Genomic DNA, 57,671 nt, shown 5'->3' with positions numbered 1-57,671 from the left:
TCCAGCGCCCGTCCCAGCCGTGTGCGGCGGAAACGGTTGTAGGCCTCCTGGAGCGCGTCGGAGGAGCCGGCATGCCACCAGACCATGATGTCCGCGTCGGCCCGCAGCCCCGAGACGTCGTAGGTGCCGCGCACGACGACGTCCTTCTCGGCGAGCTGCGCGAACAGCTCCTCCACCTCGTCCGCGTAGCGGGAGTGGTCCTCGGACAGTTCGTCGCGCAGCCGGAAGACCGACCAGAGGGTGTATCGCACGACCTCGTTGAGGTCCTTGGCCTTCTTGCCCGCGTGGGGCGCCTTCCCAGGTGCAGCAGTCATGGCCCTATTCTCGCGCGCTGTGCGGAACGCCCTGCGCGAGGGTCTCCCGCGCCGCGCGCTGTCCGCTCGCGACGCACGCGGGGATGCCCACTCCCTCGTACGCCGCTCCGCACACCGCCAGTCCGGGCACCCGTGCCACAGCCGTACGGACACGCTCCACGCGCTGCGTATGGCCGACCGGGTACTGGGGCAGCCCGCCGTTCCAGCGGGTCACGATCTGGTCGGCGGGCCGTGCCGAGACCCCGGCCGCGTCGCGCAAATCACGCAGCGACAGCTCGACGAGCCCGGCGTCGTCACGCTCCAGCACGGCTTCCTCCGTGTGCCGCCCGAGCGAGGTCCGCAGCACGAACAGTTCGCGGTCCTGCGCGGCCACCCAGCCCCACTTGTTGCTGGAGAAGGTGGAGGCCTTGATGGAACGGCCGTCCACGGGCGGCACCAGGAAGCCGCTGCCCGACGGCGTCCGCTCCAGGTCGGCGCGCCGGAACGCCAGGGTGACCAGAGCCATCGACGCGTACTCCACGGCATCCAGCTCCGCCGCCGCCACGGGCACCGCTCCCGCGAGCAGCCGGGCGGCCTGCGGCGCGGGCACCGCGAGGACGACCGCGTGGGCGCTCAGGCACTCGCCGCTCCGCGTGATCACCTGCCACCGCCCTGCGCCCGGCTCCGCGTCCGCTCCCGCTCCCGCCCCCGACGGCGACGGCGACGGCGACGGCCCACTGTCTGCCGCCGGACCGGCGCGCAGCTCCGCCACCGGAGTGCCGGTGCGGATGCGGGCACCGGCAGCCCTGCAGGCCGCCGCCACCGCCCCCGGCAGCCTTCCCACACCGCCCCTGATCCCCATGAACACGGGAGAGTCCGCGGGCTGTACGGGCGCCCGCGCCTGCAGGGCGCGCACTCCGGCCAGCAGCGAGGGCTCCCCGCGCGCGGCCTCGAAGAGCTGCGGCACCGCCGCGCGCATCGAGATCCGGTACGCGTCACCGGCGTACACGCCGCCCAGCAGAGGTTCGACGAGACGGTCCACGACCTCGCGGCCCAGCCGTGCCGCCACGTACTCGCCGATCGCGACGTCCTCGCCCATGGCTGTGGGCGGCAGCCCGGCATCCTGCGCGAGACGGGCGAGGCCCTCGGCGGAGAGCAGTCCGCGCAGCGCGTCCGGATCACCGGGTACGCCCATCACATGCCCTTTGGGCATCGGGCACAGCTCACCGCGCGACCAGATCGCGGCGCCCGCGGCCGCCGGTGCTTCCAGGGCCTCGCCGAGCCCCGCCGCCCGCGCGAGTTCCACCGCTTCGGGCCGCCGCGCCAGCATCGCCTCCGCGCCCAGATCGACCTCGGCACTCCCGGCGATCCGGCCGGTCAGCAGCTTCCCGCCGAGACGCCCGGAGCCCTCCAGCACGGTCACCGTCGCGCCGCCCTCCAGCAGCCCCTTCGCCGCGGCCAGCCCTGAGATCCCCCCGCCGATCACGATCACATGCATACGACCACTCTCGCAGAGCACCGGGTGGGGACGGACGACGCCCGGTCGGTGCCGCGGCCGGCACCAGTGCTGTGGCCGGGAAGGTTCACCGGCTCGCGACGCCCGGCAAACCTTCCCGGCCACAGCACTAGCGTGGGCAGTGCACCCGCGGGCGCGGACAGTTCGGTTCTTCTCCGGTTCGGTACTTCCCGGTCCGGTTCTTTTTCGGTTCTCACATGACGACGCGTGACCTCGCGCGTCCAGGACGGAGGGAGCAGACCTCATGGCTGCTGCACGCCGGATGGTGGTCGTGGGCGGGGACGCGGCGGGCATGTCCGCCGCATCCCAGGCCCGCAGGCTCAAGGGCCCGGACGAGCTGGAGATCGTCGCCTTCGAACGGGGCGACTTCACCTCCTACTCCGCATGCGGAATCCCGTACTGGATCGGCGGTTCCGTGCACGCGCGGGACGACCTGATCGCCCGTACGCCCCAGGAGCACCGCGACCGCGGCATCGAAGTGCGCATGCGGACCGAGGTCACCGAACTCGACCTGGACCGGCAGCGGGTGCGCGCCCGTGAGCGCTCCGGCGGCGGGCGGGAGAGCTGGACGGACTTCGACGAACTCGTCGTCGCGACCGGTGCCCGCCCGATGCGCCCGCCGCTGCCCGGCATCGACGCCGAGGGCGTGCACGGCGTGCAGTCCCTGGAGGACGGCCAGGCGGTGCTGGAGAGCCTGCGTGCCACGGCGGACGGCTCCCGCGGAGGCGGGCGGCGTGCCGTGGTCGTCGGCGCGGGCTACATCGGCGTGGAGATGGCGGAGGCACTGGTGCAGCGCGGCTTCGAGGTGACGGTCGTGGACCGGGCCGCCCAGCCCATGACGACCCTCGATCCGGACATGGGCGAGCTGGTGCGCGACGCCATGTGCGAGATGGGCATGGAGGTGGTTACGGGCGCGGAGGTCACGGCGGTGGAGACGGGCGAGGACGGACGTGTCCGCGCCGTCTCGACGAAGGACACCACCTACCCCGCGGACGTGGTCGTACTGGGCATGGGCGTCGTCCCCGAGAACTCACTCGCCCGGGATGCCGGGCTACCCCTCGGCGAGTCGGGCGGCCTGCTGACCGATCTGGCCATGCGCGTGCGCGGACGGGAGAACGTGTGGGCGGGCGGCGACTGCGTCGAGGTCCTCGACCTGGTCTCGGGCCGTACCCGGCATGTGGCGCTGGGCACGCACGCCAACAAGCACGGGCAGGTCATCGGGGCGAACATCGGCGGCGGGTACGCCACGTTCCCCGGCGTCGTCGGCACCGCCGTCAGCAAGGTCTGCGACCTGGAGATCGCGCGTACGGGTCTGCTGGAGCACCAGGCCCTCCGGGTGGGGCTGCAGTTCGTGACGGTCACGACCGAGGCGACCAGCCGCGCGGGCTACTTCCCCGGCAGCGAGCCGATGCGCGTGAAGATGCTCGCCGAGCGCGGTACGGGACGGCTGCTGGGCACACAGATCGTCGGGCGCGCGGGAGCGGGCAAGCGTGTGGACATCGCCGCCGTCGCCCTGACCGCGGGGATGACGGTCGAGCAGATGACCTATCTCGACCTGGGCTACGCGCCGCCCTTCTCTCCCGTGTGGGATCCGGTGCTGACCGCGGCACGCAAGGCGCGAGGCGCGGTCGCCGGCACACGCGGGCAGTAGCGCGCGGGGCGGGCGGGCCGGGCGCGCGGGCGGCGCGGGCCGGACGCGCGGAACGGAAACCGCCGCTGCCGCTCTCCCGTCAGCTCTCCGCGCGGCCCGTGCTCTGCTCGTGCACGTACGACACGAGGCGGGTCAGCGCATCCGGGTCGGTCTGAGGCAGCACACCGTGCCCCAGGTTGAAGATGTGACCCTCCAGCCCGCGCGCCGCGTCCAGTACCCGCTGCGCCTCGGTCTCCACGGCCGCGGGCGGAGCGAAGAGCACGGCCGGGTCGAGGTTGCCCTGCACGGCCTTGCCGGGACCGGTCCTGCGGGCGGCCTCGTCCAGCGGCACCCGCCAGTCCGCACCGACGACGTCCGCTCCCGCCTCACCCATGGCGCCCAGCAGCTCTCCCGTGCCGACACCGAAATGGATGCGCGGCACACCGTAGGGAGCCACCGCCCGGAAGACCTTCGTGGAGGCGGGCAGGACGGAGCGCCGGTAGTCGGCGAGGGAGAGCGCGCCCGCCCAGGAGTCGAAGAGCTGTACGGCCGAGGCGCCCGCCTCGATCTGCACCTTCAGGAAGACGGAGGTGATGTCCGCGAGCCGCTCCAGCAGCGCCGCCCACAGCTCGGGGTCGCCGTACATCAGCGCCTTGGTGTGCTCGTGATTGCGGGACGGTCCGCCCTCGACGAGGTAGCTGGCCAGCGTGAAGGGGGCGCCGGCGAAGCCGATGAGCGGTGTTCCGCCGAGCTCGCGCGTGAGCTGGCCGACGGCCTCGCTGACGTAGTGGACGTCAGCGGGGTCGAGCGGGCGCAGCCGCTCCAGGTCCGCCCACGTCCGTACGGGCGTCTCGACGACCGGCCCGACACCGGGCTTGATGTCGAGGTCGACGCCGATGGCCTTGAGCGGGACCACGATGTCGCTGAAGTAGATCGCGGCGTCGACACCGTGACGGCGAACGGGCTGCAGCGTGATCTCGGTGACCAGATCGGGGCGCATGCAGGAGTCGAGCATGGCGATGCCCTCGCGCAGCTTCCGGTACTCCGGAAGGGACCGTCCGGCCTGCCGCATGAACCACACCGGCGTGTGCGGTACGGGCTCACGCCTGCACGCCCTGATGAAGGCGGAGTCCCGGGGGTCGGTCGGCTGGCCCGTCACGCGGTCGTTGACACTCACACCCCGAGTCTCCCATGCGCCACGGGACGTCCGTTCCCCGGTGATGCCCCGGAGCACCGGACGGTGCGCGGCGGGACCGCCGCGTCACCCGGCCCGTTCCCGTGCGCCTCGCCCGGAGCCGTCGCTTGTCGGCCAAATCTCCGCGGCCGGACCCGCGCCACCCGCCCCGTGACCGCCCTCCCGGCGCGGAGACCTCCTCAACACCCATCAGTCTTCGGCCACTTGCGAGTGTCCCTACGGGTCTGCGGCGCCCCGTCGCCCTACTCTTCGGCCATGGCAGCGGCTCGACCAGAGATGACGGAGGGCTCCGGGAGCTCGGGCGGCGACGGCGCCCCGCTCCCCTTCCAGCGCGCGGTGGAGGCCCTGAAGGCCGCGGGCACACGGCCGGAGGTCCAGCTGTCCGGCCTGCCCGCGCCCAAGCGCCTCGCGCCGCACAGCTTCGCGCTGTCGGCCACGGTGGCGGACACGGAGGACGGCGGGGACGCGGCGGAGCTCGCCGACGGCCGCTTCGTGCTGCTGCACGACCCCTCGGGCCAGGAGTCGTGGCAGGGCACGTTCCGCGTGGTGACGCTGTGCCGCACCGAGCTGGAGCCGGAGATGGCCGGGGACCCGCTGCTGCCCGAGGTGACGTGGTCGTGGCTGACGGGTGCGCTGGAGGTGCGGGAGGCGCTCTACTCCGACCCGAGCGGAACGGTCACCCGCTCCGGCTCCTCCTTCTTCGGCGGTCTGGACGAGCGGCCGCCGCAGACCGAGCTGGAGATCCGCGCGAGCTGGACTCCGCGTCCCGAGGATCCGGCGGCGCCGGACGCGCTGCCCGACATGGCAGCCCATCTCACCGCGTGGGCCGAGCTGCTGTGCCAGTGCGCGGGACTGCCGCCGGACACGGGCGACGGGGCCACCGTCGTCTCACTGCCCAAACGCCGCGGACCGCAGCCGCTGTGACGGGCACGGCGGCCGTCCGGCACGTCGAGCGACTGTCCGAATCATGGAAATAAGGGTCATCAATTGGTGATCATTCCCTAAAGGGGCACTCACGACCTGCCGAAGAGGTCTATGACCCTTCCACACGGAACACCCCGGACTCACACCGCACGGTCACCGGAATCGTTCCGTCCGCAGCCAGCCCTCGGAGGCCCGGTGTCTGTTCTTCTTGAGCACCCCACAAGCCTGGTCGCCTACCGCCCGAACAAGCCGACCGCCATGGTCGTCGTGGCCGACCCCCGCGTCCGCTCCACCGTGACCCGCCACCTGTGGGCTCTCGGCGTTCGGGACGTGATCGAGGCGTCGTCGATCGCGGAGGCACGTCCCCGAGTCGGCAATCCGCGCGACATCTGCGTGGCCGACGTCCATCTCCCGGACGGCTCGGGCCTGAGCCTGCTGTCCGAGACCCGAGCCGCGGGCTGGCCGAACGGGCTGGCCCTCTCCGCCGCCGACGACATCGGTGCCGTACGCAACGCCCTCGCGGGCGGCGTCAAGGGCTACGTCGTCACCGGCACCCGCAACAATCTCGGCGCCATGCCGACACGGCACGGCGCGGCGCCCATCGGTGCCGCCGCCGCGCGTATGCACCGCCGTCCCGGCGGCGGCCCCGGAGGCCCGGGGCACCCGGGCGGGCAGCGCGAACTGTCCGGACGCGAGGTCGAGGTGCTGCGGCTGGTTGCGGAGGGCCAGTCCAACAAGGCGATCGGCGTATCCATGGGCCTCTCGGCCCTGACGGTGAAGTCCCACCTGGCCCGTATCGCGCGGAAGCTGGGCACCGGCGACCGTGCAGGCATGGTCGCGGTGGCGCTCCGTACGGGCATCATCCACTGAGCCGAGCGCACGGACTCCGGGGCGCCCGCCGGCGGCACGACCGTCGGCGGGCGCCCTTTGCACGCGCACCACGGGCGGTGCTCCGTGCCGTTTCCGGTGGTACGAACAACGATCTGCCCGGACATTCGGACAACCACCCGCCGCGCGCAGATACTCTTGCCCGGTGACCGACGCCCAAGAGACCGCATCAGCAAACGCAGCTCAGGCCCCGCCCGAGGAAGCGGACCCCGGTCCGGCGCCGGTCCCTCTTCTGGCGCCCCGGGAGGGCGTCCCGCCCGTGACCGCGGACCCGGAGGGGCTGGCGGAGGTGATCGATGCCTTCGCCTCCGGCAGCGGCCCGGTCGCCGTCGACGCCGAACGCGCCTCGGGCTACCGGTACGGGCAGCGGGCGTATCTCGTGCAGCTCCGGCGCGAGGGTGCGGGAAGCGCGCTGATCGACCCGGTGGGCTGCCCCGACCTGTCCGCCCTGGGCGATGTGCTGGCCGACGCGGAATGGGTCCTGCACGCTGCCACCCAGGACCTGCCCTGTCTGCGTGAGATAGGCATGGTGCCCCGGCGGCTGTTCGACACCGAGCTGGCCGGACGGCTGGCGGGTTACGCGCGCGTCGGGCTGGGCGCGATGGTCGAGAACGTGCTCGGCTACGCCCTGGAGAAGGGCCATTCCGCCGTCGACTGGTCGACGCGTCCGCTGCCCGAACCGTGGCTGCACTACGCGGCGCTCGACGTCGAGCTGCTGATCGACCTGCGGGACGCGCTGGAGGAGGAGCTGGGACGGCAGGGCAAGCTCCCCTGGGCGCGGCAGGAGTTCGAGGCCATCGCCACGGCCCCGCCCCCGCCTCCCCGCAAGGACCCCTGGCGGCGCACGTCCGGGATGCACAAGGTGCGGCGGCGCCGGCAGATGGCGGTCGTACGGGAGCTGTGGACGGCGCGGGACAGGATCGCGCAGAAGCGGGACGTCTCGCCGGGCAAGGTGCTCACGGACGCGGCCATCGTCGAGGCGGCGCTCGCGCTGCCCTCGGACGCGCGGGCGCTGTCCGCCCTGCCGGGTTACGGGCACCGGATGGGCCGCAAGCAGCTGGACCAGTGGCAGACGGCCGTCGACCGGGCGAAGGAGCTGCCGGAGTCGGCGCTTCCGCAGCAGAGCCAGACTCCCAACGGCCCGCCTCCGCCGCGCTCCTGGGCGGACAAGGACCCCGCCGCCGCGGCTCGGCTCACCGCCGCGCGGACCGCGGTGACCGCTCGCGCCGAGGAGCTGAACCTGCCGCAGGAGAATCTGCTGACGCCGGACACGGTGCGGCGCCTGTGCTGGCAGCCGCCCGGCACGTGCACGGAGTCGGAGGTCGTCTCGGCACTGCGTGCGCTGGGGGCCCGTGAGTGGCAGATCGAGGAGACCGCGACGCTGCTGACGGACGCGCTGGCGACGCCCGCACCGTCCGAGTAGCGGCCCGGGAGCCCCGGTGGCGGGCGGGCGGCTCACCGGCGCGGTGTGACGTGTGCCCCTCACCCGAGTCCGGCCTTGCTCCTCAGTTACCCATGGGTAGCATGGCTGGCGGGAAGCGCGCCGTCCGGCGTATCTGTACCGCACCTGGAGGAGAGCCAAAGTGCCTCGTACCGCTAGGGACGTCGTCTTCGTCGACGGCGTCCGTACACCGTTCGGCAAGGCGGGCCCCAAGGGCATCTATCACGAGACCCGGGCCGACGACCTGGTCGTGAAGTGCATCCGCGAACTGCTGCGCCGTAACCCGGACCTGCCTCCGGAACGCATCGACGAGGTGGCGATCGCCGCCACCACCCAGATCGGCGACCAGGGCCTGACCCTGGGCCGCACCGCGGGCATCCTCGCCGGACTGCCCAACACCGTCCCCGGCTATTCCATCGACCGGATGTGCGCGGGCGCCATGACGGCGGTGACCTCGACCGCCGGGTCCGTCTCCTTCGGCGCCTACGACGTGGTCCTCGCGGGCGGCGTCGAGCACATGGGCCGCCACCCCATGGGCGAGGGTGTCGACCCCAACCCGCGCTTCGTCTCGGAGAAGCTGGTCGACCAGTCCGCCCTTTTCATGGGCATGACGGCGGAGAACCTGCACGACCGCTTCCCCCACCTGTCCAGGCAGCGCGCCGACGAGTACGCGGTGCGCAGCCAGGAGAAGGCCGCCAAGGCGTACGCCAACGGCAAGATCCAGCAGGATCTGGTGCCCGTCTCCGTCCGCCGCACCGACGAAGAGGCCGGCGAGACCGGCTGGGGCCTGGCCACCCAGGACGAGCCGATGCGCCCCGGCACCACGCTGGAGAACCTGGCCGGGCTCAAGACGCCGTTCCGCGCGCACGGCCGCGTCACGCCCGGCAACGCCGCCGGCCTGAACGACGGCGCGACGGCCTCGCTGATCGCCGCCGAGGACTTCGCCCGGGAGATGGACCTGCCGGTGAGGATGCGGCTGGTCAGCTACGCCTTCGCCGGTGTCGAGCCCGAGGTGATGGGCGTCGGCCCCGTGCCGTCCACCGAGAAGGCCCTGGCCAAGGCCGGGCTGGGCATCGACGACATCGGGCTGTTCGAGGTCAACGAGGCCTTCGCCGTGCAGGTGCTGGCCCTGCTGGACCACTACGGCATCGCCGACGACGACCCGCGCGTCAACCAGTACGGCGGCGCGATCGCCTACGGACACCCGCTGGCCTCCTCCGGCGTGCGGCTGATGACTCAGCTGGCCCGGCAGTTCGAGGAGCAGCCGCACGTGCGCTACGGGCTGACGACCATGTGCGTCGGCTTCGGCATGGGCGGAACGGTCATCTGGGAGAACCCGAACTTCGAGGGGGCAGGCAAGTGAGCACCACCGCCGAGCTGTTGAAGGGCGCCGCCGAGCTGTTCCCGGACGAGGTCGTGACGCAGGCGCACGTACGCCACCTCGATCTCCCGGGCGGGGCGGGCCGGTTCGCGCTGATCACCCTGGACAACGGGTTCGATCACACCAAGCCGACCACGTTCGGGCCGGCTTCGCTGGCCAACCTCAACTCCGCGCTGGACGAGGTGGAGAAGGAGGCGAAGGAGGGCACCATCGTCGGTGCCGGCATCACCGGCAAGCCCTTCATCTTCGCCGTCGGCGCCGACCTCAAGGGCGTCGAACTGCTCAAGAAGCACGAGGACGCGCTCGCCATCGGCCAGGGCGGGCACGCCGTCTTCCGCCGCCTGGCCGACCTGGGCGTGCCGACCTTCGCGTACTACAACGGCGCCGCGATGGGCGGCGGCGTCGAGGTCGGGCTGCACTGCACGTACCGCACCGTCTCGCAGGCCGCACCCGCCTTCGGACTTCCCGAGGTCTTCCTCGGCCTCGTTCCCGGCTGGGGCGGGTGTGCGCTGCTGCCGAACCTCATCGGCGCCGACCGCGCGGTCTCGGTCATCATCGAGAACTCCCTCAATCAGAACAAGCAGCTCAAGGGCCCGCAGGTCTACGAAATGGGCATCGCCGACGCCATGTTCGAGGGCGCCGACTTCCTGGAGCAGTCGCTGCGCTGGACGGCGGCCGTACTCAAGGGCGAACTCGAGGTCGTACGGCCCGAGATCGACCGCGGCGATGCGTGGGACCAGGCCGTCGCGCGCGGCAGGCAGATCGCCGACGGCAAGGTGCACGGCGCCGCCCCCGCCGCCTACCGCGCTCTCGACATCATCTCGGACGCCAGGAGCGGCGACCTGCGCGCGGGCTTCGAGGCGGAGGACGGCGCGCTCGCCGACCTCATCATGGGCGGCGAACTGCGCAGCGGCATCTACGCGTTCAACCTCGTGCAGAAGCGCGCCAAGCGCCCCGCGGGCGCGCCGGACAAGTCCCTGGCGCGGCCTGTCACCAAGGTCGGCGTCGTCGGTGCGGGACTGATGGCCTCGCAGCTCGCGATGCTCTTCGCGCGCCGTCTGGAGGTGCCGGTCGTGCTGACCGACATCGACCAGGAGCGCGTCGAGAAGGGCGTGGGCTATGTCCACGAGGAGATCGACAAGCTGCTGCTGAAGGGCCGCGTCAACCAGGACAAGGCCAACCGGCTGAAGGCTCTGGTGACCGGATCGCTGGACAAGTCCGCCGCCTTCGCCGACGCGGACTTCGTCATCGAGGCCGTCTTCGAGGAGATGTCCCTCAAGCAGAAGATCTTCGCCGAGGTCGAGGCGGTGGTGCCCGAGCACGCCATCCTCGCGACCAACACCTCGTCGCTGTCGATCTCCGAGATGTCCTCGCAGCTCAAGCACCCCGAGCGGGTCGTCGGCTTCCACTTCTTCAACCCGGTCGCCGTGCTGCCGCTGCTGGAGATCGTACGGGCCGAGCGCACGGACGACGCCTCGCTGGCCACCGCCTTCGCCGTGGCCAAGTCGCTGAAGAAGACGGCCGTTCTCGTCAAGGACGCCCCCGCCTTCGTCGTCAACCGGGTGCTGACCCGGTTCCTGGGCGAGGTGCTGGCCTCCATCGACGAGGGCACGCCTGTCGAGGTCGCCGACCGCGCTCTGGCGCCGCTGGGGCTGCCGATGTCGCCGATCGTCCTGCTCGAACTGGTCGGCCCCGCGGTCGCGCACCACGTCTCGGAGACGCTGCACGCCGCCTTCCCCGACCGCTTCGGTGTCTCGGAGAACCTCGGCCGCGTCGTCGAGGCGGGCAAGCGCGGCCTCTACGTCCACGACTCCGGCAAGGCGGAACTGGACCCGGAGGTCGAGGCGCTCTTCCAGACCGGCGACGTGGTGCTGACCGAGGAGCAGGTCCGCGACCGTGCGCTGGACGCCATCGCGCAGGAGATCCGCATCATGCTCGACGAGGGCGTGGTCGCCGAGGCGCAGGACGTCGACCTGTGCCTGATCACCGGCGCCGGCTGGCCGTTCCACCTCGGCGGGATCACCCCGTACCTGGACCGTGAGGGTGTCAGCGAGCGGGCCACCGGTCGGCGCTTCCTGGAGCCGGGGGTCGCCAGCGTCCCTGCTTGACGCATGCGCACAGGTGAGACGGCGTCCGTCCGCAGGCTCCTTGCCGCGGGCGGGCGCCGTCGCCGCTGTCAGGGCGCGGAAGGGTGCGAACGTACGTACAGCACCGCGCCGTCGACGTCACCCGCACGCTCGTAGTGCCGGCCCAGGTGGGCACGCAGCGTCGGCACCCGCCGCACGCCGTACGGCTTGCCCCGTGAGTCGTCGACGACGAGTACGGGCGGCCGGCGCTCCAGCTCACCGAGGAAGTGGCGCCATGCGCCCTCCATCGCGTACCGCTCCCCCACCCGCACGTCGGGGCGGCCACCGCTGTAGTTGGTGAGGAAACCGGCGGTGAGGTAGCGGGAGGCGGGAGACCGGTCGGCGAACCAGTAGGTCTCGGGGTGCATTCCCCACAGCAGCACCCGGTCGCTCGGTGCCGTACGGGCCCGGATGGCGGCGGCCAGGGCGCGCTGATGGCCGAGTTCACCGTTCGGGAAGAACCACAGGGCCCAGGTGAGGAACCCGGCCGCGAGGACGGCGTTGGCGGCAAGCAGCGCGACGACGGCGCGCGGCCGCAGGTGCCGCATCGCCGACGCGCTCAACAGGACGAGAGCGGGAGTGAGTTGCAGGAAGTAGTGGCCGAAGAACTGGAAGCCCGCGGTCACGGCGGCGGCGGAGGCGGCCAGCCACACCCACACGTCCGCGGTCGCTCCCAGGGGACGGCCCAGGCGCAGCGCATACAGCAGCGCCAGCACCATCGGCAGGCAACCCAGCACCATCAGGCCGCCGTTGGCGAACGCCCGCATCAAGCCGTGGAGTACGGCGCCGTCCGCCGAGATGTAGTTGCCGGAGCCGGTGACCGTCCAGAACACGAAGCGGCCCGGTCCGTGCACGAGCGCCGCACAGACGACGGGAAGGACACTCCCGGCCAGCAGCCGTGCCGCCGCCCGGCGACCGCCCTGTGACTGCCACAGCAGCCACAGCACCGGGAGCAGCACCGCGCCGCCGGTCTGCTTCGTGAGCGCCGCCGCGGCGACGGCAAGCCCCGCACGTCCCCAACGGCCTCGGTCGGCACACCACATGGCCAGGACGGTGCAGGGCAGCATGAAGACCTCGAAGGTCGCCGCCTGGGCGTCCTCGGGGACGAGCGCGACCGCGGCGAGGGGATAGCACACGCCCGCGAGCCGGCCGGCGCGGTCGCCCCAGCGGCGGCGGGCCAGCGACGCGACCAGCACCGCACCGGCCAGTAAGGCCAGTGCGGCGGCCGCCTTCAGCGGCCACAGCGAACGGTCTCCGAAGAGTGCGAACGCGCCCTGGTAGAGCAGGGGCATGAGCGGCGGCTTGCGGTCCACCACCGTCTCGTAGAGCACCCCGCCCTGGGCCGACTGCCCTGCCTGGGTGGCCAGGAATCCCTCGTCCGGGTTCCACACCGGACGTGCCAGGGACGGAAGCCGGGTCACCGCGCACAGCAGCACCAGTACGGGCAGCAGACGCGGCCAGAACCGGTCCGCGCGTACGTTCGCGGCCGCAGCCCCCCACTGCGCGGAGGCCGTTGCGCGGGCGGCTGCCGGCGGTGCGAGGAGGCTGTCCGGGGGCGGCATGCGCACAAGCTAACCGGGTTGCGCGCGGCGTTGTGCACACGGGTCCGCGCGACATGCCGCGGGCCCGGCCGGTCCCGCTCTGCGGGGTCCGGCCGGGCCCGTTGCTCAGCGCCGTGTCAGTCGTGTCAGTCGCGTGCGGCTTCCGCGGTCTCCGCCTCGAAACGGCCGTCCAGCTTGGCGACGAGGCCCGTCACCTGCCGGGCGATGTCCGGCGCGGTGAGTCCGATCTCGGCCATCACCTCGCCCCGCGAACCGTGGTCCAGGAAGCGCTCCGGGATGCCGAAGTCGCGCAGCGGAACGTCCACGCCCGCGTCGCGCAGCGCCTGGGAGACGGCCGAACCGACGCCGCCCGCACGGCTGTTGTCCTCGACGGTGACCACGACACGGTGCTGCTCGGCCAGCGGCGCAAGCTCCTCGTCGACGGGCTTGACCCAGCGCGGGTCGACCACCGTCGCCGAGATGCCCTGCTTGTCGAGGAGTTCGGCGATCTCCAGGCACATCGGCGCCAGGGCGCCGACCGAGACCAGCAGCACGTCCGGACGCTGGACCTCGGCGGGCCTGCGCAGCACGTCCATCCTGCCGACGCGGCCGACGGCCTCGACGGCCGGCCCGACCGCGCCCTTGGAGTAACGCACCACGGTCGGAGCGTCGTCCACCTCCACCGCCTCGCGCAGCTGCATGCGCAACTGGTCGGCGTCGCGCGGCGCGGCCAGCCGGAGGCCGGGCACGCACTGGAGGATCGACATGTCCCACATGCCGTTGTGCGAGGCGCCGTCCGAACCGGTGACGCCCGCCCTGTCCAGTACGAACGTCACGCCGCACCTGTGCAGCGCCACGTCCATCAGGAGCTGGTCGAAGGCGCGGTTGAGGAAGGTGGCGTAGACGGCGAAGACGGGGTGCAGTCCGCCGGTGGCCAGGCCGGCCGCGGAGACGGCGGCGTGCTGCTCGGCGATGCCCACGTCGTAGACGCGCTCGGGAAACTCCTCGGCGAAGCCGTGGAGTCCGACCGGGCGCATCATGGCCGCGGTGATCGCGACGACGTCCTCGCGCTCGCGGCCTAGCTTGACCATCTCCTCGCCGAAGACCGAAGTCCAGTCCGCGCCCGAGGACTTCACGGGCAGACCGGTGTCGGGGTGGATGACGGGTACGGCGTGGAACTGGTCGGCCTCGTCCTCCAGAGCGGGCTGATAGCCGCGGCCCTTCTCCGTCAGGCAGTGCACCAGAACGGGGCCGCCGAAGCGCTTGGCCCGCTGCAGGGCGGACTCGACGGCGGCGATGTCGTGGCCGTCGATCGGGCCGACGTACTTCAGGCCCAGGTCCTCGAACATGCCCTGCGGGGCGATGAAGTCCTTCAGGCCCTTCTTTGCGCCGTGCAGGGTCTCGTACAGCGGCTTTCCCACGACCGGCGTGCGGTTGAGGACCTCCTTGCCGCGGGCCAGGAAGCGCTCGTAGCCGTCGGTGGTGCGGAGCGTGGCGAGGTGGTCGGCGAGGCCGCCGATGGTCGGTGCGTAGCTGCGCTCGTTGTCGTTGACGACGATGACGAGGGGACGGTCCTTGGCCGCGGCGATGTTGTTCAGCGCCTCCCAGGCCATGCCGCCGGTGAGGGCGCCGTCACCGATGACGGCGACGACGTGGTCGTCCCGCTGCCGCACCTGATTGGCCTTGGCGAGTCCGTCGGCCCAGCCCAGCACGGTGGAGGCGTGGCTGTTCTCGATCACGTCGTGCTCGGACTCCGCCCGCGAGGGGTAGCCGGACAGTCCGCCCTTGAGGCGCAGTCCGGAGAAGTCCTGACGGCCGGTCAGCAGTTTGTGGACGTAGGACTGGTGCCCGGTGTCGAAGAGGACCCGGTCCTTCGGGGACTCGAACACCCGGTGCAGGGCGATGGTCAGCTCGACCACACCCAGGTTGGGCCCCAGGTGCCCGCCGGTCTTGGAGACGGAGTCGACGAGGAACGACCGGATCTCTCCGGCGAGCTGCTCCAGCTGCTCGGGCATGAGTTCGTCGAGGTCGGCCGGTCCCCCGATGCGGTTCAGCAGGTCCCACCTGCCCCTGCGCCGCGCCTTGGGGAACTCCACCGCCCCCGACCCGGGATGACGCGCTGAGCGCGGCCCCTTCTCCACGGTGCCTCCTTGCTGTAGAGCATGGTCGAGCTGTGCTGATTCCGACGAGTCTAATGTCGCATCCGGCGAGAGGACTCGGGGTGGCCCGTCGGAGAACGTCCATTCGGGCGTGCCTGGCGGACGTCTCCGCCGCCGCAGGGCCCGCGGAAGCACCTCCCGGCATGCGGTGCGGGCCCGCTCCCGCTGTGAGGCGCCCGCGGGTCGGTGGTCCGGCCTCCGGGTCGCGCCCCGTCGGGCCGGGGCCGGAGAGCGCCGTACGAGGCAGCGTAGACCAGGCCCGCCCACGACAGGACGCCGTGTGCGCGAAACCACGGGCCTGCGGGCCGGGAAACCGCCTCCCGATACCGCGGACCGGAATACGCCCGGCAACTGCGGAACGGCGCACGAAACACATCGGCCGAAACGGAACAACGGAATCCGGAAATGCCCGTCGGCGGGAACCCTGCCCAAGGGTTCCCGCCGACGGAATGCCGGTGTGCCCGCCTATGCGTGAGCACCCTGCCACTTGCTGCACTTCTGCTCGAAGATGTCCTTCATGTAGCACATCCGGAGCTTGACGGCCTTACCCTCCCGGAGGTTCACCGACGCCGAGTCCACTTCCCCCTGCCCGCGGGCCTCCGCGGAGATGGTGCTCCAGGAGTCGCTCCCGGTGCTCCACCTGAGGTCCGCGCGGATCCAGTACCCGTCGGACTTCCGGTCGACCGCCTCGACCTTGTCCCCGTTGTGATAGAAGTACGCGGCTCCCCTGTCCGTGATGATGAATTCGTTGGAACCGGCCGCGGCCATTGCGCCCGGGCTGTTCAACCCGGCCAGCAAGGAACAAGCGCCGACAACAACGGCTGCTCGCGCGAGTGCGCGCACATCAACCCCCATGAATCTTCTCTGTTCCGGTCCGTCCCTGAGGACCCGGGCAACTTACTACGGCACCGGATTCCGGGGCTCCCGATTATTTCCGGTGCCGCACGCGCGAACGCACCTCGGGGCGACAGCTCCGAGGAATACCGGGCAGAGAAAACCGGCCCGTTCTTTTCGATGGCGGACCGGGAGTCGGCTGCCGTTCCCGCCGCGTACAGCACGGATCGGGGGCACCTCCGGGCCACCGGCCCCGAGGTACCCCCGATCGTGCGGGTGTGCGCCGTCCGAGGCGCTAGGTTCGGCCCGCCGACCTCTGTGTCCGCCTGGAGACCGAGTCGATGACCACGGCGGCCAGCAGCACCGCACCGGTGATCATGTACTGGATCTCACTCGCCATGCCGAGCAGGTTCAGGCCCTGCTGGATCGACTGGATGACCAGGATGCCCAGCAGCGCGGACCAGATCTTGCCGCGCCCGCCGAAGAGGCTGGTGCCGCCGATGACCGCTGCCGCGATGACGTTCATCAGCGTGTTGCCCGCACCGAGGCTCTTGTTCGCCCCACCCGAGAGGCTGGCGATGAACAGGCCGCCGAAGGCCGCCAGCATGCCCGCGATGGCGAACACCGAGATGCGGACGCGCTCGACGTCGATGCCCGCACGGCGCGCCGCCTCCGCGTTGCCTCCGACGGCGAAGATCTGCCGCCCGTACGTCGTCCTGCGTACGGCGAAGTCCGCGACGACCAGGACGGACAGGAAGATCACCAGGGCGAGCGGCAGGCCGCGCGACTGGTTGAGCACATACGCGGCGACGAAGGCGACGACCGCCATCACCCCGGTGCGCACCACGATCTCGCCCATCGGCCTGAACGGCAGCTTCGCCTCACGGCGGCGCTTGGCGTCGGTCAGCAGCACGCCGGCGTAGACGAGCACCGCCACCAGCGCGAGGCCGTACGCGGCGGCGATGTCCTGGAAGTAGTAGCCGGTCAGGTCCTCGACGACGCTGCCCCCGGGCGTGTTGATGCTGCCCTCGGAGCCCATCAGCCAGATCTGCAGACCGCTCCATCCGAGGAAGCCCGCGAGGGTGACCACGAAGGCGGGGACGCCGACCTGGGCGAAGAAGAAGCCGTGCAGACCGCCGATGCACAGACCCGCGCCGATCGCGATCAGCACCGCCAGCCAGTCGTTCACGTCGTGGGTGACGCTCAGGACCGCCCATACGGCCGCGCCGACACCGGCGACCGAACCGACCGACAGGTCGATCTCGCCGAGCAGCAGGACGAAGACGATGCCGGTGGCCATGATGCCCGTACCGGCGATGTAGACGCTGATGTCGCTGACGCTGCCCGCGGAGAGGAAGTTGTCGTTCAGCGACTGGAAGATGACGGCGATGATGATCAGACCGAGGATGACGGGCAGCGAACCGAGTTCACCGCCGCGCACCCGGCGCTTGAAGTCCGCCAGATAGCCGGCGAGGCCCTGTTCGCGCACGAGCAGCCGCGGGTCCACCGCGGAGGGTGCGCCGTTCCCGTTCGCGGGCGCCTCACCCGCACCCTCGGCGGTGCCGGCGGGCTCGGCGCCGCGTTCCTTGTCGACGGTGTCGCTCACTGCGCCGCCTCCTTGTCCGTACGGGCCTGGCGGCGGGTGACCGCGTTGTCCGATGCGCCGGTGATCGCGGCGATGACATCCTCGTGGGAGGTACCGGCGACGTCGAAGACTCCGTTGTTGCGCCCGAGGCGCAGCACGGCGACACGGTCCGCGACCGCCTGGACGTCGGCCATGTTGTGGCTGATGAGGATGACGGCGAGGCCGCGTTCACGCAGCCGTTCGACGAGGTCGAGGACCTGTGCCGTCTGCTCGACGCCGAGCGCGGCGGTCGGTTCGTCGAGGATGACGACCTTGGGGTCGCCGATCAGCGCGCGGGCGATCGCGACGACCTGCCGCTGGCCTCCGGAGAGGGAGGCGACGGGTATGCGGACGCTGGGGATGCGGATGGAGAGCGTGTCCAGCAGCTCCATCGCCCGCTTCTCCATCGCGATCTCGTCCAGGACGTGGGCGCGGCGTGCCTCGTTCCCGAGGAAGAGGTTGGCGACGACGTCCAGGTTGTCGCACAGCGCCAGGTCCTGGTAGACGGTGGCGATGCCCAGATCCTGGGCGTCGTGCGGCCGGTTGATGCTGACCGGCCTGCCCTCCCACTCGATGCCGCCGTCGTCGATGGGGTGCACGCCCGCGATGGTCTTGACGAGCGTGGACTTTCCGGCGCCGTTGTCGCCCACGAGGGCGATCACCTCGCCGGGACGTACCTCGAGATCCACGTCGGTGAGCGCCTGCACGGCGCCGAACCGCTTGGAGATCCCTCGCAGCGCCAGCACGGCTTCCTTCGCCACTGCGCCAACTCCGATCTTCCGTCAGGCGCCGCCCCCGGTGTGCGGAGGCGGCGGCCCGGACTTCACTTCTTCAGGGGTGCGGGCACGGCCCGAGGGCCGTGCCCGGTGGTCACTTCAGACCGGCTGCCTCACAGGCGTCCGCGAACTGCGGGGTGCAGATCTGGCTGACCTTGTAGACCTTGTCCTTGATGATCGTGTCCTTGATGTTGTCCTTGGTCACGATCTTGGCGTCGTAGAGCTCGGCGGGGATGTCCTTCTTGCTCTTGCTGTCGACCTTCTTCGGGGTGAGGTCGTCGATCTTCTCGCCCTTGAGCAGGTTCACCGCGATCTCGGCGGTCAGCTCGGCCTGCGGCTTGATCGCCTTGTAGATGGTGAAGGTCTGGTCGCCCTTGATGATCCGCTGCAGACCGGCGAGTTCGGAGTCCTGGCCGCCCAGCGGTACGTCCTTGACGCCCTTCTTCTTCATGGCGGTGGAGACGCCGCCGGCCATGCCGTCGTTGGCGGAGTAGACGCCGTCGAAGCCGTCCTTGCCGAGCTTGGTGATGGCGGCGTTCATCTTCTTGTTGGCCTCGTCCGGCGACCAGTCCGGGATGTCCTGCTCGTAGACGATGTCATTGACCTTCTCGTCGAGCACGCTGTGCGCGCCCTTCTTGAACAGCGGGGCGTTCGGGTCGGTGGGCGACCCGTTGATCATGACGACGTCGCTGTCCTCGGCCTTGTCACCCAGCGCGTCGACCAGGCCCTGGCCCTGGAGTTCGCCGATCCGCTCGTTGTCGTAGGAGACGTAGGAGGTGATGTCGCCCTCGGCGAGACGGTCGTAGGCGACGACCTTGACGTCCTTCTTGGCGGCGCGGTCGACCCAGGACCGGGTGGCCTGCGCGTTCACGGCGTCCAGGATGATGACCTTCACGCCCTGTGTGATGAGCGCGTCGAACTGCTTCTTCTGCAGTTCGGAGTCCTGTGTGGCGTTGTTGTACTTCACGTCGCAGTCGGAGCAGAGCGACTTGATCTTCTTCTCCATGTACGGACGGTCGAACGTCTCGTAGCGCGTGGTCTTGTTCTCCGGCAGCAGCAGACCGATGGTCTTGTTGTCTCCGCCGTCACCACCGCTGTCACCGCCGCCGGCCTTGCCGCACGCGGCCAGAGAAAGTGCCATCGAGATGGCTGCCGTACCTATGACGACGCGACGCACCTTTGCGTTCATGGGGTTCCAACCTCCCTGACAAGGCCGCGTCGTGCGGCCGGGGTGGTCGGAAGTCAACTCTCAGGGCAGGCAACCGTCAAGAAGTAAATCATTAACGAGACGGCAACGATGCCATCCGTTATGTCTCTGAACCCAAAACGGCACTTTGTGTGACCGATAGGGGCCGGAGCGGAGTCGGCCCCGGCGTTTTCGGCAGCCGCCCGGCTCAGGCGTGCGCCGCCACGGCGCCCACGGCCGTACGCCGCCGCGAGGCACCGTTCTCTCCGCCCGACGAGCCTGCCTGGAGAGGGCTCCCCGAGTCCAGAAGCGTCGCGTCACCCATCTCGCTGAGCACGAGCGCCAGCGCGCCCAGCACCTCCGCGCGCCCGCCCAGCGTCCCCGGAACGACCGTCAACTGCCGTGCGGCGCTGGGGATGGCGTACCGCGCGACCGAGTCCCGTACGGACCCCAGCACGAGGTCGCCGGCCTCGGCGAGGTCACCGCCGAGCACGACCCGGCCGGGGTTGAGGAGGTTGCAGAGATTGGCGACACCGCTGCCGATGTGCCGTCCGACGTCCCCGACCACCCGCCGGCAGCCCGGGTCTCCCTCACGCGCCAGCTGCACCACGCGAGCCATCGTCAGGTCGGTGCCGTGGCTGGAGTGCAGCAGGGGCAGTACGTATCGCGCTGCCGTAAAGGTCTCCAGGCAGCCGCGGTTGCCGCAGCGGCAGACCGGACCCGACTCGTCCAGAGTGATGTGCCCGATCTCGCCGGCCGTGCCGCCCGGTCCGCGGTAGATCTGGCCGTTGATGACGAGTCCGGCTCCGACACCGCTGGCGACCTTGATGTAGGCCAGGTCGCCCGCGCCACGGCCGTTGCCCCACACCTGCTCGCCGAGCGCTCCGAGGTTGGCGTCGTTGTCGATGTGCACGGGCACGCCCAGCCGGGCGGCGAGTTCCTGACGGGGGTGGGTGCCGCTCCAGCCCGGCAGGATGGAGGTCGAGCCCAGCTCCCCCGTCTCGACGTCGATGGGGCCGGGCACGCCGAGACCGACGCCGACGAGCTTCTCCCGGCTGATGCCGGTGGCGGCGATGAGCCGGTGCACGAGCCGTTCGGCACGGTCGAACCCCTCGTCGGCCGAGGCGTCCACGTCGATCGGCTCGGCCTCCTCGGCCAGTACCTGGTGCGCGAGGTTGCCGACCGCGACCCGCAGGTGCGAGTGCCCGAAGTCGACGCCCACGACGGCGCCCGCGTCACCGCTGAGCGAGACCGCCCTCGCCCTGCGCCCGCCCGCTGAGGTGGGGGTCACCTGGACGGTGCCGCTCTCCTTCAACTCCCGCACGATGTTGGAGACGGTGGCCGCGGACAGCCCGGTGCTGCGGGCGATCTCCGCCTGGGTGAGCGAGCCCGCCATACGTACGGCGCGCACGACCCTTTCGAGGTTGGCCCGGTGCAGAGAGGACTGCGACCCCGGAGTCTCCACCACTGATCCACTCCCGCCTCGACGGCCGGCGAGACCATCGGACCCTCCGCCGCACCGCGTCACGTGGAACGGCTTGCCTCCAACACATGAACTCCAAGCACAGCCTGAGCGCTTCTCTCCCGTCAAGACCTTGAACGGTTGTGCGCTCATCTGGAGACATTCTACGGAGCGTGAGCGGGCACACTGCGTCCCCCGAACGGGACGGTCGGTCACCGCCGGGCCCGCACACGTTCGCGGGCGGCAGCACCCGGACGTGCAACACCGCGCCGGCGGACCCCGTAGGAAGAGGACCACCGCACGGAACGCCCGCCGCACCGCCCGTCCGTGCCGCCGGAGCGGGAACTGAGCGGGCTCGGGAGCCGCCGATGCTACTTCACGGCGCCCGCCGTGAGACCTTCCTGGACCTGGCGCTGGAAGACCATGTAGACGACGAGGATCGGCACCATGGCGATGGAGAGTCCGGCGAAGAGCGCCCCCCAGTCGCCCTCGTAGCCCTGGTTGACGGACAGTTCGGCCAGTCCCTGGGTCAGCAGCGCCTTCGACCCGCTCTCCGAGTTGAGCGCGAGGGGCAGGAAGTACTGGTTCCACTGGCCGAGGAAGTTGAAGATGCCGATGCTGATCAGACCGGGCTTGGCCATCGGCAGCATGATCTGGAAGAACGTCCGCAGGTGGGAGGCCCCGTCGATGGTCGCGGCCTCGGCGATGCTGCCCGGGAGCGTACGGAAGAACGCCGTCATGAAGAAGGTCGTGAAGGGCAGCGAGTAGGCGATGTACGCCAGGACCAGCCCCTGCCGGGTGTCCAGCAGGGAGAAGTTGTCCATCACGAAGAACAGCGGCACGACCGCGAGGATGATCGGGAACATCATCCCGCCCGCGAAGAGGAGGTAGACGACCCGGTTCCCGGGGAAGCTGTAGCGGGCTATGACGTACGCCGCCATGGAGCCCAGCAGCATCGTGCCGGGCAGTGAACCGGCGAGGATGATCAGCGAGTTGAGCGCGAAGCGGCCGATGTTCGCGTCGGACCAGGCGTTGGTGAAGTTCTCCAGGCTCAGCGCAGTGGGCAGGCCGAACGGCTCGCCCTGGATCTCACTCGACTCACGCAGCGAGTTGACCATGACCCACACCAGTGGGCCCGCGGCCATCACCACCCACAGCACGAGGAAGGAGTTGGCGAATACGTTGAGCGTGCCGCCCTCGGTTCCCGGCCCTTTCGGCTCCTTCGCCGCGGTGCCCGACTCCGGCCGGGCGTCGGGTGCCGCGGCCTCGGCCTTCTCCGCGGGCTGGGTTGCGCTCATCGCTGATGTCTCCCCGCTCATTCTCAGTACTCGATCCGGTCGCGGCGGCCCAGCAGCATCATGATCGCCGCGAACACCATGGTCACGAGCAGCAGTACGACGCCGATCGCCGTGGCGTATCCGGCCTGCCCGGAGTCGAACGCCTTCTTGTACAGGTAGACCGGGGTGACCAGCGTGGAGTCTCCCGGACCGCCCCGGTTGATGGTCATGATGTGCACGATCGCGAAGGCGTCCAGCGCCTGGATGCCCATGTAGATCCAGCCGGTCTGAACCGTGTCCCAGATCAGCGGCAGGGTGACCCTGAAGAACGTGGCGGGACGGCTCGCCCCGTCCAGCAGCGCCGCCTCGTAGATGTCCTTGGGGATGGCGCCCATCGCGGCCGAGAAGAGCACCACGTAGAACCCGATGAACATCCAGCACAGCACGAACAGCACGCAGGCCAGTGCGAACGTGGGGTCCGCGAGCCAGGCTCGCGTGAGGAAGTCCAGGCCCAGCAGGCGCAGCACCTCGTTGATCGGTCCGGTGATGGGGTCGTACATCGCCCCCCACACCACACCGATGATCGCCACCGAGAGCACCTGGGGGAAGAAGTACACGTTCTTGTACAGCTTCGCGCCGCGTACTCCCGAGATGGCCTCGTTCTTCTTGTGCCGCCCTCCCGCCTGGAGCATGAAGGCGAAGAAGAGCCCGAGCCCGAGCGTGACCAGGGGAGCGGCCACCAGCAGCAGGAGGCTGTGGCGCATGGACGCCCAGAACGTCGAATCGTCCATCAGGCGGATGTAGTTGTCGGCCCCCACGAAGGCGAAGTCGCTGCTGAAGCCCGTCCAGTCGGTCAGCGAGTAGTAGAAGGCCTGGAAGAAGGGCGAGATGACGAAGACCGCGTAGATCACCAGCGGGACGAGGAGGAACCAGCAGACGAACCGGTACTTGTCCAGCGTCCGGTAGCGCCGGTCGTTGCGCACCTTCTCCGGTGTGAAGCGGGGCGGGAGGAGGAACGCGAGAACCAGCGCGTCCTTCTTGGCGCCTGTCCCTCCTCCGGCGCCTCTGTCCGACCCTGAACCAGTGGAGGTCTTCGCCACTGCCCGGACGTCGTTCGCCATTCCGCCCCGCTCCATACTCACCAGTCGACCGATGGGTTGTGCACCGCGCTGCTGAAGACGCTCCCCGTCAGCGCTTGTACTTCTTGACCGAGTCGTTCTTGGCCACCTCGTCGGCCGCCTTCTGGCAGCGCTTGACGGCCTCGGCCGGCTCGATGTCGCCGGACATCATCGAGGCCAGGGCTCCGCCGACCTTGTCCTTGTCCAGCTCCAGGTACCAGTCGCGGATGCGCGGGCCCACCAGGTTGTCCCCCGCCTTCTTCAGCACGTCCTGTGCGGAGGCGAGACCCGGCTTCAGGTCCAGCCCCTCGGAGGCACCGTCGACACAGCTGAGCGCGGAGACCTGCTTGCTGAAGTTCTGCGTGGACTGCTTGCCCAGCATGGTCCGCAGCCACTCCATGCCGCCCTCGACGTTCCTGGCCTGTGCGGGCACCATGAACGGCTCGCTCGCCTCGGCCCAGATCGTCTCGAAGGGCATGGCGTCGGACTTGTCGAGGCTGGAGGGCGGCGCCACGGTCATCTCGAAGTCCTTGGGGGTGGTGCCCTTGGCCTCGTTCTCCACCCAGGAGCCGTTCGGGATGAACAGCGCCTTGCCCTTGGTCCACTGCGTCTGGGACTGGATGTGGTCGATGCCCGGTGTGCCCTTGAGGATGTAACCCTTGGCGTACAGCTCGTGGTAGGCCTCGAAGGCCTTCTTCACGGCGTCGTGCTTCCAGGCGTTGGGCTCCAGGTTGTCGATCGCCTTGATGACGTCCTGACCGCCGATCTTGGCGATGAAGGGGTAGAGGCTGAAGGCGAAGTAGTACGGGTGCTTGCCCGCGTACGTCCAGCCGGCTATGCCCTCCTTCTTCGCCTTGGCGCAGGCGGCGAGCATCTCGTCCCAGGTCTTGGGGTACTCCAGGTCCAGCTTCTCCAGGTTCGTCTTGGAGTACCAGACTCCGTAGACGGTGTAGGAGTAGTTGAGCTGGTAGACCTTGTCGCTGCCGAAGCGGCCCTTCTCCAGGGTGCCGGGCAGCAGCGTCTCGCTGACCTTCTTCGAGGGGTCGTAGAGGGAGGGCGCGTCCAGCAGCGGCTGGAGGTCGGCGATCTGGTCCTTCTCGATGAGGCTGGCGACGTCCATGTTCTCGGCGCCGGAGTTGTTGATGACGTCCGGCGGGTCGCCCTTGACCATCCGCGGCTGCATCTTGGTGCGGATCTTCTGGGTCTTCGAGTGGCTGACGTTGCCGAAGGACTTCTCGTAGATCTTGTGGTTGTCCAGGGCGTACTGGTCGCCGTAGCCACCGTTGAAGATCACGACTTCCAGCTTGGCGTCCTTATTGACGCCGAGCGGGTTGTCCTTGGACTTCTCGCCCTTCTCGACCTTGTTCTCGTTCTCGCCGCCGCCGCTGGCACAGGCGCTCAGCAGGCCCATACCGGGTGCGGCGACCAGGCCGACTGCGGCGGATCGCTTGATCAGATCGCGGCGGTTGACGTTGGTTGATCCCATGCTCAAGTCCTCGCCTTCTCCAGGACTCAGGCGGTGTTCCGGTCTCCCGACGACTCGCCCACCGGCGAAGGGCCCGACACCGCGGGTCAGTTGAAGCTGAGTGGTGCTGTTGTCTCGCTACCGCCAGGAGCGCCGCGCGCACGGGCCCTCGTGAGGTGCCGACAGGTATAGTCCACTTGGCGTCAACAGGGCAAGATCAAAGCAACCCGATCGGTGAGTCTTTCCCGAGTTGAGACCTGCCGACCCACTGGCGCGGGTATGCGGCTCCCTCCGGGCACGGCGGAGGCGGGCGCCGGATCTCTCCCGCGCCCGCCTCCTGAGCCTCGGCGGCGCTACTTGCGCAGCAGCGAGCGCAGCACGTACTGCATGATGCCGCCGTTGCGGTAGTAGTCGGCCTCACCAGGGGTGTCGATACGGACCGTGGCGTCGAACCCGACACCCGTCTCCGTGCTGACGGCCACCGTCTGCGGAACGCCGCCCTCGTTGAGCGCGGTGATCCCGGAGACCGTGAAGGTCTCCTCGCCGCTCAGGCCCAGCGACTCGGCCGTCTGCCCCTCCGGGAACTGCAGCGGCAGGACGCCCATCCCGATCAGGTTGGAGCGGTGGATGCGCTCGTAGGACTCGGCGATGACCGCCTTGACGCCCAGCAGCGCGGTGCCCTTGGCCGCCCAGTCGCGGGAGGAGCCGGAACCGTACTCCTTGCCGGCCAGGACGACCAGCGGGATGCCCTGGGACTGGTAGTTCTGCGAGGCGTCGTAGATGAAGGAGACCGGCGCGTCCGGCTGCGTGAAGTCGCGGGTGTAGCCGCCTTCGGTGCCCGGGGCGATCTGGTTGCGCAGCCGGATGTTGGCGAAGGTCCCGCGGATCATCACCTCGTGGTTGCCGCGCCGCGAGCCGTAGCTGTTGAAGTCGCGGCGCTCGACACCGTGCCCCGTCAGGTACTGGCCCGCCGGGGTGTCGGCCTTGATCGCGCCGGCCGGCGAGATGTGGTCGGTGGTGACCGAGTCGCCCAGCTTCGCCAGCACCCGTGCCCCGGAGATGTCCTGGACCGGGGAGGGCTCGGTGCCCATGCCTTCGAAGTAGGGAGGCTTGCGTACGTACGTGGACTCCGGGTCCCACTCGAAGGTGTTGCCGGTCGGCACGGGCAGCGCCTGCCACTGCGCGTCACCCGCGAAGACGTCCGCGTAGTCCTTGGTGAACATCTCCTGGCCGATGCAGGAGGCGACGACCTCCTCGATCTCCTGCTCGGAGGGCCACAGGTCGGACAGGTGGACCGGATTGCCGTCCTGGTCGTCGGCGAGGGGCTCGGTGGTGATGTCGACCTTCATCGAACCCGCGATGGCGTAGGCGACGACCAGCGGAGGAGAGGCCAGGTAGTTCATCTTCACATCGGGGTTGATGCGGCCCTCGAAGTTGCGGTTGCCGGAGAGCACCGCGGCGACCGCGAGGTCGTTGTCGTTGACCGCGCGGGAGACCTCCTCCGGCAGCGGGCCGGAGTTGCCGATGCAGGTGGTGCAGCCGTAGCCGACGAGGTTGAAGCCGAGCTTGTCCAGGTACGGGGTGAGACCCGCGCGGTCGTAGTAGTCCATGACGACCTGGGAGCCGGGCGCGAGGGTGGTCTTGACCCACGGCTTGCGCGTCAGGCCCTTCTCCACCGCCTTCTTGGCAACCAGGGCCGCGCCGACCATGACGTACGGGTTGGAGGTGTTGGTGCACGAGGTGATCGCGGCGACCGCGACGGCGCCGTGGTCGATCTCGTAGGAGTTGCCGTCGGGGCCCGTCACCCGCACCGGATTGCTGGGGCCGACGTCCGGGCCCGAGCCGATGGCCGTGTGCTGCGGCCTGCCCACGCCGTTCTCGTCGTGTCCGTAGGCCGGGGCGTCACTGGCCGGGAAGGACTCCGAGCCCGCCTCGTCGACCGGGGAGGCCACGCCGTGCGGCTTCTCCTGCTGCGGCACGCCGGGCTTGCGGTCGGCGCCACCGGTGACGTCCTCGGCGACATAGGCGGGCAGGTCCGCGAAGAACTGCCGCTTGGCCTCCGACAGCGCGATCCGGTCCTGCGGGCGCTTGGGCCCGGCGATGGACGGCACGACGGTGGCCAGGTCCAGCTCCAGGTACTCGCTGAACTCCGGCTCACGGGAGCTGTCGTGCCACAGGCCCTGCTCCTTGGCGTACGTCTCGACGAGCTGGAGCTGGCTCTCGGAACGCCCGGTGAGCTTGAGGTACTTGATGGTCTCCTCGTCGATCGGGAACATCGCAGCCGTGGAGCCGAACTCCGGCGACATGTTGCCGATGGTGGCGCGGTTCGCCAGCGGGACGGCGCCCACGCCCTCGCCGTAGAACTCCACGAACTTGCCGACGACGCCGTGCTTGCGCAGCATCTCCGTGATCGTGAGAACGAGGTCGGTGGCGGTGGTGCCCGTCGGCAGCTGCCCGGTCAGCTTGAAGCCGACCACGCGCGGGATCAGCATCGAGACCGGCTGGCCGAGCATCGCGGCCTCGGCCTCGATGCCGCCCACGCCCCAGCCGAGCACGCCCAGGCCGTTGACCATGGTGGTGTGCGAGTCGGTGCCCACGAGGGTGTCCGGGTAGGCCTGGCCGCCGCGGACCATGACGGTGCGGGCGAGGTGCTCGATGTTCACCTGGTGGACGATGCCGGTGCCGGGCGGTACGACCTTGAACTCGTCGAAGGCGGTCTGTCCCCAGCGCAGGAACTGGTAGCGCTCGCGGTTGCGCCCGTACTCCAGCTCGACGTTCTGGGCGAAGGCGTTGGCCGTGCCGAACTTGTCGGCGATGACGGAATGGTCGATGACCAGCTCGGCGGGTGCGAGCGGGTTGATGCGGTCCGCGTCGCCGCCCAGCTCCTTGACGGCCTCACGCATGGTCGCCAGGTCCACCACGCAGGGCACCCCGGTGAAGTCCTGCATGATCACGCGGGCGGGGGTGAACTGGATCTCGTGGCTGGGCTGGGCGCCGGGGTCCCAGGCGCCCACCGCACGGATGTGGTCGGCGGTGCTGTTCGCGCCGTCCTCGGTGCGGAGCAGGTTCTCCAGCAGCACCTTCAGGCTGTACGGGAGGCGGGCGGAGCCCTCCACCTTGTCCAGCTTGAAGATCTCGTACGACTCGTCCCCCACCTGCAGCGTGCTGCGGGCGTCGAAGCTGTTCGCCGACACGACAGTCTCCTTCAGTACGTCATTGCCGACCGTCCCCCTGGCCGGACACGGCCGGGAGACCCCCGGAGGGGCACTGCTAGAGTTTGGTTAGGTAAGCCTTACTCAGCAGCGGTCGTAGGTGCGCTTGCGCCAGTTATCTCGATGTCGAGATAACTCTAGTACACGACCGCGGGGCGGTCATGCCCCGCCCCGTATGCCGCCCCTCGGGTTCCCCCGTGCGCACGGCCCACGCCCGGTGGTAGGCCGGACTCCCAGAGGAAGTCGCCCGGCTCCAGCCGCTGAAGGTGGTGACCGAAGAGGGCCCAGGCCAGGTCGAACTGCGGGCGCAGCACGTCACTTCGGGACACGGACATCGGCCGACCCTGGCACACCCCGGCTCCACGGAACATCGATTGTCCGGCCGCGATTCCCACACCTGTCGCACGCGATGTCATCTCAGATATGAGATATCCTCACTGTATGACTGACGACTACCTCGCTCGCATCGGCCAACTCATCCGCGACGCCCGGCAGCACCGGGGCTGGACCCAGACGAAACTCGCGGAGGCTCTGGCCACCAGCCAGAGCGCGGTCAACCGCATCGAGCGAGGCAATCAGAACATCAGCCTTGAGATGATCGCCCGCATCTCCGAGGCGCTGGACAGCGAGATCGTCTCCCTCGGTTACTCGGGCCCGATGCACCTGCGCGTCGTCGGCGGACGGCGCCTGTCCGGGAGCATCGACGTCAAGACCAGCAAGAACGCCTGCGTCGCCCTGCTGTGCGCCTCACTGCTCAACTCGGGCCGTACGGTGCTGCGCAGGGTCGCCCGCATCGAAGAGGTCTTCCGCATCCTGGAGGTCCTCTCCTCGATCGGCGTCCGCGCCCGCTGGATCAACGACGGCGCGGACCTGGAGATCGTCCCGCCCGCCGAGCTCGACCTGGACGCCATCGACGCGGACGCCGCACGCCGCACGCGCAGCATCATCATGTTCCTCGGCCCGCTGCTGCACCGCATGGACCGCTTCCGCATCCCCTACGCGGGCGGCTGCGACCTCGGCACGCGTACCGTGCAGCCCCACATGATCGCGCTGCGCCGCTTCGGCCTGGACATCACCGCCACCGAGGGCCTCTACCACGCCGTCGTGGACCGGGCCGTGACGCCCGAGCGCCCGATCGTGCTGACCGAGCGCGGCGACACCGTCACGGAGAACGCGCTGCTGGCCGCCGCACGGCACGACGGCGTCACCGTCATCCGCAACGCCTCGTCCAACTACATGGTCCAGGACCTGTGCTTCTTCCTGGAGCAGCTCGGCGTCAGGGTCGAGGGAGTGGGCACCACCACGCTGACCGTGCACGGACTGGCCGACATCGACGTCGACGTCGACTACTCCCCCTCCGAGGACCCGGTGGAGGCGATGAGCCTGATGGCCGCGGCGGTGGTCACCGGTTCCGAACTGACCGTGTGCCGGGTGCCGGTGGAGTTCCTGGAGATCGAACTCGCGGTGCTGGAGGAGATGGGGCTGGAGATGGAGCGCGGCGCCGAGTACGCCGCGGACAACGGCCGTACGCGCCTGGTGGACCTCACGCTGCACCCCTCCAAGCTGGAGGCGCCCATCGACAAGATCCACCCGATGCCCTTCCCCGGCATCAACATCGACAACGTGCCCTTCTTCGCGGCCATCGCCGCCGTCGCCGAGGGCAAGACGCTCATCCACGACTGGGTCTACGACAACCGCGCCATCTACCTCACCGACCTCAACCGTCTGGGCGGCAGGCTCCAACTCCTCGACCCGCACCGCGTGCTGGTGGACGGCCCGACGCGCTGGAGGGCGGCGGAGATGATGTGCCCGCCCGCGCTGCGGCCCGCCGTGGTGGTACTGCTGGCGATGCTGGCCGCGGAGGGTACGTCCGTGCTGCGCAACGTGTATGTGATCAACCGGGGTTACGAGGACCTGGCCGAGCGCCTCAACGAAGTGGGCGCGCAGATCGAGACGTTCCGCGACATCTGAGGCACGGACGCCGCCGCATCCGTCCTGAACGGCGCAGACGGACGTACCTCAGGGAGGGGGTGCGGCGCCTACCGCCGGGGCCGCCCGCTCGTGCGCGAGGGCCGACGGTTCAGGTGCTGATGTGCCGCTCCGGGACGGAGCCCCCGCGCGCGTAGCGCCCGGGGGCGGTGCCCACGAACCGTTTGAAGTGCCGGGTCAGATGCGACTGGTCGTAGAAGCCGGCCGCGGCTGCGACCTCCGCAGGGGGCCGGCCGTCGAGGAGCAGCCGCCGGGCGCGGTCGATCCGGCGGGCCATGAGGTACTGGTGCGGGGCGATGCCGAAGGCCGCGGTGAACGCCCGCACCAGGTGCGTGGGATGAGCGTGCACCAGCTGCGCCGCCTCCTCCAGGCTCACGCCACGGAGCAGCCTCTCGTCGAGGAGCTCCCGCAGGCTGTGGGCCACGCCGCGGCCGGCCCGGGCCGGTTGCGCGACGAGCCGGGGCCGCAGGTGGCCGCGCAGCCGTTCCCCGATCAGGGCGAGACGGCTCTCCGCCTCGAATTCGTCGCCCCGGCACGACAGGGCCGAGTGCAGCTGTCCGACTCGCCGGCGCAGCAGGGGGTCGACCATGTCGGGGCCGTCCACCGCCGAGCCGATGAAGCTCTCGTCCAGCTGTGTCAGATCCAGGTACAGCACCCGCTTGCGAAAGCCCTGCGAGGTGGCGGGTGAGCCGTTGTGCGGTACCTGCGGAGGGAGCAGGGACACCGTGTCGTGGGGGGTGCCGTGCTCACGCCGGTTCAGGTCGTAGCGGACCGCGCCGTCGTCGACGATCAGCAGTGTCCACACGTCGTGGACGTGCATCGGGTACTCGTGCTCGGTGAAACGGGCGTGGAAGACCTCCACGACACCCGGGATCTGCGGGCGCCACGCGGAAACCTCCTGCCGTCCCACCATGCCAAGAACGTACAAGAAGTCGCGGCAGGGCATCCGACAGGCTCAGAGCATGGCGACCGAGAAGACCCCCGTACGATTCGACACCAAGATTGCCGTCCTGCTGCGCGAGGATCTTGAGCCCTGGCAGCGGCTGAATGTGACCGCGTTCCTGATCAGCGGTCTCGGCTCGGAGCTGCCCGAGGTGATCGGCGAGCCGTACGCCGACGCCGACGGCACCCCGTATCTGCCGATGTTCCGCCAGCCCGTCCTGGTCTTCGAGGGGGCGAAGGAGACGCTGACCGCCGCGCACGGCCGCGTCCTGTCCCGTTCGCTGCCCCGGGCCGCTTTCACCTCCGACCTCTTCGCCACCGGCGACGACGAGGCCAACCGCGCAGCGGTTCGGGCTGTGCCGAAGGATCAGCTGGATCTGGTGGGTCTCGCCGTGTACGGACCACGCAACGCCGTCGACAAGGTGGTCAAGGGCGCCCGCATGCACCCCTGACCCGGGCGGTCGTTCCGCTGGCCGGGCGGCGCCGGCCGAGCCTCCTGACGCGGCGGGCCCGACGGGTCGTCACCTCAGAGGTCAGAGGCCAGAGGTCAGAGGTCAGGGCGTCAGGGGGATGCGCAGCGACGCGGTGCCGCGCAGATCCAGCCATACGGCTTCGGGGGCGCGCACCACGCGGAGCGCCACGCTGCCGCAGTGGGGGCAGCGTCCCACCAGGCCGGGCGCGTGCGTGTAGACGTGCAGCCGTGCGACCGGTTCGCTGGTGCCGCAGTTCGCGCAGCGACCGGTGGCGCCGGTGAGGTCGACGGCGAAGATCTCGCCGAGCGGGCCCGCGAGGGCGTTGCCGTCCTCGTGCTCGTCGCTGTCGGACTGGATGTGCATGTCAGCCTCCACTCGGGCCGAAGCGTTCGGTGCGGATGCGGTCGGGATCGTGACCCAGATCGACGAGCAGGTCGGCCGCGGTCTCGACGAAACCCGTGGGGCCGCAGACGTAGCAGACGGGCGAGGAGTCCGGCGGCCAGGTGAAGGCGCCGAGGTCCTTCTCGCCGATCCTGCCGGGCGCACGGGACCGGTCGTCGGCGGACGCCCTGGTGTAGAGAAACCTCGTCTCCAGACCCGGTTCCCCGCCGCGCAGTTCGGGCAGGTAGTAGCGGTCGGCGGGCGTGCGTACCGAGTGCAGCAGCCGGAAGGGCGCGGCCTCCGCGACCCCGCGCCGGACGCGGATCATGCACATCAGGGGCACGATGCCGGAGCCGCCGCCCACCAGCAGGACGGGCTCCCTCCGTTCGGGGGTCCACACGAACCATCCCCCGACCGGCCCGCGCAGCTCCACGGGGTCGCCCGGCGCGAGTTCCTCGACCAGATACGGGGAGACCTCGCCGTCGGCGACCCTCTGCACGGTGAGTTCGACACGCTGACCGTCGGGCGCCGAAGCGAGCGAGTAGCTGCGCTGGGCGCTGTAGCCGTCCTCGGCCGTCAGGCGCACATCGACGTGCTGTCCGGCCGCGTGACCCGGCCAGCCCGGGACGTCCAGCACGAGGGTGCTCGCCCCCTCGCTCTCCGCCCGCCGTTCCACCAGCGTGGCGACCTGCCAGCGCAGGCGCGTGCCTAGTCGCCCTGATACCGCTGCTCGCGCCATGGGTCTCCGTAGTCGTGGTAGCCGACGCTCTCCCAGAAGCCCGGCTCGTCCTGAGTGAGCAGCCGCATGCTGTTCACCCATTTCGCCGATTTCCAGAAGTACAGATGGGGGACGAGGAGCCGCGCCGGGCCACCGTGCTCCGGGGGGATGTCGGCGCCGTCGTAGCCGTAGGCGATCCATGCCTTGCCGTCGAGCAGGTCCTCCAGCGGCAGATTGGTGGTGTATCCGCCGTAGGAAGCGGTCAGGGCGAAATCCGCGGCGGTCTCCACCTCCGCCAGCAGTACGTCCAGGGAGACGCCCTGCCAGGACGTCGCGAACTTGGACCACTTCGTCACGCAGTGAAGGTCCACCGTGGGGTTCTCGCTGGGCAGCGCCATCAGATCGGCCCAGTTCCAGGTCTTCCGGTCTCCCGTCTCGGTGGTGACCGTGAACTCCCACTCCTCCCGGTCGATCCGCGGCGTGGGACCGGCCGAGAGCACCGGGAAGTCGTACGTCTCGTACTGTCCCGGTGGCAGCCGGTGGGAAGACTCACGCGCCCGGCCTCGGAACCCTGGAGAGACGATGCCCACGCCTGGAATCCTCCTTGTCTCGGCGGTCGCCGATCGCTCGTGCGCCGCACCGGGTGCCGCGAGCCCCCACCGGGGAACCGCGGGAGGCCCGGGCGGCAGGCACATGCATCCCTCCCAGCACGGAACGTATTTCATGCTCTGAGCGGGCAATCACACCCGTGAGCAGCCGGTCTGTACGAGCGGGGGCGCCGGCGCCAGGGCTCGGCCCGCTCCCAGGGGCACCCGGGCCGGCCGCGGAGGCGGACGCACGCAGCCGTCGGTGCAGCCGCCGGAAGTGGCACGGTCTGCGGTCGTTCCCGGTCTCCCCGCAGGTCATTCTGTTCGATTCGGTGGTACACATGGCCTATGGGTACCAAGAGGCGTCACGGACTTTTCGGACTGATCCTCCTCCTGGTGGCCGCCGTCCTCGCGACGATGGCCGTCGCGGCACCCGGTGCGGGCGCCGCCCCCGGCAGGGCCGACAGTGTCGAGGAAGTGGCCGCGGAGCTGAGGGACAACCCGGTCTACGTCGACCCGCGGGCCTCCGACCGGCTCTCCGGCTCCGAAGCCGCGGACCTGAACGAGAAGATCGAGAACGCCGACAAGCCGGTCTTCCTGGCCGTACTGCCGGAGGCACCCGAGTTCCAGCCGTCGTCACTGCTGCGGGACCTGCGCAGCCAGGTCGGCGAAGCAGGCGTCTACGGCGTCGTCCTCGACGGTGACTTCGCCGCCGGAGCAGACCGGAACGTGCTCTCGCGCAGCACCGTCAACGACCTGCGCTCCTCCGCGGAACGCTCCGCCGGAGGCGATACGGACGAACTGCTCAACGACTTCACCGACGGGGCGACGCAGGAAGCGCGCGGCGACGCGCCCGCCTCCTGGGGCGGCGGCTCGTCCGGCGCCGGCACCGGCATCTTCGGGCTGGTGCTGCTGGGCCTGCTCGTCCTCGGTCTGACCGGCGGCTTCCTCGCCCGCAGCCGCGCCCGCAAGCGCCAGGCCGAGCAGGACCGGGAGCGGCTGGAGACGCTGCGCCCGGTGGTGGACGAGGACATCACCGCGTTCGGTGAGGAACTGGACCGCATCGGCTTCGAACCCACCGCCCCCACCTCCGACGACGCCATGCGCCGCGACTACACCCACGCCCTCAACTCCTACGACGAGGCGAAGCGGTCCATGGACTCCGCCCGGGGCCCGCAGGACGTACGGCAGGTCACCGAGTCGCTGGAGGACGGCCGCTTCGCCCTGGTCACGCTGGAGGCGAGGCGGGAGAACCAGCCGCTGCCGGAGCGCCGCATGCCGTGCTTCTTCGACCCGCGCCACGGTCCGTCCGTCAAGGACGTGGAGTGGGCGCCGCCCGGCGGGACGGCCAGGACCGTGCCGGTCTGCGCGGCGGACGCCGCGCGCCTGGCGGACGGCGACGAGCCGATGACCCGCACCGTGGACACACCGGACGGACGCCGTCCGTACTGGGAGGCGGGCCCTGCCTACGCGCCCTGGGCCGGGGGCTACTTCGGCGGCGCCCTCCTCCCGGGCCTGCTGGCGGGCACGCTGCTGGGCAGCGCGCTGATGCCGTACGGGGCGTACGGCTCGGACTTCGGGGGCGGCGGAGAGGGCGGCGACTTCGGCGGCTCGGACTTCGGCGGAGGCGACTTCGGGGGCGGCGGCTTCGGCGGGGGCGACTTCGGCGGCGGAGGGTTCTGACCGCTCCCGCGGGGCGCGGCTCCCTCGTTCCACGGGTGCGCGTACCGGTGGTCTCACCGGTGCGGGTTCCGGCGGTTCCGCCGTGGCGCGCGCCGCGCCGCGCCGGGCCCGGACCGGGCCCTCGTGCGCGTTCTCCTTCGTTCGGCACAAGGAAGAGGCGCTGCTGTTGCCGGTTCCCTTCCGTCCCGTTTGACTCGGTTGTGCGGACCCGTACGGAGGTGGCTCGATGCTCTCGTCCCGAAGCCTGTTCAGGGAGATCCTGGACGACGACCGCTCCTTCCAGCTCTTCTGCTCCGTCGCCGCCGGCGGCGAGGCGCAGGGCGGCTGGGAGAACGCCCGGATCGCTGCCCTGGTGCCGGAGAGCATGCGGGATCTCGCACCCAAGATCACCAGGCACGGGGCGGACGAGGACAAGCACGGCCGCATCTTCCTCGCCCTGCTCAAGAAGCGCGGCCTGGAGCCCGTCGAGGTGCCGCCGGAGGCCGACTACACGATGCTTCTGGAGCGGCGCGGGATCGGCCTCGCCCACGACAGGCTCCGCCGCGACGAACCGCTCTCCGAAGAGGACGTCGTCGTCTACCTCACGCACAGCCGGGTCACCGAGGAACGGGCCGCGGGACAGATGGCGATGCTTCTGGCCTGCTGCGCCGACGATCCGGAACTCGGCAGGGGCATCAGGATGATCAGCAACGACGAGGACAACCATCTCGCCTACTGCCACGAGGAGTTGCTGAGGCTCGCCGGGCACGGTCACCTGGAGGTCATCCGCAGGCTGCTGCGCGAGACGGCCCTCGCGGAGACCGTCGTCCACCGTCGGGTGAGCCTGGCGGTGATGGCCCACATGGGACGGATCCTGCGCTGGCCGGCGGCCAAGTCCGCCGTGCTGGCCGCAGGCATCCACGGCATGTACGCCTACGAACGCCTCGGCGGCTGGCGCCGCAACGCGACCCTGACGATGCCGGAGAAGCGCAACGCCCTCGGCGGCCCGGCGAGCGTCGCCCCGGCCCTGTGACGGGCGGCCGTCCCGGACGGCGTCCGCTGCCGGGACGCGCGCACAGGCGCATTCGGCCGGGGGACGGGCCCGCGGCCCGGGCGGGGGCGCGCGGGGCTCGGGCAGAGCGGCCTCGGGCCTGCTCCGAATACTGACGGGTTCCTGCGTCCGTGCGGGCTTCCCCGTCCGCGCGGGCTCCGTCCTGCGGACGGGCTCCGGCAAGGGCCCTGTGCTCCCCTCCCGCCGGGGGACACTGGAGTCCGCGCACCGCGCGGTCGCGGTGGCGGAGCCCCGGGAGGCGAGCCCAGTGAGATCCGATGTGCCACAGCTGTCCTGGTCGCGGATATCGGCACGGCGCATGGAGCGCAGCGCCCTCGCCGCGCCGCACGGCTCGGCCGGTCCCGCCGAGATCGCCGGTCTCGTCTGCGGGGCCCAGGCCCAGGTGCTCTCCGCGGCCGAACTCTCCCTCGCGACCCGTACGGACGGCGCGACCCGTGCCGACGTGCGCGCTGCCCTGTGGGAGCGGCACAGCCTGGTCAAGACGCACGGTCCGCGCGGCACTCTCCACCTGCTGAGCACCGTGGACCTCCCCATGTGGATCGGCGCGTTCGCCGACATCCCGCAGCCCCCCAGCCCTTTCCCCGCGGACGTCCGGCTGACCGCGGAGCAGACCGAAGAGGTCGTCACGGCCATCGGCAAGGCCCTCCAGGACGCCGAGCTGACGATCGACGAGCTGAGCGAGGCGGTGACCGAGGCGACGGGGCCGTGGGCCGCAGATCCCGTCATGCCCGCTTTCCAGGGCATGTGGCCGCGCTGGCGCCAGGCGCACGCTCTCGCCTCCCAGCGCGGGTTCCTCTGCCACGGCCCGAACCGGGGCCGCAAGGTCACCTACACCAGTCCGCGGCGCCACACGGACGGGAGGCCGCCGCTCGACGGCCGCACCGCCCGGGAACAGCTCGCCGAGCGCTATCTGCACGCCTACGGACCCGCCACGGCACAGGACTTCGCGCGGTGGCTGGGGGCGCCGCGCGCCTGGGCCGAGGAGGTCTTCCGCGACATGGAGGGCGGCGGCCGGCTCCAGCCGGCCGAAGCCGACGGCAGCCCGGCACGGGTGAACGCCGGCGACACGGAGTTCCCCACGGAGGCGCCTCGCGGTGTGCGGCTGCTGCCGTACTTCGACGCCTACGTGATCGCCTCCCGGCCGCGCGAGCGGCTCTATCCGGGTGCGGCCGCCGAGCGTGCCCTCGCACCCAGCGGCCAGGCGGGCAACTTCCCCGTGCTGCTGATCGACGGCGTCGTGGCCGGCGTCTGGCACCAGCGCCGCTCGGGGCGCACGGTCCACATCACGGTGGAACCCCTCACGCCGCTCACCGCCCGGCACCGGGCCGCGCTGGAGACGGAGGTGGAGCGGGTGGCGAACGTACTCGAAGGCAGGCCCGCACTGACCGTCGGGAAGGTCACCGTAGGCGCCCACGCCTGACGGGAACACCTATGAGGGCACGGCTCTGCGCTCGACCGGTGACAGTTCGGCGGACAGTTCGGCGGGTGCCGAAGTGTCCGTGGCGCATCATGGCCGCATGGAACGAGCGACGGAGCTCTCACATCCGCACGGGCAGTCCGCCCTCCCCTCCGGAAGGCAGCTCGCGGCGCTGGCCGGCCTGCTCGCCGACGGGACGCGCGCCGGCATCTGCCTGTGCCTGCTCGACGGCCGCGCCTGGACCGCGGGAGAGCTGGCACGGTCGGCGGGCGTGACGGCGGCGACGATGAGCGGGCACCTCGACAAGCTGGTGCGCGGAGGGCTGCTGGCCGAGACGCGGCAGGGACGGCACCGCTACGTGCGCCTCGCGGGGCAGCGGGCCGCGCGGCTCGTCGAGGGCCTGGCGGCACACGCCGGACCGCCGCCCGCGCCGCGCGGCCTGCGTGCCGCTTCGGCCGGTGCGGCGATGGCACGGGCACGCACCTGCTACGACCACCTCGCGGGCGCCCTGGGCGTCGCCGTCACCGACGCGATGCTGGACCGCGGCCTGCTGCGGCAGTCCGCCGGTCTCGCGGTGACGGATGCCGGGCTCGACTGGTTCGCGCGGCTGGGAGCGGACCTGTCGCCACGGCCCGGCAGCCGCCGTCCGGCGGCGCGCTCATGCCTGGACTGGACGGAACGCCGCCCGCATCTGGCGGGGCGGGCGGGGGCGGCGCTGTGCGGGTACGTCCTGGAGTCCGGATGGTGCGAACACATCGGCAGCGGGAGGGCGTTGCGGGTCACGGAAAGGGGCCGGGACGGGCTGGAGGAGCTGCTGGGGATGCGGACGCCGGAGAAGGACGGCGTATGAGCGCCGTGAGCGCGTACGAGACCTTCCGTGCGCTGCACCACGGCGACCGGCCCCTGGTACTGCCCAACGCCTGGGACCACGCGTCCGCGGCGGCCCTGCACCGGCGCGGCTTCGCCGCCGTCGGCACGACGAGCCTGGGCGTCGCGGCCGGGGCCGGCCTGCCCGACGGGGCCGGGGCGGCGCGCGCCGAGACGCTGGCGCTCGGGCGGGGGCTGGCGCGGCTGCCGGTGCCGGTCACCGTCGACATCGAGGGCGGTTTCGGCGACGATCCGGCGCACGTCGCGGAACTGGCGGCGGAGCTGGCGCGGGCGGGAGTCGCGGGCGTCAACATCGAGGACGGGCTTGCGGACGGCACCCTCACCGATCCGGCACGCCACGCGGCGAAGATCACGGCCGTCAAGGAGGCCGCTCCGGCCCTCTTCGTCAACGCCCGCACGGACACGCACTGGCTGGGTGCCGACCCCACCGTCCGGGCCGCCGTGAGCCGTTGCGCGGCATACGCGGCCGCCGGGGCGGACGGTGTCTTCGTACCGGGAGTCACCTCGCTGCACGACATCTGCGCGCTCACGGCGGAGGCCGATGCGCCGCTGAACGTGCTCCACTCCCCCGCCGGCCCCACGGGCGACGAGCTGGCTCAGGCGGGGGTGCGCCGTATCAGCCTGGGGTCGCTGCTCTTCCGTGCGGCGCTGGGGCGGGCGGTGGAGCTGGCCTGGTCGGTCGCGCAGCCGGGCGGAGGAGGTGCGGGCACGGCGTCGCGTATGCCGCCGGACGCACCGGGCTACGGTGAAGTGCAGGATCTGCACAAGGAGTTCGGCGGCGGGGGCAGCGGGGGCGGCGGTGCGTCGCCGGCCTCCCGTACGCCTCCGGCATGACCCGTACGGGCTCGCGGGGCCGGGGCCGGGAGCCGCTCCGACGTGAGCCGCTCCGGCTCCCCCGGTGCACCGGCCCGACACGGGAGGCGCCCGTCTGCGCGAAGCGGTCACCCTCGTCGCACCGCTGTGGCCGGGACATCAACGGCGGTTCGTGCCGGGTACGGTGGCGCTCCGGCACCCGGCAGCTGCGCGAGCCGGCCACGCGCGCCGGCCCTCACGGCAGGAGCCCGGCCGACGGCGGCCGACGAGGTGCCGGTGACGTCACCGGCGGAGCGGGAGGCGGTGCAGGCGCACGCCGCTGAGTTCGCCGCCGTCCACCTCGGCGGTCATGTACGTGCAGTACGGCTGGCGGCGGCGGTCCGTCGGGGAGCCGGGGTTGAGCAGCCTCAGGCGCCCGTCCTCCGTCGTGCTGTCCCACGGGATGTGGCTGTGGCCGAAGACCAGCACGTCGTGTCCGGGGAAGCGCTCGGCGCAGCGGCGCTCCCGTGCCTTCGCAGGCCCGGTCTCGTGGACCACCGCGAAGCGGAGTCCGCCGAGTTCCGCCTCGGCCACCTCGGGCAGGCGCGCCCGCAGTTCGGGTCCTCGTTGTTGCCGTACACGCCGATGAGCCGCCGGGAGCGGGACGCCGGTGGTGTCGGCGGTCAGCAACTGTCGCACCGTGACCGTGACCACCGTCATGGGGCGTTTCCGGCAGAGCGCCCGCGCCGGGGCGCGCGAATGTACCCGACGGCAACTGAGTAGCGGAGCTCAGGTGTTCCGGGACCGCGCTTCCTACCATCACCGGATGGCTGCGGACCGGAGAAGCACCGAACACGGCGAACAGCAGTGGCAAAGGGCCTGCATGGTGACTCTGCTGGTCCTCGTCGGCCTGACCGTTCTGGGGCTGTGGGGGATCGCCCGGCTGGAGAAGAGCCTGGACGGGTACGGGCAGTTGGAGAACGGCTCCGACGGAAGCGTGGCCGCCCCGCTGTCGGCCGGTGTCGCCGCGCGGTACGAGGACGGGCTGGAGGTGACCGTCGGCGAGCCTCGCCGGGAACCCGGTGGGCGCGCGCATCGGTTCAGCGTCACCTACGAGAACGGAACGGACGCCACGCTCTCTCCGGCAGCCGGCTCCGCCGATGAGAGCGTGTCGGAGTACGGAGACGCCGCCCTCGTCGTACGCGCCGGGGACCCCCTCGACGACACCGGGCCCGACGACGGAAGCAGGAGCGACTGGCTCAACGACGATCAGGTGGCCCACAAGCTCCGGAAACCCCTCGGCGAAGGCGAGAGCCTCACCGTGACGGTGCGGGTGGCGGGAGACACGAAGGGGATGGCGGTCACCGTCGAGCTGAATCCGCCGCCGGATCAGGGGTACCGGGATGCGGCGTACTGGAAGCTCACCCTGCGCTGACACCCGGGCCGGTCCGCCGGCCTTCGCCTCACGGCAGCACCGCTGTTCAGGGCAGCACCGCGATGCCGTCGAGTTCGACCAGGGCCTCCTCGTCCCACAGCCGGACGACGCCGACGAGAGCCATCGCCGGATAGTCCCGCTGTGCGTGGCGGCGCCAGATGCTGCCCAGCTCCCGCGCGTTCGCGCGGTAGGACGGCACGTCCGTGGTGTAGACGGTGACTCGCGCCAGGTCGGCGGGGCCGCCGCCCGAAGCGGCGAGGGCCGTCAGAAGGTTGGTGAGGGCACGCTCGAACTGGGCGGGGAGCGTGTCGCCCACGACGGTGCCCCGGGCGTCCAGCGCCGTCTGTCCGGCGAGGAGGACCAGGCGCGAACCGGTGGCCGTCACGGCGTGCGAGAAGCCCGCGGGCGGGGAGAGCTGGGCCGGATTGGTGCGCAGGAGATGGGGGCGGGCACCGGGACCGGGGCCCGGGGCGGTGCCGGGACCGGCGTCAGGGCCTGTCCCGGAGCCGGAATCCGAGTCGGGACCGGGGTCGGCGTCGGCGTCGGTCATCTGTAGAGCTCCTTCGCGATGATCGAGCGCTGCACCTCGCTGGCGCCCTCGTAGATTCGGGGGGCGCGCACCTCCCGGTAGAGGTGTTCGAGGAGGTGGCCGCGCTGGAGGGCGGCCGCGCCGTGGATCTGGACGGCCGTGTCGACGGCCTGCTGCGCTGTCTCGGTGGCCAGGAGCTTCGCCATGGCCGCGCGCCGGGCGATGTCCGCCTCGCCGCGGTCGTACGCCGAGGCGGCCGCGTAGACGAGCAGCCTTGCGGCCTCGACACGGGTCGCGGTCTCCGCCAACTGGTGCGAGACCGCCTGGAGATCGCGCAGCGTGCCGCCGAACGCCGGCCGCGTACGGGCGTGTTCGACCGCGGCGTCGAGCGCGGCCTGCGCCATGCCCGTCGCGAAGGCGCCGACACTCGGGCGGAAGAGGTTCAGGGTGCGCATCGCCACGCCGAAACCGCCGTCGACCTCTCCGAGCAGGTCGGCCCGGGTGACGGCTACGCCCTCGAAGTCCAGGGTGCCGATGGGGTGCGGCGAGAGCATCTCCAGCGGCCGGCCGGTCAGTCCGGGCCGGTCGCCGGGTACGAGGAAGGCGGTGACGCCGCGGGAGCCGGCGCCCTCGGACGTGCGGGCGAAGACGGTGCAGACGTCGGCGAAGGGCGCGTTGGAGATCCAGGTCTTGGTCCCGGTCAGCCGCCAGCCTCCGCCCCGGCCGTCCGGTTCGGCGCGAAGCGCGAGCGCCGCCGCGTCGCTGCCGGCGCCCGGCTCGCTCAGGGCGAAGGCGGCCACCGCCCGTCCCGAGGTCACTTCGCCCAGCCAGCGCTCCCGCTGCTCGTTCGTGCCCGCCAGTGCCAGCGGGCCCGCGCCCAGGCCCTGCAGGGCGAGCGCGGTCTCGGCCTCGGTGCAGGAGTAGGCGAGGGATTCGCGCAGGAGGCACAGGTCGAGGGCGCTCGCGGGGCGGCCGTCGGGCGCGAACAGGCGGGCGAGCAGGCCGAGTTCACCGAGCTCGGCGAGCAGTTCGCGGTTGATGCGGCCGTGCTCGCCGGCCTCCGCGGTCGGGCGCAGCCGCCGGGCGCCCATGGTCCGCAGCTCCTCACACCACTCCTGCTGCTCCGGTTCCAGTGCGAAGGCGGGCATCGGCCGGGCCTCCTCCCCATCGCCGTGTTTCAGGTCGGCCGCATCTGCTCTATCGCGGACCGTTGACTGTCGTCACCAACACGTTACGCTCAACGGCACGCCGGCGACACCGGCACTCCAGGTCCCGTCCGCACCCGGACGAAGACCGCAAGGGGGGCAGCCATGGAACTGAGCCCGTCCGCACACCTCGACACCTTCGCCCGGGACCACCTGCCCCCACCGGAGGAATGGCCGCGGCTGGTCTTCGACCGTCCCGGGCTGCGCTACCCGGAACGTCTCAACTGCGGCGCCGAACTGCTCGACCGCTCCGTGGAACGCTTCGGAGCGGACCGCCCCGCGCTCCGCTCCGACGACGGCGAGAGCTGGAACTACGGTGAACTGCGGCGCCGCACAGACCGCATCGCCCATGTCCTCACCGAGGACTTGGGCGTCGTACCCGGCAACCGCGTCCTGCTGCGCGGCCCCAACTCCCTCCATCTGGCGGCCTGCTGGCTGGCGGTGATGAAGACGGGCGCGGTCGCCGTCACTGTCGTGGCCGCGCAGCGCGCCCGGGAGCTGCGCACCGTCTGCGCCATGGGACGCGTCAGCCACGCCCTGTGCGACGTACGGTCGCTGGAGGAGCTGGAGAAGGCGGACGTGCCGGGGCTGAAGCTGACGGCCTTCGGCGGCGAGGCCCCCGATGACCTGCTGGCCCTGAGCGAGTCCCGGCCCGGTGCGTACGAGGCGGTCGGCACCGCCGCGGACGACGTCGCCCTGATCGCCTTCACCTCGGGCACGACCGGACAGCCCAAGGGCTGTGTCCACTTCCACCGCGACGTGCTCGCCGTCGCCGACACCTTCTCCGCGCACGTGCTGCGCCCGCAGCCGGAGGACCTCTTCGCCGGAAGTCCCCCGCTGGGCTTCACCTTCGGACTGGGCGGACTGCTGGTCTTCCCGCTGCGCGCGGGGGCGTCGGCGCTGCTGGGTCACTGGAGCGGTCCGGAGCAGATGCTGGCCGCGGTCGAACGGCACCGCGTCTCCGTGCTGTTCACGGCACCGACCGCCTACCGCGGGATGCTCACCCGGCTCGGCACCACGCCTCCGGGCCGCGAACGCCCCTACGACATCTCCTCGTTGCGCCGCTGCGTCTCCGCGGGCGAGAACCTTCCGGCCGCCACCTGGGAGTCCTGGCACGAGGCCACCGGGCTGCGGCTGATCAACGGCATCGGCGCGACGGAGATGCTGCACATCTTCGTCAGCGCCGCCGACGAGGCGATCCGCCCCGGCACGACCGGTCTCGCGGTCCCCGGCTTCGAGGCCCGGGTGGTCGAGGAGAGCCCCGAGGGCGCCCTCGTGCCCGTCGCCGACGGGGAGCCGGGGCTGCTCGCCGTCCGCGGCCCGGTCGGCTGCCGCTACCTCGACGACCCCCGGCAGCGCGAGTACGTCCGCGACGGCTGGAACATCACCGGCGATACGTACGTCCGCGAGGCCGGCGGCTACTTCCGCTACGTGGCGCGCGCGGACGACATGATCGTCTCGGCGGGCTACAACATCGCCGGACCCGAGGTCGAAGAGGCCCTGCTGCGCCATCCCGACGTGGCGGAGGCGGCGGTGGTCGGAGACCCCGACGAACTGCGCGGCCAGATCGTCACCGCCCATGTGGTCCTGCGCGACGGTGCGGCCGAAGGCAGCGGCAGGGCGGAGGAGTTGCGGGACTTCGTCGCCTCCGAACTCGCCCCGTACAAGAGCCCGCGGAGGTTCGTCTTCACCGCCGCGCTGCCGCGCACACCGACCGGCAAACTGCAGCGGTTCCTGCTGCGCGAGGCCACCCCGGCGTGACCGGCCGGGCAGCACATAGAGTGACCGCGTGAGCCAGCAGCCCCCCACCGTGCCCCGGCCGTCGCCGAGTTCGCTCATCCTCACCTTCTACGGAGCGTACGGGCGCGCATTCCCGGACGGCACGGTGCCGGTCGCCACTCTGATCCGCCTGCTGGGCACTGCCGGTGTGGACGCGCCGTCCGTACGCTCCGCGGTCTCACGGCTCAAGCGGCGCGGGCTGCTGAGCGCGGACCGGCCCGGCAGCAGGACGGCCGGATACGCGCCGACGGAGGCGTGCCGCCAGCTTCTCGACGACGGCGACCGCCGCGTCTACGCGCGGCCCGAGCCGGACGGCCGCTGGCTGCTCGCCGTCTTCTCGGTCCCCGAGAGCGAGCGGCGGCGCAGGCACGTCCTGCGCTCCCGGCTGGCCAGGCTCGGATTCGGCAACGCCGCCCCGGGCATCTGGATCGCGCCGTCCCACCTGGAGGCGGAGACCCGGCACAGCCTCGCCCGGCTCGGTCTCACCCCGTACGTCGATCTCTTCAGCGGTACCCACGAGGGTTTCGAGCCGACGGCGGACGCGGTCGCCCGCTGGTGGGACCTGGAGGCCCTGGCGGCGCTTCACCGCTCGTTCCTGCAGGTGCACGAACCGGTGCTGCGTTCCTGGTCGCGGCGCCGCCGGACGCCGCCGGAGGACGCCTACCGGGACTATCTGCCCGCCCTGGACGCGTGGCGACTCCTGCCGTACGCCGACCCGGGGCTGCCCCCCTCGCTGCTGCCCGCGGACTGGCCGGGTGAACGGTCCGCGGAGGTCTTCTTCGCGCTGCACGCCAGACTGCGGGACGCGGGACGCGAGCACGCGGTGGCGACGGCCTGAGCCCCGCGGCCCCCGCGGCCGCCGCGGCCGCCGGCCGCTCCCCGCGCACGTCCGCGCCCGCCGCCCTACGGTGGAGGCATGTACGCGCGCCGGCGCAAGCGCTACTTCGTGCTGATGACGACGTGCCTGGTGCTCTTCGTCAGCGCGTGGGCGTTCGTGCGCCTGTGGTCCGTTCCCGCGGCCATCGCGATGTGCGTGGTGGCGATGGTCATCCCTCCCGTGGCCGCCATCACCGGGAACCGGCGCGAGGCGGACGACCGCTGGTGGGACGAGGAGGCGGGAGGGCCCGGCAGCCGGAGTGACGGCGGCGGTCGGTAGGCGTCCTCCCGGGTCACAGCGCCAGACGGGGCCTGGGCGCGTCCGTGCGTCCCGTCGGAGGTGGGCGGCTGCCCGCCCGGTAGGGCTTCGGCCAGGGCGCGGCGGGGCCCTCGTAGCCCTGTTCGGCGGCGGCGTGCAGCGTCCAGTGCGGATCGTAGAGATGCGGCCTGCCCAGCGCGCACAGGTCCGCGCGGCCCGCCAGGATCAGCGAATTGACGTCGTCCCAGGAGGAGATGGCGCCGACGGCGATGACGGGCACGCCCAGGGCGTTGCGGATGCGGTCGGCGTACGGGGTCTGGTACGAGCGCCCGTAGTCGGGGCGTTCGTCGGGGACGACCTGGCCGGTGGAGACGTCGACGGCGTCGGCGCCGTGCTCGGCGAAGGCGGCGGCCACCTCCAGTGTCTCCTCCGGGGTGATGCCGCCTTCCGCCCAGTCCGTCGCGGAGATGCGGACGGTCATGGGCCGCTCGGTGGGCCACTGGGCGCGTACGGCGTCGAAGACCTCCAGGGGGAAGCGGAGCCGGGAGGTGATGCTGCCGCCGTAGGCGTCGGTACGGCGGTTGGTCAGCGGTGAGAGGAAGCTGGAGAGCAAGTAGCCGTGGGCGCAGTGGAGTTCGAGCAGGTCGAATCCGGCACGGGCCGCGCGCCTCGTGCAGACCGCGAACTGATCGCGTATGTCCGCGAGTTCGTCCTGGCTCAGCTCGTGCGGGACCTGGTTGACGCCGTCCCGGTAGGCCAGCGGGGACGGGGCGACGAGCGGCCAGTTGCCCTCGGGCAGCGGCTCGTCCATGCCCTCCCACATCACCCGCGTCGAACCCTTGCGGCCCGAGTGCCCGAGCTGGATGCCGACGGCCGCACCGTCGCCCGCGCCGTGCACGAAGGACGTGACGCGGCGCCACGCCTCCTCGTGCTCCGGCGACCAGATCCCCGTGCAGCCCGGGGTGATGCGTCCCCGCGGTGACACGCACACCATCTCGGTCATCACCAGCCCCGCTCCGCCGAGCGCCCGGGCGCCGAGGTGGACGAGGTGGAAGTCGCCGGGGGTGCCCGAGGCGTCCCCGGCGGAGTACATGTCCATCGCGGAGACCACGACACGGTTGCGCAGGGTCAGCCCGCGCAGCCGGAAGGGGGTGAACATCGGTGGTGTGCCCGGGGGCAGACCTGCCTCCGCCTCGGCCTGTGCGACGAAGCCCGGGTCGCGCATCCGCAGATTGCCGTGGGTGACGCGGCGGCTGCGGGTCAGCAGGTTGAAGGCGAACTGCCGGGGCGGCTGGCCGGTGCAGGTGGCCAGGTCCTCGAACCACTCCAGGCTCCCCCGGGCGGCACGCTGCGTGGACCGCACGACGGGACGGCGCTCCTCCTCGTACGCCGCCAGCGCGGCGTCGAGCCCGGGCTGCTCCTCGACGCAGGCGGCCAGCGCGAGGGCGTCCTCGACGGCGAGCTTGGTGCCCGACCCGATGGAGAAGTGCGCGGTGTGCGCGGCGTCGCCGAGCAGGACGACGTTCCCGTGCGACCAGCGCTCGTTGGTGACCGTGCGGAAGGCGATCCACTGGGAGTTGTTGCCGTACAGCCGCCGCCCGCCGAGGGTCTCGGGGAAGAGCTGGGCGCACCGCCCGGCGGAGGCGGTCTCGTCGAGCCCGTCCAGGCCGGCCGCGCGCCAGACCTCCTCGCGCGCCTCGACGATGACGGTCGAGGCGCCGGGCGATCCGCTGCCGGCGCGTTCGTAGGGGTAGGCGTGCAGTTGGAGGACACCGTGGCCGGTCTCGGCGATCTCGAAGCGGAACGCGTCCAGGGCGAAGTCGGCGGCCAGCCATATGTAGCGGCAGCGGTGCGTGGTCAGGCGGGGGCGGAAGACCTCGGCGAAGGTCTCCCGGGTAGCGCTGTGCACACCGTCGGCGGCCACCACCAGATCGCAGGCGGCGGACAGTTCGCCCGGCGGCGGCGCCTGCGTACGGAAGCGCAGCTCGACGCCCAGCTCCCGGCAGCGCTCGTGCAGAACGGCCAGCAGGCGCCGCCGTCCGAGCGCGGCGAAGCCGTGCCCGCCCGAGGTGAGAGTGCGTCCGCGGTGCACGATGTCGATGTCGTCCCAGCGTACGAACTCCCGCTGCAGCGCCGCGTACACGGCCGGGTCGGCGTGCTCGATGCCGCCGAGGGTCTCGTCGGAGAGGACGACGCCGAAGCCGAAGGTGTCCTCGGGGGCGTTGCGTTCGAAGACGGTGACGCTGCGGCCGGGGTCGAGGCGTTTGAGGAGCACCGCCGCGTAGAGGCCGCCGGGACCGCCCCCGACGACGGCGACACGCATGCCGTCCGTCTGCCGCGGCCCTCCGCCGGGGCCGGCCGGCCTCATCTCACTTCCCCTGCCACTTCGGTGGCCGCTTCTCGGTGAAGGAGGCGTGGAACTCGGCGTAGTCCTCGCTGTGCATCAGCAGTGCCTGGGTCGCCGCGTCCATCTCGACGGCTGCCGAGAGCGGAAGGTCCAGCTCCGCGGTGAGCAGCGTCTTGGTCTGGGCGAGCGCGAGTGCGGGGCCGTCGGCGAGCCGGCGGGCGAGCCGGGCGGCCGAGGCTGCGGCCTCGCCCTCGTCGGTCAACTGGCTGAGGAGACCGATGCGTTCGGCCTCCGGTGCGCGTACGGGCTCGCCGAGCATCAGGATGCGGGTGGCGTGGCCGAGGCCGACGACACGCGGCAGCAGATAGGCCGCGCCCATGTCGCCGCCGGAGAGTCCGACCTTGGTGAAGAGGAAGGAGAAGCGGGCGGTGGGGTCGGCGACGCGGAAGTCGGCGGCGAGGGCGAGCACGGCACCGGCGCCCGCCGCGACACCGTGGACGGCGGCGACGACGGGGAACGGCGCCTCGCGCAGCGCCCGTACGACCTGGCCGGTCATCCGGTTGAAGTCGAGGAGCTGCGCCGTGTCCGCCTCCAGCGTGGCGCCGATGATCTCCTCGACGTCGCCGCCCGAGCAGAACCCGCGCCCCTCCCCCGCGAGTACGAGCACGCGGGCGCCCCTCGTACGGGACAGCTCCGCGAGGAGGTCCCGCAGGTCCGCGTACGCGCCGAAGGTGAGGGCGTTGAGCCGGGCGGGGCGCGCGAGCGTGACGGTGACGACGCCGTCGTCCTCGGCGACCCGGATGTGCCGCCAGTCGCCGGTGGTGCGGGCGGAGCCGGTGTAGGGGCTCATACGCGCGCTCCCGGGTTTCCGCTCTCGCTCATGGGCTCGCTCACGGACCGGTCCTCCTTCGCGACGCCGACCACGTGAACGTATCACCGGTTCGTGACTGCCGTCACGGGTGCGCGATAGAGATGGGCCGCTGCGCGCACACGGCCCGCGAGGAGCCGCCGCGCCACCGACGTGGGAGGCTCGTACGCGGGAACGGCCGTGAGGTGAGGGGCAGATGGAGTTCGATCCGCTGGTACTGGTGCTGCTGGCCCTGTTCGGCCTGGCCGGCGGTATCGGCATCACGGCGGTGGGGCCCGGCGGGGTGCTGCCCACGATCGGGATGTTCCTGCTCACCGGGCTCTCCCCCGCGGGCGTCGCCGGCACGGCCATCGTCACCCATGTCGCCACCGGGGCCCTGGGCACCGCCGTCTACACGCGCTCCGGACAGCTCCGCGACCCGGCGACCCGGCGGACCGCACTGGTCCTCTCGGCCGCCGCCGTCGCCGGCACACCGGCCGGGGTACTCCTCAACACCCTTGTCAGCGGCCGGGGTTTCGCCGTTCTGCTCGCGGCGGCCGTCGCCACGACCGGCGTTCTGGTGTGGGTGCGGGAGAAGCGCGCCGCCCGCGCGGAGGAGAGCCCCGGCGGGGAACAGCACGCGCCTGCGGGCATGTCACCCTTCGCGGCGGGCGCCGTGGGTCTGCTGGTGTCGGTCGCGGCCGGACTCTTCGGCCTGGGCGGCCCGATGCTCAGCGTGCCCCTGCTGGTCGTCTGCGGCCTGCCGCTGCTGCCCGCACTGGCCGCGGCCCAGGCGCAGTCGGTGGTCGTCGCGAGCGTCGGCACGGCGGGTTACGTGCTGCACGGCTCCGTCGACTGGCAGCTCGCCGCCGTCGTGGGCGTCCCGGAGCTGGCGGGGGTCGTGATCGGCTGGAAGATCGCGCAGGCGGTCCCCGTACGCAGGCTCAAGTTCGCGCTCGCGGCGACGCTGCTGGCCCTGGCGCCCTATCTCGCCCTGCACGGCTGAGAGTTCGCACGCCGGCCGCTCAGGGAGAAGCCCGGAACGGAAGTTCAGCCGCCGGCCAGCGTGGCGACGAGCACCGCCTTGATGGTGTGCATACGGTTCTCCGCCTCGTCGAAGACCACCGAGTGGGCGGACTCGAAGACCTCGTCCGTGACCTCCAGCGAGTCCAGCCCGTGCCGCGCGTGGATCTCCCGACCGACGGCCGTGCCCAGGTCGTGGAAGGCGGGCAGGCAGTGCAGGAACTTCACGCCGGGATTGCCGGTGGCCCGCAGCACGTCCATGGTCACGGCGTAGGGCCGCAGCAGCGCGATGCGCTCGTCCCACACCTCCTGGGGCTCGCCCATCGACACCCACACGTCGGTGGCGACGAAGTCCGCCCCCCGCACCCCGGCGCCGACCTCCTCGGTCAGCGATATGCGGGCTCCGGTGCGCCCGGCGAGCGCTCGCGCCCGGGCGACGACCGCGTCCTCCGGCCACAGTTCGCGCGGCGCCACGATGCGTACGTCCATGCCGAGCAGGGCGCCGGTGACCAGATAGGAGTTGCCCATGTTGTTGCGGGCGTCGCCGAGGTAGGCGAAGCAGGTCTCGGTGAGCGGCTTGGCACAGTGCTCGGTCATGGTCAGGACGTCGGCGAGCATCTGGGTGGGGTGCCAGTCGTCGGTGAGTCCGTTGTAGACGGGGACACCGGCGAAGGCGGCCAGCTCCTCGACCACCGCCTGGGCGCTGCCCCGGTACTCGATGCCGTCGTACATCCTGCCGAGCACGCGTGCGGTGTCGCGCGCCGACTCCTTGTGCCCCAGCTGCGAACCGGCGGGGTCCAGGTACGTGGTGCCCGCGCCCTGGTCGGCCGCGGCGACCTCGAAGGCGCAGCGGGTGCGTGTGGAGGTCTTCTCGAAGACCAGCGCGATGGTGCGGCCCCGCAGCCGCTGCTGCTCGGCGCCCGCCTTCTTGGCCACCTTCAGCTCGGCGGCCAGATCGATCAGGTGACGGAACTCCTCGGACGAGAAGTCCAGTTCCTTGAGGAAGTGGCGGCCCGTGAGGTCTGTCGCCATGAGGGGCTCCTAGTGACTGGGCTCGGTGCTGTGCTCTGGAATTCTATACCGTTGCCCGAATCTCTATACAGGGAGGATGCGCCGTGGCCGGAGACGGGTGCCCGTGAGACCCCGTCTTCCACCCCCGCCTTCGACCCCGGACCCTGTCAGACCGGCTCCCGCTCCACCGGACAGCTCATGCACCGGGGGCCGCCCCTGCCCCGTCCCAGCTCACTGCCCGGGATCTCCAGCACCTCGATGCCCTGCTTGCGCAGATGGGTGTTGGTGGTGACGTTGCGCTCGTAGGCCAGCACCACACCCGGCTCGACGGCCAGCACGTTGCATCCGTCGTCCCACTGCTCGCGCTCGGCCGAGTGCACGTCCTGCGACGGTGTGAGCACACGGATGTGGTCCAGGCCGAGAGCCGCGGCGATGGCCCGGTGCATGTGCTCGGGCGGATGGTCGGTGACCTTCAGCTCGTACGCGCTGCCGCCCGGCTCGATGGTGTACGAGCGCAGCATCCCCAGCCCCTCGTACTGGGTGAAGGTCCCGCCGTCGACCATCGTCATCACGGTGTCCAGGTGCATGAAGGCCCGGCGCTTGGGCATGTCCAGCGCCACGATCGTGTGCGCGGAACCCGCGGCGAACAGCCCCCGGGCCAGCATCTCCACCGCCTGCGGCGTGGTGCGCTCACTCATGCCGATGAGCACCGCACCGGCCCCGATGACCAGCACGTCACCGCCCTCGATGGTCGACGGGTAGGCGCCCTGCCCTTCCGACCACACGTTGAAGTCCGGGCTGTCCGGGCCCGCGAAGAGCGGGTGGTGGTGGTAGATCGCCTCGAAGTGCACCGTCTCGCGCTGCCGCGCCGGCCAGCGCATCGCGTTGATGGAGACCCCGTCGTAGACCCAGGCGGAGGTGTCCCGCGTGAAGAGGTGGTTGGGGAGCGGGGCCAGCAGGAAGTCGTCCATCTCCATCACGTGGAAGCGGACCGAGGCCGGCTCGGCGTACCCCTCCAGGAACTCGCGCTTGGTCATGCCGCCCACCAGCGCCTCGGCCAGCTCCGGAGTCGGCAGCCGGTCGAACGCCTCGCGGAGATGGCCGGTGGCGAGCGGCCCGTACTCGTTCTCGTGGAAGACCCGGTCGAGTACGAGCGTGCGCGCCTCCGGGATGCGGAGCGTCTCCGCCAGCAGGTCACCGAAGAGGTGCACCGCCACGCCGCGGTCACGCAGCGCGTCCGCGAGAGCGTCGTGCTCCTGACGGGCACGGCGCACCCACAGCACGTCATCGAAGAGGAGCTCGTCCTTGTTCGTCGGCGTGAGCCGCTTCAGCTCCAGGTCGGGGCGGTGCAGAATGACGCGGCGCAGCCGCCCGGCCTCGGAGTCGACGTGGAATCCCATCCCTCCATCCTCGCCGAGGCCGACGAGGAGCGTGCCGTGATTGCGGAAGATCCCGGGCGGGTGTGTGACGGAGCGGTGCGTGCGGCGCGGGATGTGATGCCTCGCGGACGGGGCCGGGACGGCGTGCCCGGCGCGAAACGGCATGGTCGGCGCACCCCACGCACCCCACGCACCCCGCGCACCTGGCGTCCCCGCACGCCAATGAAGGAACGGCACCCGTGCGGGGCGAACCGCTACGTCCGGCCCAGCTCGCGGGACAGCTCCGCGACGGCCTGCGGACCCACGCGGCAGCACCCGCCGATCAGCCGTGCGCCCCGCTCCACCCACCCCCGCACCCACGAGGCGGGGCCGGCCTCCGGTGCGCCCGGCCGTCCCGCGGCGAAGGTGTCGGCGCCGCGCCAGGCACCCCGGGACGGGCCCGCCTCACCGTCGCCGGACACGCCCCGGGCCCCCCAGCTCTCCCCGCTGTTGGGATAGACGACGACCGGCTTGCCCGTCGTGGCCGCGGCCACCTCCACCGCGTGGTCGACGTCGACCGCGGCGCAGCAGTTGACGCCCACCGCGACGACCTGGTCGAGGCCGCCGGCCGCCGCGAAGGCTTCGGCGAGCGGCTGCCCGGCCCGGGTGCGCGGCCCGTCCACGGTGAAGCTCAGCCACACCGGAATGCCGCACCCGTCCGCGGCCCGCAGCAGCGCCTCGGCCTCGTCCACGTCGGGCACCGTCTCCAGGGCGAGCACGTCCGGCTCCGCCTCCGCCAGCGCGGCGATCCGCGGCGCGTGGAACGCGGCGAGTTCCCGCACGCTCAGCCCGTAGCGGCCGCGGTACTCGCTGCCGTCCGCCAGGACCGCGCCGTACGGGCCAACCGAGGCGGCGACCCATGCCCGTCCGCCGGCCGCCTCACGTGCCAGGGACACGCTGCGCCGGAAGAGGTCGGCCGCCTCCCGGCGGTCTGTCCCGTGCCGTGCGAAGCCCTCGAAGGACGCCTGGTAGCTGGCGGTGATGAGCACCCGCGCCCCCGCCCGTACGTACGCCGCGTGGGCGTTCGTGATCCGGCGGGGGTCGTCCGCGAGCAGGCGTGCGGACCACAGCTCGTCGCTCAGGTCGCAGCCCTGGGCCTCCAGCTGGTCGGAGAGCCCGCCGTCGAGGACGAGCGGCGGGCCGCTCGCGAGCGCCGCTTCCAGCGGGACGCCGGGGCCCGCAGGGACTCCGGGGCGCGCCGGAGGGCCGGGACGTGTCACGACAGCTGCGTCCGCACCTGTTCGGAGATGAGCCGGAGGTGGTCGAGGTCGTCCAGGTCGAGGATCTGCAGATAGACGCGGGAGGCGCCCGCCTGTTCGTACCGCCCGATCTTGTCGACGACTTCGGCGGGCGTACCGGCCAGCCCGTTCTCTTTCAGCTCTCCCACCTCGCGCCCGATGGCCGCCGCCCGGCGGGCGACTTCGGCGTCGTCCCTGCCGACGCAGGCCACCAGCGCGTTGGAGCACACCAGATCCTCGCCGCGGCGCCCGTGCTCCTCGGCCGCTGCCCGTACGCGCCTGAACTGGGCCTCGGAGTCGGCGAGCGAGGCGAAGGGGATGTTGAACTCGTCGGCGAAGCGGGCGGCCAGTGCGGGGGTGCGGACCTTCCCGTGGCCGCCGATCAGCACCGGCACCTTCGGCTGGGCGGGCTTGGGCAGCGCGGGCGAGTCGCTCAGCCGGTAGTACCTGCCGTCGTAGCCGAACCTCTCCCCGGCCGGTGTCGACCACAGGCCGGTGATGATCTCCAGCTGTTCCTCCAGCCGCCCGAACTTCTCCTTGGGGAAGGGGATTCCGTACGCGGCGTGCTCCTGCTCGAACCAGCCCGTACCCAGGCCCAGTTCGACCCTGCCGCCGGACATGTCGTCGACCTGTGCGACCTGGATGGCCAGCGGGCCGGGCAGCCGGAAGGTGGCCGCCGTCATCAGGGTGCCCAGCCGGATCGTGGTGGTCTCACGGGCCAGCCCGGCAAGCGTGATCCAGGCGTCGGTCGGGCCCGGCAGCCCGTCCGCGTCGCCCATGGCCAGATAGTGGTCGGACCGGTAGAAGGCGTCGAAGTCCAGCTCCTCGGCGGCCTTCGCCACCCGCAACAGCGTCTCGTAGCTCGCCCCTTGCTGGGGCTCGGTGAAAATGCGCAGCCTCATGGGTCATATCTTGCCTCCCGTCTCCTGTCTCCCGCCCACGGCATGGCGCGGCGTGGTGCCGCGCCGTGCCGGGTGGCGTCTCCGGGTGCGGCCCGGCGCCTGGCGGCCGCCGCCCCGTCCCGGGCCGGTCAGGCCGCTCCGCCGTACTCCTGGAGTTCCAGCCGGCGCAGGATTCCCGAGACACGGTCCCCGGTCTCGTCGGCGGCGTCGATCGCTTCTATGCAGTGCCAGTACAGCCCTTCCTCCTCCGCGGAGACGGCCACGCCGACCAGTGCCTCGGCCGTCTCGGCCAGCAGCCCGCACAGGTCGAGCAGGGCCGCACGGGGGTCCTGGACCTCGGACAGCCGGGCGGCGCGGTCACGGCGGGCACGCGGCGCGGGAGCCTGGACGTCCGCGGCGCGCGGGCGGTTGCCCGTCTCGCTCAGTACGAGCGCCTCTGCGCGCACCAACTGCGGGCCGTTGTGCGCGAGATGACCGCCGACAGCCACGGCGAGCGCTTGCGCCTGCCACGCCTCGGCGACGACCTCGTGGACGAATCTGCACTCCGCGAGCGCGTGCCGGGTGGCCTTGATGAGATGCACCGCATCCAACTTCACCACCTCCCTTCAATGGTTCGCTACTCTGAGTGACCATCAAAGGGCTGACAAACCAGGGAGTTTGGGAAAACTATGGACAACTCGCCCTGTGTGGACACGGTCCTCACTCCATAGAGTGACCGCTTCCGGTCGCCGGGAAACGCTTCTCGTTCCGTTCGATCTTCGCGGCAAGCGCTTCCAGGGCGTCGATCCCCAACACCTCGCAGAACTGGAGGAGATACGAGAACACGTCGGCGACCTCGTCCTCGACCCGGTGCGCGGACTCCGGCCGCGCCATCACACGGGCGGATTCCTCGGGCGTCATCCACTGGAAGATCTCCACCAGTTCGCCCGCCTCCACGCTGAGCGCGGCGGCGAGGTTCTTCGGCGTGTGGTACTGCCCCCAGTCGCGGGCCGCGGCGAACTCGGCCAGCCTGCGCTGCAGTCCGGCGACGGTGACGGCCGGAACCTCGGGAGAGGAGCAGGCGGGGGGTGCCGAGGACGAAGGATATTCACTCACCCCCCAGGTCTACCAGGCGGACCCCCGAGGCCCACCACGCGGACTCCCGGCACCCGTCCGGACTTCCCCTGCGCCTCCGCCGCCGCGGCCCCGCACCGCCGGCGTACCCGGGAGGCGTACCCGGCCGCGCTCGCCCGTCCGCACCGTGCCCCTGGTCCCGGAAGCCGCGGCCGCACTGTCAGGGATGGCCCGTCTGGCCCAATGCCCAGGGCCGTACCAGTCGTTAGTCACGAGGTGACACCCGTTGGGAGGGGAGCTGTGGAGAAGAGTCAGCGGCCGGGCCGTGGCGTCGCGGTGGACCTTGCGGAGGGCTTCGGCGAGCGGATGCTCGGCCAGCTCCTCGACCGGGCCCACGAGATGCCGCCGCAGCTCATCGCTCCTCTGGTGGCCGAGGAGATCCACAGGATCGGCGGGCGGGACGTGTCGATCTTCCTGCAGTGCTACGAGAAGCTGGAACTGGTGCCCCTGCCCGGCAGGGGCCTCGTCATGGGCGACGCCCTCTCCATCGACGACTCGCTGGCCGGTGATGCCTTCCTCGGGATGATCGCCGTCGAGGAGCCGCGCGCCGACGGCGTCCGGATGTATCTGCCGCTGCTGGACGGCAGCGACGAGATCGGCGTGATGACCCTCACCCTCGACGCTGTCGGGGACAACGACCGGCGGCTGCTGCGGCGGCTGTCGGGCCTGGTGGCCGACATGCTGGTCACGAAGAACAACTACACCGACCAGTTCTTCGTGGCCCGGCGGCGCAGACCGATGGACCTGGCCGCGGAGATCCAGTGGTCGCTGCTTCCTCCGCTGTCGATGAACACCCCGCAGGTGGAGATCGCCGGAATGCTGGAGCCCGCCTACCGGGTCGCCGGGGACAGCCTGGACTACGCCCTCAACGACGACGTGCTGCACCTGGCCGTCATCGACGCCATGGGGCACGGACTCAACGCCTCCGTGCTGGCGACCGTCGCCATCGGCGCGTACCGGCACGCACGGCGGGCCGACGTCGGACTGGCGGAGCTGTACTCGTTCATGGACAGGGCGATCGACGACCAGTTCGGACCCGACCAGTTCGTGACGGCGCAGATGATGCGCCTGAACATCAGCACGGGACGACTGCTGTGGGTCAACGCCGGCCACCCGGCGGCGCTGCTGATCCGCGACCACCGGGTCGTCAGGATGCTGGAGACGCCGGGCACTCTGCCGGTGGGCTTCGGTGGCGACACCCCGCGCATCTCCTCCATGCAGCTCCAGCAGGGCGACAGGGTGCTGTTCTACACGGACGGGGTGGTGGAGGAACACAGGGCGGGCGAGGAGCAGTTCGGCGAGGAGCGCCTCATCGAGATCATCCATCGGGTGAGCTCCCTCGGGCGGGGAGTGCAGGCGACGGTGCGCGACCTGTCGCACACGCTCAAACACGAGCGAGGCGGGACGACGAGCGACGACGCGACGCTCTTCATGACGGAGTGGCGCGGCGGCAGCGCGGACCACCTGGCGACGGTGGATTTCTAGCCGCGACCGTCGGCGCGGGCGACCCCCCACCCCGGTTTCGATCATCATTGCGATCGCTAACCGAGGCGGCCTCGACAGACCTCCGGACGGGCGGAGGGACGACGCGGGAGCCGCCTGCGCCCTCCGTCCCGGCAGGCAGCGGGGGTGGCCGGCACGAGGGCGATGTATGCGCTTCCGTGAGTCGGGGCGGGGCCGGGGGCCGCTCTCAGAATAGCTCTCGCAATTCTTTCGCCGCGATCACGGAAATGACACCCGGAAGGGCAACCGTATTCGGCCCCATTCGCCCCTTCCCACGGTTCTCGATCATGACAGAAGTCACCTTCGTTTATCGAATCGTGACCTAAAAATCACACGTTCACCTATATTCACCGGGCCATGGCGGCTGCTAATTCTGGGTTGTTCTCGTCCCCCACCTTCGGAGAAGACAACTTCATGCGCGCTCTAAAGCTGCTGTTCGCCACGCTGCTGGCGTTCGTGGCCGTGGCCACCATCGCACCAGGGGCACAGGCGGCCGAGGGTAAATATGTCGCTCTGGGAGATTCCTACACTGTCGCGGTAGGAACGAGGTCGTACGACAACCCGGACGACGAGTGCCGCCGCGGACCCACCTCCTACACCAGGCTGTGGGCGGCGGCCAACCCCAATGTCGACTTCGTGGAAGCGGCCTGCTCCGGCGCGACCACGGACGACATCATCAACACCCAGGTAGGTTCGCTGACCGCGGACACGTCCCTGGTGACACTGCAGGTCGGCGGTAACGACGTCGGTTTCGTCGACGTACTGATGAACTGCATCCTCACCACGGACGACGCCGACTGCATCGCCGGGGTCGACGCCGCGAAGGCGGCGGCGACCAGCACCCTCTCCCCGGCGCTTTCCAAGACGTACTCCGCGGTCCGTGCGGCGGCACCGTCAGCGAAGGTCATTGTCGTCGGATATCCGCGGCTGTACACAATTGGAGGTGACTGCGGCATTCTCGGCCTCAGCGACCAGGAGCGGAGCGCACTGAACTCCGCTGCCGACACGCTCGCCGAGGTCATGGCCGCGCGTTCGGAGGAAGCGGGATTCACTTTCCTCGACGCGCGTCCGGTTTTCGACCCCCACACGATCTGCTCCGGCGGATCCGAATGGGTCACCAGCCTTGAGTGGGACAAGCTGAACGAGTCCTACCACCCGAATGTCGAGGGTCACCGGGACGGCTACCTCGCCGCTCTCAACCCCCACATGGGCTGACC

At 71.2% G+C, this 57,671-nt stretch carries 49 protein-coding genes and 1 pseudogene (1 of these 50 only partly in view); 20 read left to right on the top strand and 30 right to left on the bottom strand.

The annotated features are described in order from the left end of the window. Both hemQ and hemG read right to left on the bottom strand, forming a co-directional pair. Positions 1–314 carry the 5' portion of a hydrogen peroxide-dependent heme synthase gene (gene hemQ / locus H343_RS32275; protein ID WP_051265784.1) on the bottom strand. The gene continues 439 nt to the left of window position 1, outside the view, so 314 of the gene's 753 nt are visible here — the first part of the coding sequence; it begins with the start codon at positions 312–314; its stop codon lies beyond the left edge, outside the window. Between the two features lie 4 nt (positions 315–318). Next, the gene (gene hemG, locus H343_RS0122745; RefSeq protein WP_037904755.1) at positions 319–1,791 is read right to left on the bottom strand and encodes a protoporphyrinogen oxidase; all 1,473 of its coding nucleotides are present in this window, start codon (positions 1,789–1,791) and stop codon (positions 319–321) included. Positions 1,792–2,053: 262 nt separating this feature from the next. Here hemG and H343_RS0122740 point away from each other — a divergent pair, with 262 nt between their 5' ends. Continuing rightward, positions 2,054–3,460: an FAD-dependent oxidoreductase gene (locus tag H343_RS0122740; protein WP_028433022.1), complete on the top strand. Its 1,407-nt coding sequence runs from the start codon at positions 2,054–2,056 to the stop codon at positions 3,458–3,460. Positions 3,461–3,539: 79 nt separating this feature from the next. On the opposite strand, the gene hemE is transcribed toward H343_RS0122740, so the two are convergent. Continuing rightward, positions 3,540–4,616 (bottom strand): uroporphyrinogen decarboxylase, encoded by a 1,077-nt coding sequence (hemE, locus tag H343_RS0122735; RefSeq protein ID WP_028433021.1) that lies wholly within the window; start codon positions 4,614–4,616, stop codon positions 3,540–3,542. Between the two features lie 273 nt (positions 4,617–4,889). On the opposite strand from hemE, the gene H343_RS0122730 reads away from it, so the two are divergent. From H343_RS0122730 to H343_RS0122710, 5 genes are all read left to right on the top strand, one after another. Next, complete coding sequence (locus H343_RS0122730) at positions 4,890–5,558, top strand: DUF3000 domain-containing protein (RefSeq protein ID WP_028433020.1); 669 nt, start codon at positions 4,890–4,892, stop codon at positions 5,556–5,558. Between the two features lie 195 nt (positions 5,559–5,753). Further along, positions 5,754–6,428, top strand: coding sequence for a response regulator transcription factor (locus H343_RS0122725; protein ID WP_028433019.1), 675 nt, complete (start codon positions 5,754–5,756; stop codon positions 6,426–6,428). Between the two features lie 163 nt (positions 6,429–6,591). Beyond that, positions 6,592–7,869, top strand: coding sequence for a ribonuclease D (locus tag H343_RS0122720; RefSeq protein ID WP_028433018.1), 1,278 nt, complete (start codon positions 6,592–6,594; stop codon positions 7,867–7,869). 160 nt (positions 7,870–8,029) lie between these two features. Next, positions 8,030–9,250: an acetyl-CoA C-acyltransferase gene (locus H343_RS0122715; protein WP_028433017.1), complete on the top strand. Its 1,221-nt coding sequence runs from the start codon at positions 8,030–8,032 to the stop codon at positions 9,248–9,250. Next, on the top strand, positions 9,247–11,376 hold the full coding sequence (locus H343_RS0122710) for a 3-hydroxyacyl-CoA dehydrogenase NAD-binding domain-containing protein (protein WP_028433016.1): 2,130 nt from the start codon (positions 9,247–9,249) through the stop codon (positions 11,374–11,376). The genes H343_RS0122715 and H343_RS0122710 overlap by 4 nt, the downstream gene beginning before the upstream one ends. A 68-nt stretch (positions 11,377–11,444) precedes the next feature. On the opposite strand, the gene H343_RS0122705 is transcribed toward H343_RS0122710, so the two are convergent. From H343_RS0122705 to H343_RS36100, 12 genes are all read right to left on the bottom strand, one after another. Next, entirely contained in the window at positions 11,445–12,956 is a 1,512-nt protein-coding gene (locus H343_RS0122705; protein WP_028433015.1) for a glycosyltransferase family 39 protein, read from the bottom strand. Positions 12,957–13,081: 125 nt separating this feature from the next. Then, a complete protein-coding gene (gene dxs / locus H343_RS0122700; RefSeq protein ID WP_028433014.1) occupies positions 13,082–14,992 on the bottom strand; it encodes a 1-deoxy-D-xylulose-5-phosphate synthase in 1,911 nt (636 codons plus the stop codon). 567 nt (positions 14,993–15,559) lie between these two features. Beyond that, entirely contained in the window at positions 15,560–15,949 is a 390-nt protein-coding gene (locus tag H343_RS0122695; protein ID WP_158679600.1) for a hypothetical protein, read from the bottom strand. 274 nt (positions 15,950–16,223) lie between these two features. Next, entirely contained in the window at positions 16,224–17,534 is a 1,311-nt protein-coding gene (locus H343_RS0122690; protein ID WP_028433012.1) for an ABC transporter permease subunit, read from the bottom strand. Beyond that, positions 17,531–18,298 carry an ATP-binding cassette domain-containing protein gene (locus H343_RS0122685; RefSeq protein WP_486587016.1) on the bottom strand — a complete coding sequence of 256 codons (768 nt, stop codon included), beginning with the start codon at positions 18,296–18,298 and terminating at the stop codon, positions 17,531–17,533. Before H343_RS0122685 ends, H343_RS0122690 begins: the two co-directional genes overlap by 4 nt. Before the next feature lie 124 nt (positions 18,299–18,422). Next, positions 18,423–19,517, bottom strand: coding sequence for a substrate-binding domain-containing protein (locus tag H343_RS0122680; protein ID WP_028433010.1), 1,095 nt, complete (start codon positions 19,515–19,517; stop codon positions 18,423–18,425). A gap of 205 nt (positions 19,518–19,722) precedes the next feature. Then, the gene (locus tag H343_RS32270) at positions 19,723–20,979 is read right to left on the bottom strand and encodes an ROK family transcriptional regulator (protein ID WP_037904753.1); all 1,257 of its coding nucleotides are present in this window, start codon (positions 20,977–20,979) and stop codon (positions 19,723–19,725) included. Positions 20,980–21,347: 368 nt separating this feature from the next. Next, entirely contained in the window at positions 21,348–22,274 is a 927-nt protein-coding gene (locus tag H343_RS0122670; RefSeq protein ID WP_028433009.1) for a carbohydrate ABC transporter permease, read from the bottom strand. A 23-nt stretch (positions 22,275–22,297) separates the two neighbouring features. Then, entirely contained in the window at positions 22,298–23,374 is a 1,077-nt protein-coding gene (locus H343_RS0122665) for a carbohydrate ABC transporter permease (protein ID WP_078506037.1), read from the bottom strand. Between the two features lie 67 nt (positions 23,375–23,441). Further along, on the bottom strand, positions 23,442–24,857 hold the full coding sequence (gene ngcE / locus H343_RS0122660) for an N-acetylglucosamine/diacetylchitobiose ABC transporter substrate-binding protein (RefSeq protein WP_028433007.1): 1,416 nt from the start codon (positions 24,855–24,857) through the stop codon (positions 23,442–23,444). Positions 24,858–25,189: 332 nt separating this feature from the next. Continuing rightward, positions 25,190–28,030, bottom strand: a complete 2,841-nt coding sequence (locus tag H343_RS0122655; RefSeq protein ID WP_028433006.1) for an aconitate hydratase — start codon at positions 28,028–28,030, stop codon at positions 25,190–25,192. 155 nt (positions 28,031–28,185) lie between these two features. Continuing rightward, a complete protein-coding gene (locus H343_RS36100; protein ID WP_028433005.1) occupies positions 28,186–28,383 on the bottom strand; it encodes a hypothetical protein in 198 nt (65 codons plus the stop codon). Positions 28,384–28,489: 106 nt separating this feature from the next. On the opposite strand from H343_RS36100, the gene H343_RS0122645 reads away from it, so the two are divergent. Then, positions 28,490–30,019, top strand: coding sequence for a UDP-N-acetylglucosamine 1-carboxyvinyltransferase (locus H343_RS0122645; RefSeq protein ID WP_028433004.1), 1,530 nt, complete (start codon positions 28,490–28,492; stop codon positions 30,017–30,019). Between the two features lie 109 nt (positions 30,020–30,128). Here the strand turns inward: H343_RS0122645 and H343_RS32265 are convergent, their stop codons facing one another. Next, positions 30,129–30,950, bottom strand: coding sequence for an AraC family transcriptional regulator (locus tag H343_RS32265; RefSeq protein ID WP_037904750.1), 822 nt, complete (start codon positions 30,948–30,950; stop codon positions 30,129–30,131). A gap of 49 nt (positions 30,951–30,999) precedes the next feature. Between H343_RS32265 and H343_RS0122635 the strand changes: the two genes are divergently transcribed. After that, positions 31,000–31,431, top strand: coding sequence for a DUF2000 domain-containing protein (locus H343_RS0122635; RefSeq protein WP_028433003.1), 432 nt, complete (start codon positions 31,000–31,002; stop codon positions 31,429–31,431). A gap of 102 nt (positions 31,432–31,533) precedes the next feature. Here the strand turns inward: H343_RS0122635 and H343_RS0122630 are convergent, their stop codons facing one another. Genes H343_RS0122630 through H343_RS0122620 form a run of 3 tightly spaced genes read right to left on the bottom strand, consistent with a single transcriptional unit; the run spans position 31,534 to position 33,141 of the window. Further along, positions 31,534–31,815: a DUF6510 family protein gene (locus H343_RS0122630; protein ID WP_028433002.1), complete on the bottom strand. Its 282-nt coding sequence runs from the start codon at positions 31,813–31,815 to the stop codon at positions 31,534–31,536. 1 nt (position 31,816) lies between these two features. Next, positions 31,817–32,572: a ferredoxin reductase gene (locus H343_RS0122625; protein ID WP_028433001.1), complete on the bottom strand. Its 756-nt coding sequence runs from the start codon at positions 32,570–32,572 to the stop codon at positions 31,817–31,819. After that, on the bottom strand, positions 32,542–33,141 hold the full coding sequence (locus H343_RS0122620) for a sulfite oxidase-like oxidoreductase (RefSeq protein WP_028433000.1): 600 nt from the start codon (positions 33,139–33,141) through the stop codon (positions 32,542–32,544). Before H343_RS0122620 ends, H343_RS0122625 begins: the two co-directional genes overlap by 31 nt. A 345-nt stretch (positions 33,142–33,486) precedes the next feature. Here H343_RS0122620 and H343_RS0122615 point away from each other — a divergent pair, with 345 nt between their 5' ends. From H343_RS0122615 to H343_RS32260, 5 genes are all read left to right on the top strand, one after another. Further along, complete coding sequence (locus H343_RS0122615) at positions 33,487–34,821, top strand: hypothetical protein (RefSeq protein WP_028432999.1); 1,335 nt, start codon at positions 33,487–33,489, stop codon at positions 34,819–34,821. Between the two features lie 226 nt (positions 34,822–35,047). Continuing rightward, positions 35,048–35,833: a hypothetical protein gene (locus tag H343_RS0122610; protein WP_028432998.1), complete on the top strand. Its 786-nt coding sequence runs from the start codon at positions 35,048–35,050 to the stop codon at positions 35,831–35,833. 307 nt (positions 35,834–36,140) lie between these two features. Continuing rightward, positions 36,141–37,292: a DNA glycosylase AlkZ-like family protein gene (locus H343_RS0122605; protein ID WP_028432997.1), complete on the top strand. Its 1,152-nt coding sequence runs from the start codon at positions 36,141–36,143 to the stop codon at positions 37,290–37,292. A gap of 97 nt (positions 37,293–37,389) precedes the next feature. Next, positions 37,390–38,139: a helix-turn-helix domain-containing protein gene (locus H343_RS0122600; protein WP_028432996.1), complete on the top strand. Its 750-nt coding sequence runs from the start codon at positions 37,390–37,392 to the stop codon at positions 38,137–38,139. Next, positions 38,136–39,011: an isocitrate lyase/PEP mutase family protein gene (locus H343_RS32260; RefSeq protein WP_078506035.1), complete on the top strand. Its 876-nt coding sequence runs from the start codon at positions 38,136–38,138 to the stop codon at positions 39,009–39,011. The genes H343_RS0122600 and H343_RS32260 overlap by 4 nt, the downstream gene beginning before the upstream one ends. 261 nt (positions 39,012–39,272) lie before the next feature. Here the strand turns inward: H343_RS32260 and H343_RS32255 are convergent. After that, positions 39,273–39,634 (bottom strand): annotated as a pseudogene (locus tag H343_RS32255) (metallophosphoesterase family protein); the annotation flags it as partial. A gap of 161 nt (positions 39,635–39,795) precedes the next feature. On the opposite strand from H343_RS32255, the gene H343_RS0122585 reads away from it, so the two are divergent. Next, positions 39,796–40,404: a hypothetical protein gene (locus tag H343_RS0122585; protein WP_158679599.1), complete on the top strand. Its 609-nt coding sequence runs from the start codon at positions 39,796–39,798 to the stop codon at positions 40,402–40,404. Positions 40,405–40,450: 46 nt separating this feature from the next. Here the strand turns inward: H343_RS0122585 and H343_RS0122580 are convergent, their stop codons facing one another. Both H343_RS0122580 and H343_RS0122575 read right to left on the bottom strand, forming a co-directional pair. Beyond that, complete coding sequence (locus tag H343_RS0122580) at positions 40,451–40,954, bottom strand: RidA family protein (protein ID WP_078506034.1); 504 nt, start codon at positions 40,952–40,954, stop codon at positions 40,451–40,453. Next, positions 40,951–42,081 (bottom strand): acyl-CoA dehydrogenase family protein, encoded by a 1,131-nt coding sequence (locus H343_RS0122575; protein ID WP_028432993.1) that lies wholly within the window; start codon positions 42,079–42,081, stop codon positions 40,951–40,953. The genes H343_RS0122580 and H343_RS0122575 overlap by 4 nt, the downstream gene beginning before the upstream one ends. Positions 42,082–42,243: 162 nt before the next feature. Between H343_RS0122575 and H343_RS0122570 the strand changes: the two genes are divergently transcribed. The 3 genes from H343_RS0122570 to H343_RS0122560 all read left to right on the top strand — a co-directional run bounded on the left by H343_RS0122570 (position 42,244) and on the right by H343_RS0122560 (position 45,073). Further along, positions 42,244–43,899, top strand: coding sequence for an AMP-binding protein (locus H343_RS0122570; protein WP_028432992.1), 1,656 nt, complete (start codon positions 42,244–42,246; stop codon positions 43,897–43,899). Positions 43,900–43,927: 28 nt separating this feature from the next. Further along, the gene (locus H343_RS0122565) at positions 43,928–44,755 is read left to right on the top strand and encodes a PaaX family transcriptional regulator C-terminal domain-containing protein (RefSeq protein WP_051265778.1); all 828 of its coding nucleotides are present in this window, start codon (positions 43,928–43,930) and stop codon (positions 44,753–44,755) included. 78 nt (positions 44,756–44,833) lie between these two features. Continuing rightward, entirely contained in the window at positions 44,834–45,073 is a 240-nt protein-coding gene (locus H343_RS0122560) for a DUF3099 domain-containing protein (protein ID WP_028432990.1), read from the top strand. 13 nt (positions 45,074–45,086) lie between these two features. Here H343_RS0122560 and H343_RS0122555 read toward each other — a convergent pair whose 3' ends face one another. Together H343_RS0122555 and H343_RS0122550 are read right to left on the bottom strand one after the other, a co-directional pair. After that, positions 45,087–47,420: a bifunctional salicylyl-CoA 5-hydroxylase/oxidoreductase gene (locus H343_RS0122555; protein ID WP_106958920.1), complete on the bottom strand. Its 2,334-nt coding sequence runs from the start codon at positions 47,418–47,420 to the stop codon at positions 45,087–45,089. A 1-nt stretch (position 47,421) separates the two neighbouring features. Further along, on the bottom strand, positions 47,422–48,249 hold the full coding sequence (locus H343_RS0122550) for an enoyl-CoA hydratase family protein (protein WP_028432988.1): 828 nt from the start codon (positions 48,247–48,249) through the stop codon (positions 47,422–47,424). 214 nt (positions 48,250–48,463) lie between these two features. Between H343_RS0122550 and H343_RS0122545 the strand changes: the two genes are divergently transcribed. After that, the gene (locus H343_RS0122545) at positions 48,464–49,252 is read left to right on the top strand and encodes a sulfite exporter TauE/SafE family protein (protein ID WP_028432987.1); all 789 of its coding nucleotides are present in this window, start codon (positions 48,464–48,466) and stop codon (positions 49,250–49,252) included. Between the two features lie 44 nt (positions 49,253–49,296). On the opposite strand, the gene argF is transcribed toward H343_RS0122545, so the two are convergent. The 6 genes from argF to H343_RS32250 form a co-directional block, all read right to left on the bottom strand. Next, positions 49,297–50,301, bottom strand: a complete 1,005-nt coding sequence (argF, locus tag H343_RS0122540) for an ornithine carbamoyltransferase (protein WP_028432986.1) — start codon at positions 50,299–50,301, stop codon at positions 49,297–49,299. 146 nt (positions 50,302–50,447) lie between these two features. After that, a complete protein-coding gene (locus tag H343_RS0122535) occupies positions 50,448–51,680 on the bottom strand; it encodes an arginine deiminase (RefSeq protein ID WP_028432985.1) in 1,233 nt (410 codons plus the stop codon). 233 nt (positions 51,681–51,913) lie between these two features. Continuing rightward, positions 51,914–52,918: a homocysteine S-methyltransferase gene (mmuM, locus tag H343_RS0122530; protein WP_078506033.1), complete on the bottom strand. Its 1,005-nt coding sequence runs from the start codon at positions 52,916–52,918 to the stop codon at positions 51,914–51,916. Further along, a complete protein-coding gene (locus tag H343_RS0122525; protein WP_028432983.1) occupies positions 52,915–53,838 on the bottom strand; it encodes an LLM class F420-dependent oxidoreductase in 924 nt (307 codons plus the stop codon). The genes mmuM and H343_RS0122525 overlap by 4 nt, the downstream gene beginning before the upstream one ends. Positions 53,839–53,966: 128 nt before the next feature. Beyond that, on the bottom strand, positions 53,967–54,437 hold the full coding sequence (locus tag H343_RS0122520) for a DUF6099 family protein (RefSeq protein ID WP_486587013.1): 471 nt from the start codon (positions 54,435–54,437) through the stop codon (positions 53,967–53,969). A 100-nt stretch (positions 54,438–54,537) separates the two neighbouring features. Further along, positions 54,538–54,858: a nucleotide pyrophosphohydrolase gene (locus H343_RS32250; RefSeq protein ID WP_037904776.1), complete on the bottom strand. Its 321-nt coding sequence runs from the start codon at positions 54,856–54,858 to the stop codon at positions 54,538–54,540. 399 nt (positions 54,859–55,257) lie between these two features. Here H343_RS32250 and H343_RS0122510 point away from each other — a divergent pair, with 399 nt between their 5' ends. Both H343_RS0122510 and H343_RS0122505 read left to right on the top strand, forming a co-directional pair. Continuing rightward, positions 55,258–56,436, top strand: a complete 1,179-nt coding sequence (locus H343_RS0122510) for a PP2C family protein-serine/threonine phosphatase (protein WP_486587015.1) — start codon at positions 55,258–55,260, stop codon at positions 56,434–56,436. Positions 56,437–56,868: 432 nt separating this feature from the next. Beyond that, positions 56,869–57,669, top strand: coding sequence for an SGNH/GDSL hydrolase family protein (locus H343_RS0122505; RefSeq protein WP_028432980.1), 801 nt, complete (start codon positions 56,869–56,871; stop codon positions 57,667–57,669). The last annotated feature ends 2 nt before the right edge of the window (positions 57,670–57,671 follow it).

The organism is Streptomyces sp. TAA204, assembly GCF_000424965.1.
Note: the sequence above shows the minus strand (reverse complement) of the source record. Positions and strands in the feature narration are given on the sequence as shown.

What these genes read in the sequence shown, in the direction of transcription:
- H343_RS0122550 (WP_028432988.1), bottom strand. Translation starts at nt 48,249, where the DNA reads ATGAGCCCCTACACCGGCTCCGCCCGCACCACCGGCGACTGGCGGCAC.
- H343_RS0122730 (WP_028433020.1), top strand. Translation starts at nt 4,890, where the DNA reads ATGGCAGCGGCTCGACCAGAGATGACGGAGGGCTCCGGGAGCTCGGGC.
- H343_RS0122535 (WP_028432985.1), bottom strand. Translation starts at nt 51,680, where the DNA reads ATGGGATTCCACGTCGACTCCGAGGCCGGGCGGCTGCGCCGCGTCATT.
- H343_RS0122615 (WP_028432999.1), top strand. Translation starts at nt 33,487, where the DNA reads ATGGGTACCAAGAGGCGTCACGGACTTTTCGGACTGATCCTCCTCCTG.
- H343_RS0122670 (WP_028433009.1), bottom strand. Translation starts at nt 22,274, where the DNA reads ATGAGCGCAACCCAGCCCGCGGAGAAGGCCGAGGCCGCGGCACCCGAC.
- H343_RS0122705 (WP_028433015.1), bottom strand. Translation starts at nt 12,956, where the DNA reads ATGCCGCCCCCGGACAGCCTCCTCGCACCGCCGGCAGCCGCCCGCGCA.
- H343_RS0122555 (WP_106958920.1), bottom strand. Translation starts at nt 47,420, where the DNA reads ATGAGGCCGGCCGGCCCCGGCGGAGGGCCGCGGCAGACGGACGGCATG.
- H343_RS36100 (WP_028433005.1), bottom strand. Translation starts at nt 28,383, where the DNA reads ATGTCCGTGTCCCGAAGTGACGTGCTGCGCCCGCAGTTCGACCTGGCC.
- H343_RS0122510 (WP_486587015.1), top strand. Translation starts at nt 55,258, where the DNA reads ATGCTCGGCCAGCTCCTCGACCGGGCCCACGAGATGCCGCCGCAGCTC.
- H343_RS32265 (WP_037904750.1), bottom strand. Translation starts at nt 30,950, where the DNA reads ATGGTGGGACGGCAGGAGGTTTCCGCGTGGCGCCCGCAGATCCCGGGT.
- H343_RS0122570 (WP_028432992.1), top strand. Translation starts at nt 42,244, where the DNA reads ATGGAACTGAGCCCGTCCGCACACCTCGACACCTTCGCCCGGGACCAC.
- H343_RS0122625 (WP_028433001.1), bottom strand. Translation starts at nt 32,572, where the DNA reads ATGGCGCGAGCAGCGGTATCAGGGCGACTAGGCACGCGCCTGCGCTGG.
- H343_RS0122560 (WP_028432990.1), top strand. Translation starts at nt 44,834, where the DNA reads ATGTACGCGCGCCGGCGCAAGCGCTACTTCGTGCTGATGACGACGTGC.
- H343_RS0122525 (WP_028432983.1), bottom strand. Translation starts at nt 53,838, where the DNA reads ATGAGGCTGCGCATTTTCACCGAGCCCCAGCAAGGGGCGAGCTACGAG.
- hemG (WP_037904755.1), bottom strand. Translation starts at nt 1,791, where the DNA reads ATGCATGTGATCGTGATCGGCGGGGGGATCTCAGGGCTGGCCGCGGCG.
- H343_RS0122635 (WP_028433003.1), top strand. Translation starts at nt 31,000, where the DNA reads ATGGCGACCGAGAAGACCCCCGTACGATTCGACACCAAGATTGCCGTC.
- H343_RS0122680 (WP_028433010.1), bottom strand. Translation starts at nt 19,517, where the DNA reads ATGAACGCAAAGGTGCGTCGCGTCGTCATAGGTACGGCAGCCATCTCG.
- H343_RS0122600 (WP_028432996.1), top strand. Translation starts at nt 37,390, where the DNA reads ATGGAACGAGCGACGGAGCTCTCACATCCGCACGGGCAGTCCGCCCTC.
- H343_RS0122645 (WP_028433004.1), top strand. Translation starts at nt 28,490, where the DNA reads ATGACTGACGACTACCTCGCTCGCATCGGCCAACTCATCCGCGACGCC.
- H343_RS32260 (WP_078506035.1), top strand. Translation starts at nt 38,136, where the DNA reads ATGAGCGCCGTGAGCGCGTACGAGACCTTCCGTGCGCTGCACCACGGC.
- H343_RS0122505 (WP_028432980.1), top strand. Translation starts at nt 56,869, where the DNA reads ATGCGCGCTCTAAAGCTGCTGTTCGCCACGCTGCTGGCGTTCGTGGCC.
- H343_RS0122740 (WP_028433022.1), top strand. Translation starts at nt 2,054, where the DNA reads ATGGCTGCTGCACGCCGGATGGTGGTCGTGGGCGGGGACGCGGCGGGC.
- H343_RS0122630 (WP_028433002.1), bottom strand. Translation starts at nt 31,815, where the DNA reads ATGCACATCCAGTCCGACAGCGACGAGCACGAGGACGGCAACGCCCTC.
- H343_RS0122580 (WP_078506034.1), bottom strand. Translation starts at nt 40,954, where the DNA reads ATGACCGACGCCGACGCCGACCCCGGTCCCGACTCGGATTCCGGCTCC.
- H343_RS0122575 (WP_028432993.1), bottom strand. Translation starts at nt 42,081, where the DNA reads ATGCCCGCCTTCGCACTGGAACCGGAGCAGCAGGAGTGGTGTGAGGAG.
- H343_RS0122665 (WP_078506037.1), bottom strand. Translation starts at nt 23,374, where the DNA reads ATGGCGAACGACGTCCGGGCAGTGGCGAAGACCTCCACTGGTTCAGGG.
- ngcE (WP_028433007.1), bottom strand. Translation starts at nt 24,857, where the DNA reads ATGGGATCAACCAACGTCAACCGCCGCGATCTGATCAAGCGATCCGCC.
- H343_RS0122695 (WP_158679600.1), bottom strand. Translation starts at nt 15,949, where the DNA reads ATGGGGGTTGATGTGCGCGCACTCGCGCGAGCAGCCGTTGTTGTCGGC.
- H343_RS0122585 (WP_158679599.1), top strand. Translation starts at nt 39,796, where the DNA reads ATGGCTGCGGACCGGAGAAGCACCGAACACGGCGAACAGCAGTGGCAA.
- argF (WP_028432986.1), bottom strand. Translation starts at nt 50,301, where the DNA reads ATGGCGACAGACCTCACGGGCCGCCACTTCCTCAAGGAACTGGACTTC.
- H343_RS0122610 (WP_028432998.1), top strand. Translation starts at nt 35,048, where the DNA reads ATGCTCTCGTCCCGAAGCCTGTTCAGGGAGATCCTGGACGACGACCGC.
- H343_RS0122545 (WP_028432987.1), top strand. Translation starts at nt 48,464, where the DNA reads ATGGAGTTCGATCCGCTGGTACTGGTGCTGCTGGCCCTGTTCGGCCTG.